Annotated in this window: 58 protein-coding genes, 1 rRNA gene and 1 riboswitch (1 of these 60 running past the window's edge); of the genes, 3 read left to right on the top strand and 56 right to left on the bottom strand. The window is 48.9% G+C overall.

Features of this window, described 5'->3' with window-relative positions:
- From folK to pth, 31 genes are all read right to left on the bottom strand, one after another.
- On the bottom strand, nucleotides 1-292 hold the 5' portion of the coding sequence (gene folK, locus E0698_RS18965; protein ID WP_192512569.1) for a 2-amino-4-hydroxy-6-hydroxymethyldihydropteridine diphosphokinase. It extends 257 nt beyond the left edge of the window; the window shows 292 of its 549 coding nt (coding positions 1-292); its start codon is at nucleotides 290-292; its stop codon lies off the left edge, out of view.
- A 9-nt stretch (nucleotides 293-301) separates the two neighbouring features.
- The gene (gene folB / locus E0698_RS18960; RefSeq protein ID WP_007428051.1) at nucleotides 302-664 is read right to left on the bottom strand and encodes a dihydroneopterin aldolase; all 363 of its coding nucleotides are present in this window, start codon (nucleotides 662-664) and stop codon (nucleotides 302-304) included.
- A gap of 218 nt (nucleotides 665-882) precedes the next feature.
- Nucleotides 883-1749 (bottom strand): dihydropteroate synthase, encoded by an 867-nt coding sequence (gene folP, locus E0698_RS18955; protein ID WP_192512568.1) that lies wholly within the window; start codon nucleotides 1747-1749, stop codon nucleotides 883-885.
- Nucleotides 1746-2642 (bottom strand): aminotransferase class IV, encoded by an 897-nt coding sequence (locus tag E0698_RS18950; RefSeq protein WP_134911721.1) that lies wholly within the window; start codon nucleotides 2640-2642, stop codon nucleotides 1746-1748. Before E0698_RS18950 ends, folP begins: the two co-directional genes overlap by 4 nt.
- A 3-nt stretch (nucleotides 2643-2645) precedes the next feature.
- The gene (gene pabA, locus E0698_RS18945) at nucleotides 2646-3221 is read right to left on the bottom strand and encodes an aminodeoxychorismate/anthranilate synthase component II (RefSeq protein WP_044646054.1); all 576 of its coding nucleotides are present in this window, start codon (nucleotides 3219-3221) and stop codon (nucleotides 2646-2648) included.
- Between the two features lie 5 nt (nucleotides 3222-3226).
- Nucleotides 3227-4849, bottom strand: coding sequence for an anthranilate synthase component I family protein (locus tag E0698_RS18940; protein ID WP_192512567.1), 1623 nt, complete (start codon nucleotides 4847-4849; stop codon nucleotides 3227-3229).
- A gap of 128 nt (nucleotides 4850-4977) precedes the next feature.
- Nucleotides 4978-5916 carry a cysteine synthase A gene (gene cysK, locus E0698_RS18935; RefSeq protein WP_134911724.1) on the bottom strand — a complete coding sequence of 313 codons (939 nt, stop codon included), beginning with the start codon at nucleotides 5914-5916 and terminating at the stop codon, nucleotides 4978-4980.
- Between the two features lie 217 nt (nucleotides 5917-6133).
- Nucleotides 6134-7078, bottom strand: a complete 945-nt coding sequence (locus tag E0698_RS18930) for a peptidyl-prolyl cis-trans isomerase (RefSeq protein WP_192512566.1) — start codon at nucleotides 7076-7078, stop codon at nucleotides 6134-6136.
- A 20-nt stretch (nucleotides 7079-7098) separates the two neighbouring features.
- A complete protein-coding gene (gene hslO, locus E0698_RS18925) occupies nucleotides 7099-7983 on the bottom strand; it encodes an Hsp33 family molecular chaperone HslO (RefSeq protein ID WP_192512565.1) in 885 nt (294 codons plus the stop codon).
- Between the two features lie 224 nt (nucleotides 7984-8207).
- Complete coding sequence (locus E0698_RS18920; protein WP_134911727.1) at nucleotides 8208-8975, bottom strand: type III pantothenate kinase; 768 nt, start codon at nucleotides 8973-8975, stop codon at nucleotides 8208-8210.
- Between the two features lie 6 nt (nucleotides 8976-8981).
- Nucleotides 8982-9872 carry a carboxylating nicotinate-nucleotide diphosphorylase gene (gene nadC, locus E0698_RS18915; protein WP_192512564.1) on the bottom strand — a complete coding sequence of 297 codons (891 nt, stop codon included), beginning with the start codon at nucleotides 9870-9872 and terminating at the stop codon, nucleotides 8982-8984.
- On the bottom strand, nucleotides 9862-11475 hold the full coding sequence (nadB, locus tag E0698_RS18910) for an L-aspartate oxidase (protein ID WP_192512580.1): 1614 nt from the start codon (nucleotides 11473-11475) through the stop codon (nucleotides 9862-9864). Before nadB ends, nadC begins: the two co-directional genes overlap by 11 nt.
- A gap of 279 nt (nucleotides 11476-11754) precedes the next feature.
- Nucleotides 11755-13794, bottom strand: a complete 2040-nt coding sequence (gene ftsH, locus E0698_RS18905) for an ATP-dependent zinc metalloprotease FtsH (RefSeq protein ID WP_192512563.1) — start codon at nucleotides 13792-13794, stop codon at nucleotides 11755-11757.
- Nucleotides 13795-13891: 97 nt separating this feature from the next.
- Complete coding sequence (gene hpt / locus E0698_RS18900) at nucleotides 13892-14431, bottom strand: hypoxanthine phosphoribosyltransferase (RefSeq protein WP_014279057.1); 540 nt, start codon at nucleotides 14429-14431, stop codon at nucleotides 13892-13894.
- Between the two features lie 47 nt (nucleotides 14432-14478).
- Complete coding sequence (tilS, locus tag E0698_RS18895) at nucleotides 14479-15927, bottom strand: tRNA lysidine(34) synthetase TilS (protein WP_192512562.1); 1449 nt, start codon at nucleotides 15925-15927, stop codon at nucleotides 14479-14481.
- A gap of 66 nt (nucleotides 15928-15993) precedes the next feature.
- Complete coding sequence (locus tag E0698_RS18890; protein ID WP_134914524.1) at nucleotides 15994-16935, bottom strand: protein kinase domain-containing protein; 942 nt, start codon at nucleotides 16933-16935, stop codon at nucleotides 15994-15996.
- Nucleotides 16919-17668 carry a vWA domain-containing protein gene (locus tag E0698_RS18885; RefSeq protein ID WP_134911730.1) on the bottom strand — a complete coding sequence of 250 codons (750 nt, stop codon included), beginning with the start codon at nucleotides 17666-17668 and terminating at the stop codon, nucleotides 16919-16921. Before E0698_RS18885 ends, E0698_RS18890 begins: the two co-directional genes overlap by 17 nt.
- Nucleotides 17669-17794: 126 nt before the next feature.
- The gene (spoIIE, locus tag E0698_RS18880; RefSeq protein WP_192512561.1) at nucleotides 17795-20302 is read right to left on the bottom strand and encodes a stage II sporulation protein E; all 2508 of its coding nucleotides are present in this window, start codon (nucleotides 20300-20302) and stop codon (nucleotides 17795-17797) included.
- 514 nt (nucleotides 20303-20816) lie between these two features.
- The gene (locus E0698_RS18875; RefSeq protein WP_025683065.1) at nucleotides 20817-21344 is read right to left on the bottom strand and encodes a S1 domain-containing RNA-binding protein; all 528 of its coding nucleotides are present in this window, start codon (nucleotides 21342-21344) and stop codon (nucleotides 20817-20819) included.
- 123 nt (nucleotides 21345-21467) lie between these two features.
- Nucleotides 21468-21797: an FtsB family cell division protein gene (locus tag E0698_RS18870; RefSeq protein ID WP_044646042.1), complete on the bottom strand. Its 330-nt coding sequence runs from the start codon at nucleotides 21795-21797 to the stop codon at nucleotides 21468-21470.
- A gap of 4 nt (nucleotides 21798-21801) precedes the next feature.
- A complete protein-coding gene (gene yabQ, locus E0698_RS18865) occupies nucleotides 21802-22380 on the bottom strand; it encodes a spore cortex biosynthesis protein YabQ (protein ID WP_149096291.1) in 579 nt (192 codons plus the stop codon).
- Nucleotides 22377-22661: a sporulation protein YabP gene (gene yabP / locus E0698_RS18860; RefSeq protein WP_014279048.1), complete on the bottom strand. Its 285-nt coding sequence runs from the start codon at nucleotides 22659-22661 to the stop codon at nucleotides 22377-22379. Before yabP ends, yabQ begins: the two co-directional genes overlap by 4 nt.
- Nucleotides 22662-22810: 149 nt before the next feature.
- Nucleotides 22811-23089, bottom strand: coding sequence for an RNA-binding S4 domain-containing protein (locus E0698_RS18855; RefSeq protein ID WP_014599342.1), 279 nt, complete (start codon nucleotides 23087-23089; stop codon nucleotides 22811-22813).
- Nucleotides 23089-23361 carry an HU family DNA-binding protein gene (locus E0698_RS18850; RefSeq protein WP_007428028.1) on the bottom strand — a complete coding sequence of 91 codons (273 nt, stop codon included), beginning with the start codon at nucleotides 23359-23361 and terminating at the stop codon, nucleotides 23089-23091. The genes E0698_RS18855 and E0698_RS18850 overlap by 1 nt, the downstream gene beginning before the upstream one ends.
- A gap of 302 nt (nucleotides 23362-23663) precedes the next feature.
- Nucleotides 23664-25160 (bottom strand): nucleoside triphosphate pyrophosphohydrolase, encoded by a 1497-nt coding sequence (gene mazG / locus E0698_RS18845; RefSeq protein WP_192512560.1) that lies wholly within the window; start codon nucleotides 25158-25160, stop codon nucleotides 23664-23666.
- A gap of 162 nt (nucleotides 25161-25322) precedes the next feature.
- Nucleotides 25323-27128 (bottom strand): putative polysaccharide biosynthesis protein, encoded by a 1806-nt coding sequence (locus E0698_RS18840; RefSeq protein WP_192512559.1) that lies wholly within the window; start codon nucleotides 27126-27128, stop codon nucleotides 25323-25325.
- Nucleotides 27129-27269: 141 nt separating this feature from the next.
- Nucleotides 27270-27812, bottom strand: a complete 543-nt coding sequence (gene spoVT, locus E0698_RS18835; protein ID WP_134911735.1) for a stage V sporulation protein T — start codon at nucleotides 27810-27812, stop codon at nucleotides 27270-27272.
- Between the two features lie 167 nt (nucleotides 27813-27979).
- The gene (locus E0698_RS18830) at nucleotides 27980-29098 is read right to left on the bottom strand and encodes a peptidylprolyl isomerase (protein WP_192512558.1); all 1119 of its coding nucleotides are present in this window, start codon (nucleotides 29096-29098) and stop codon (nucleotides 27980-27982) included.
- Nucleotides 29082-32609, bottom strand: a complete 3528-nt coding sequence (mfd, locus tag E0698_RS18825) for a transcription-repair coupling factor (protein WP_192512557.1) — start codon at nucleotides 32607-32609, stop codon at nucleotides 29082-29084. The genes E0698_RS18830 and mfd overlap by 17 nt, the downstream gene beginning before the upstream one ends.
- A 205-nt stretch (nucleotides 32610-32814) precedes the next feature.
- A complete protein-coding gene (locus tag E0698_RS18820) occupies nucleotides 32815-33045 on the bottom strand; it encodes an anti-sigma-F factor Fin family protein (RefSeq protein WP_025682476.1) in 231 nt (76 codons plus the stop codon).
- A gap of 87 nt (nucleotides 33046-33132) precedes the next feature.
- Complete coding sequence (gene pth / locus E0698_RS18815) at nucleotides 33133-33693, bottom strand: aminoacyl-tRNA hydrolase (protein ID WP_134911738.1); 561 nt, start codon at nucleotides 33691-33693, stop codon at nucleotides 33133-33135.
- A gap of 75 nt (nucleotides 33694-33768) precedes the next feature.
- Between pth and E0698_RS18810 the strand changes: the two genes are divergently transcribed.
- Nucleotides 33769-33969 carry a hypothetical protein gene (locus E0698_RS18810; RefSeq protein WP_134911739.1) on the top strand — a complete coding sequence of 67 codons (201 nt, stop codon included), beginning with the start codon at nucleotides 33769-33771 and terminating at the stop codon, nucleotides 33967-33969.
- Between the two features lie 69 nt (nucleotides 33970-34038).
- Here E0698_RS18810 and E0698_RS18805 read toward each other — a convergent pair whose 3' ends face one another.
- The 13 genes from E0698_RS18805 to E0698_RS18745 form a co-directional block, all read right to left on the bottom strand.
- Entirely contained in the window at nucleotides 34039-34992 is a 954-nt protein-coding gene (locus E0698_RS18805) for a ribose-phosphate diphosphokinase (protein ID WP_014279037.1), read from the bottom strand.
- Nucleotides 34993-35051: 59 nt separating this feature from the next.
- Complete coding sequence (gene glmU / locus E0698_RS18800) at nucleotides 35052-36449, bottom strand: bifunctional UDP-N-acetylglucosamine diphosphorylase/glucosamine-1-phosphate N-acetyltransferase GlmU (RefSeq protein ID WP_192512556.1); 1398 nt, start codon at nucleotides 36447-36449, stop codon at nucleotides 35052-35054.
- A 346-nt stretch (nucleotides 36450-36795) separates the two neighbouring features.
- Nucleotides 36796-37083 (bottom strand): septation regulator SpoVG, encoded by a 288-nt coding sequence (gene spoVG / locus E0698_RS18795; protein WP_134911741.1) that lies wholly within the window; start codon nucleotides 37081-37083, stop codon nucleotides 36796-36798.
- 163 nt (nucleotides 37084-37246) lie between these two features.
- Nucleotides 37247-38086, bottom strand: a complete 840-nt coding sequence (gene purR, locus E0698_RS18790; protein ID WP_134911742.1) for a pur operon repressor — start codon at nucleotides 38084-38086, stop codon at nucleotides 37247-37249.
- 185 nt (nucleotides 38087-38271) lie between these two features.
- On the bottom strand, nucleotides 38272-39126 hold the full coding sequence (gene ispE / locus E0698_RS18785) for a 4-(cytidine 5'-diphospho)-2-C-methyl-D-erythritol kinase (RefSeq protein ID WP_134911743.1): 855 nt from the start codon (nucleotides 39124-39126) through the stop codon (nucleotides 38272-38274).
- Nucleotides 39127-39270: 144 nt separating this feature from the next.
- On the bottom strand, nucleotides 39271-39450 hold the full coding sequence (locus tag E0698_RS18780; protein ID WP_007428013.1) for a small, acid-soluble spore protein, alpha/beta type: 180 nt from the start codon (nucleotides 39448-39450) through the stop codon (nucleotides 39271-39273).
- 164 nt (nucleotides 39451-39614) lie between these two features.
- Nucleotides 39615-39893, bottom strand: coding sequence for a biofilm formation stimulator Veg (gene veg, locus E0698_RS18775; protein WP_014279033.1), 279 nt, complete (start codon nucleotides 39891-39893; stop codon nucleotides 39615-39617).
- A gap of 200 nt (nucleotides 39894-40093) precedes the next feature.
- Nucleotides 40094-40990, bottom strand: a complete 897-nt coding sequence (yabG, locus tag E0698_RS18770; RefSeq protein WP_134914525.1) for a sporulation peptidase YabG — start codon at nucleotides 40988-40990, stop codon at nucleotides 40094-40096.
- A gap of 149 nt (nucleotides 40991-41139) precedes the next feature.
- The gene (gene rsmA, locus E0698_RS18765; protein WP_025682467.1) at nucleotides 41140-42024 is read right to left on the bottom strand and encodes a 16S rRNA (adenine(1518)-N(6)/adenine(1519)-N(6))-dimethyltransferase RsmA; all 885 of its coding nucleotides are present in this window, start codon (nucleotides 42022-42024) and stop codon (nucleotides 41140-41142) included.
- Nucleotides 42025-42031: 7 nt separating this feature from the next.
- Nucleotides 42032-42577 carry a ribonuclease M5 gene (rnmV, locus tag E0698_RS18760; protein ID WP_192512555.1) on the bottom strand — a complete coding sequence of 182 codons (546 nt, stop codon included), beginning with the start codon at nucleotides 42575-42577 and terminating at the stop codon, nucleotides 42032-42034.
- Nucleotides 42578-42724: 147 nt separating this feature from the next.
- Nucleotides 42725-43873 (bottom strand): 3D domain-containing protein, encoded by a 1149-nt coding sequence (locus E0698_RS18755; protein ID WP_192512554.1) that lies wholly within the window; start codon nucleotides 43871-43873, stop codon nucleotides 42725-42727.
- 269 nt (nucleotides 43874-44142) lie between these two features.
- Nucleotides 44143-44425, bottom strand: a riboswitch (cyclic di-AMP (ydaO/yuaA leader).
- Nucleotides 44426-44626: 201 nt separating this feature from the next.
- Nucleotides 44627-45397: a TatD family hydrolase gene (locus E0698_RS18750; protein WP_192512553.1), complete on the bottom strand. Its 771-nt coding sequence runs from the start codon at nucleotides 45395-45397 to the stop codon at nucleotides 44627-44629.
- Nucleotides 45398-45439: 42 nt separating this feature from the next.
- A complete protein-coding gene (locus tag E0698_RS18745) occupies nucleotides 45440-46723 on the bottom strand; it encodes an HD domain-containing protein (RefSeq protein WP_192512552.1) in 1284 nt (427 codons plus the stop codon).
- 331 nt (nucleotides 46724-47054) lie between these two features.
- Here E0698_RS18745 and E0698_RS18740 point away from each other — a divergent pair, with 331 nt between their 5' ends.
- Nucleotides 47055-47309, top strand: a complete 255-nt coding sequence (locus E0698_RS18740; RefSeq protein WP_007428005.1) for an AbrB/MazE/SpoVT family DNA-binding domain-containing protein — start codon at nucleotides 47055-47057, stop codon at nucleotides 47307-47309.
- Nucleotides 47310-47434: 125 nt separating this feature from the next.
- On the opposite strand, the gene rsmI is transcribed toward E0698_RS18740, so the two are convergent.
- The 10 genes from rsmI to E0698_RS18690 all read right to left on the bottom strand — a co-directional run bounded on the left by rsmI (nucleotide 47435) and on the right by E0698_RS18690 (nucleotide 55409).
- The gene (gene rsmI / locus E0698_RS18735) at nucleotides 47435-48316 is read right to left on the bottom strand and encodes a 16S rRNA (cytidine(1402)-2'-O)-methyltransferase (protein WP_192512551.1); all 882 of its coding nucleotides are present in this window, start codon (nucleotides 48314-48316) and stop codon (nucleotides 47435-47437) included.
- Complete coding sequence (locus E0698_RS18730; protein ID WP_192512550.1) at nucleotides 48313-49068, bottom strand: tRNA1(Val) (adenine(37)-N6)-methyltransferase; 756 nt, start codon at nucleotides 49066-49068, stop codon at nucleotides 48313-48315. Before E0698_RS18730 ends, rsmI begins: the two co-directional genes overlap by 4 nt.
- Before the next feature lie 89 nt (nucleotides 49069-49157).
- Nucleotides 49158-49532 carry a DNA replication initiation control protein YabA gene (gene yabA, locus E0698_RS18725; RefSeq protein ID WP_014279024.1) on the bottom strand — a complete coding sequence of 125 codons (375 nt, stop codon included), beginning with the start codon at nucleotides 49530-49532 and terminating at the stop codon, nucleotides 49158-49160.
- 27 nt (nucleotides 49533-49559) lie between these two features.
- Nucleotides 49560-50360, bottom strand: coding sequence for a PSP1 domain-containing protein (locus tag E0698_RS18720; RefSeq protein ID WP_134911749.1), 801 nt, complete (start codon nucleotides 50358-50360; stop codon nucleotides 49560-49562).
- A 137-nt stretch (nucleotides 50361-50497) separates the two neighbouring features.
- Nucleotides 50498-51493: a DNA polymerase III subunit delta' gene (gene holB, locus E0698_RS18715; protein ID WP_192512549.1), complete on the bottom strand. Its 996-nt coding sequence runs from the start codon at nucleotides 51491-51493 to the stop codon at nucleotides 50498-50500.
- 203 nt (nucleotides 51494-51696) lie between these two features.
- The gene (locus tag E0698_RS18710; protein WP_044646021.1) at nucleotides 51697-52140 is read right to left on the bottom strand and encodes a YaaR family protein; all 444 of its coding nucleotides are present in this window, start codon (nucleotides 52138-52140) and stop codon (nucleotides 51697-51699) included.
- 200 nt (nucleotides 52141-52340) lie between these two features.
- Complete coding sequence (locus tag E0698_RS18705) at nucleotides 52341-52670, bottom strand: cyclic-di-AMP receptor (RefSeq protein ID WP_007427998.1); 330 nt, start codon at nucleotides 52668-52670, stop codon at nucleotides 52341-52343.
- Nucleotides 52671-52751: 81 nt separating this feature from the next.
- Complete coding sequence (gene tmk / locus E0698_RS18700; protein ID WP_192512548.1) at nucleotides 52752-53393, bottom strand: dTMP kinase; 642 nt, start codon at nucleotides 53391-53393, stop codon at nucleotides 52752-52754.
- A 101-nt stretch (nucleotides 53394-53494) separates the two neighbouring features.
- On the bottom strand, nucleotides 53495-55078 hold the full coding sequence (locus E0698_RS18695; RefSeq protein WP_192512547.1) for an aminotransferase class I/II-fold pyridoxal phosphate-dependent enzyme: 1584 nt from the start codon (nucleotides 55076-55078) through the stop codon (nucleotides 53495-53497).
- A 145-nt stretch (nucleotides 55079-55223) separates the two neighbouring features.
- The gene (locus tag E0698_RS18690; RefSeq protein WP_149096303.1) at nucleotides 55224-55409 is read right to left on the bottom strand and encodes a sigma factor G inhibitor Gin; all 186 of its coding nucleotides are present in this window, start codon (nucleotides 55407-55409) and stop codon (nucleotides 55224-55226) included.
- Between the two features lie 404 nt (nucleotides 55410-55813).
- Between E0698_RS18690 and E0698_RS18685 the strand changes: the two genes are divergently transcribed.
- Nucleotides 55814-56338, top strand: a complete 525-nt coding sequence (locus E0698_RS18685) for a hypothetical protein (RefSeq protein WP_025682456.1) — start codon at nucleotides 55814-55816, stop codon at nucleotides 56336-56338.
- Between the two features lie 387 nt (nucleotides 56339-56725).
- On the opposite strand, the gene E0698_RS18680 is transcribed toward E0698_RS18685, so the two are convergent.
- Together E0698_RS18680 and rrf are read right to left on the bottom strand one after the other, a co-directional pair.
- On the bottom strand, nucleotides 56726-57145 hold the full coding sequence (locus tag E0698_RS18680; RefSeq protein WP_025682455.1) for a hypothetical protein: 420 nt from the start codon (nucleotides 57143-57145) through the stop codon (nucleotides 56726-56728).
- A gap of 229 nt (nucleotides 57146-57374) precedes the next feature.
- Nucleotides 57375-57491, bottom strand: a 5S ribosomal RNA gene (gene rrf, locus E0698_RS18675).
- Nucleotides 57492-57671: the final 180 nt, after the last annotated feature.

The following is a 57671-nucleotide window of genomic DNA, read 5'->3' as shown; positions in this document are numbered from 1 at the left end:
CGTTAGGAATATGTCTTACTCGACCCAGACGGCTCTCTACTTCTAACATGAAGGTCAGAAGCTCTTCTGGAGCAAGTGTTGTGGATACGGCTGCTGTCATGTTTAGAAAAGAAGGCTGATCCAGATACCCGACAGGCTCTGTTTCGTACAGGCTGGAGCAACGCAGCACCCGTATACCCGGATGTTCGTCCAGCGCCGTGATGGCTTCATACAGGGTATGCTCACGATCCCCCAAATTAGCCCCTAAAGCAATATAAGCCTCTGATGCCTCAGAGGTCGAATGTGCGTTCATGTACCGTTCCTACTTTCTTGCGCGATAAAGCTCAACCGTCACGCCCTCAAAATGAATATCGAACGGCGGATGCGGCTTTGTGACTTTGACAGTCAGTGCATTGACACTAGTATAAGTGTCCAGTAAGGAAGATGCAATACGTTCGCCCAAAGCTTCAATCAATTGGTAAGATTCCTTTTCTACAATATCTTTAACGGTGTAATGCACCTCAGCGTAATTAACCGTTTTGTCCAATGCATCCTGCTCGCCCGCCTCACGCAGATCAAGCTCCAGTTCCAAATCAATGTAGAAACGCTGTCCCAGCTTGCGCTCTTCAGGAAAAACGCCATGATATCCATAATACTCCATGCGATGCAAAACCATTTTATCCACCGGTAATAAGCCCCTCTTTTTTAATTGAATTTTTTTATAATAAATTTTTTTCTGAAAATGCAGTGACTTTATGCGGGCAGTAGCGTAGCGAATTATTTGAATCCGAAGAAGCGTAGCGCTCGCCTTTGCAATGGGATTTTTACCTCTACATGTTTTACCAATTCAAAGAATCCCGTTGCAACAGCGATCGCAGGATCAAATGATTCGTGAAGCGGGCTTTACCCGCCATAACTCAGTGCATTTTTGGACCCGTACACCATCGCATCACACATCCGTACCGTGCGTTTGATTTGCGCAACATCATGTACACGCACTATCTGACAGCCTTGGGCAATGCCAAAGGCGACAGTAGCTGCTGTACCCTCAACTACATCATCTACAGGCAAATCCAGCGCTGTACGGATAAATCTTTTGCGTGACGTCGCTAATAACAGCGGATAACCCAACTGACTTAGCGTATCCAGAGAAGTCATAGCATGAATATTTTCGTCGTAATCTTTGGCAAACCCGATGCCGGGATCTAAAATGATCTGTTCCGCACGTACACCTGCCTCCAGCGCCAATCCGATACTTCCTTTTAAATCATCAATCATATTAGGTATAAAATCGCTATAGTTACGGTCATGACGATTATGCATTAAAATGACTGGACAATCGAATTGTGAAGCTACATGTGCCATGTCAGGATCTGCCTTAAATCCCCACACATCATTGATGATATGCGCACCCGCTTCAAGGGCCTGCCGGGCTACTTCAGCTTTGTAAGTATCCACAGACAATGGAATGTGAGGAGCAATACGGTGAATAGCCTGTACTACCGGAATGACACGGGCCAGCTCTTCTTCCACACCTACCGGATCATGCCCCGGCCGGGTAGACTCCCCGCCAATATCAATAATATCGGCTCCATCCTCCACCAGCTTCAAGGCATGTAAAACAGCAATCTCCAGACTATTGTGCAATCCGCCATCGGAAAATGAATCCGGGGTCACGTTCAGTATACCCATCACCTGAGTGGCATTTCCGAGCGTAAGCTCGGCATCGCCCATCTGATAGCTTCGTCGGTAAATGGTCGGTATATTCAATTTATCCCTGCTTTCTCTCTGTAATCGTGTAACAGCAGAGCGGTTATGGAACCGGTCTGTGTCCAGGCATCGGATAACCGGTACGTCGTTCCATCCGGCTCCAGCAACAGGTTCACAGGCCGGATTTCCTGTATGGAATTCGTCATAAATATTTCATCAGCCAGTCGCAGCTCGTCCCAACGGTATAGACCCTGCTCACAGTGGACACCTCTCGCTTGCGCCAGTTCTAGAATGAGTCCACGTGTAATCCCTGACAGGATACCTGTGGACAGGTCTGGGGTGTACAGCGTACCGTTTCGGACAAAAAACAGGTTGCTGACCATTCCTTCTGCCAGGAAACCGTCTGCCGTAAGCATCATGCCTTCAGCCTTATGCTGGACGGCAGTGACGTACTGCTGAAGCTCTCGCTTGGCGAGAATGTTATTCATATAATGGAGCGACTTTAAACGAATCTCGCCCTCGGGCGTGTTTCTCGGAGTTCGCAACAACTGAAGCGCCGATACGGCAGTCGTTCCCACGGCTTCTATATGCGTAGCGGGTAACGGCTTGGCGAACAAAATATGGTTAGGGCGCGTATAGTCACCAGACGGCAAGCCGAGTATCTCTTCGCCCGCAGACACTGTGTAGCGGATATATGCTTCGTTCAGACCATTCGCGACCATCAGACTGTGGATATGCTCGGTAAGCTGGTTCTTGTCCGGTTGAAAAGGAATGCCCAGCATCTGGCAGCCCTCTGCCAGTCTGTGCAAATGGCGATCAAGCAGGAACGGAACTCCCTTGTAGGTACGGAAGGTCTCAAACAGGCCCATTCCGTACAAAAAGCCGTGATCACTTACGTGAATCACGGCATCTGCGGCTTCCGTGAGGGCGCCATTGACTCCGATGTATTTCATCAATCAGACGCCTACCTTGCGTTTCAGGAAATTGCGTAACAGTTGATGTCCGTGGTCCGTAATGATGGACTCCGGATGGAACTGAACTCCTTCCACGGCAAACTCTTTATGCCGCAAGCCCATAATTTCACCTTCCGCAGTTTCAGCGGTAATTTCCAGACATTCAGGCAGGCTCTCGCGCTCCACCAGCAAAGAATGATACCGGGTCGCTGTGAACGGGGAAGGCAAGCCTTCAAATACCGATGTATTATGGTGGAGAATCGGTGATGTTTTGCCGTGCATGAGTCGTTCAGCCCGGATAACATGACCCCCAAACGCCTGTCCGATGGCCTGGTGACCGAGACAAACGCCGAAGATCGGAATCCGTCCTTTAAAGTGGCTAATCACGTCCAGCGATATTCCCGCCTCATTCGGCGTGCATGGACCTGGCGAAATCAGAATATGCTCTGGCGCCAACTCTTCTATGCCTTTCAGATCAATCTCATCGTTCCGTCTTACGGTTACTTCCTCGCCAAGCTCACCCAAGTACTGAACAAGATTGTACGTAAACGAATCATAGTTATCAATCACCAAAATCATACGACTCACCCTCCTGTGATACCGCTCTTGCTCAAAGCGGCTTCTTCTTCACCACATTGTACTGCCTTCATGACGGCTCTTGCCTTATTTCGGCACTCGCGATATTCCCTGTACGGGTCTGAGTCAATGACAATGCCTGCACCTGCCTGTAAATAGGCCGTGCTGCCTCTGACAGCTAGTGTTCTTATTATAATATTTAATTCCATATTGCCGTTATAGTCAATCCATCCCATGGACCCTGTATAAGGACCACGCCGGACAGGCTCTAATTCTTCAATAATTTCCATAGTACGCACCTTGGGCGCTCCGGTAATGGTTCCCCCCGGAAAGGTAGCAGCAATCACATCTAAAGCGGTACGACCCGCGGCCAGCTTGCCCTCTACTTGAGAAACGAGATGCATCACGTGCGAATAGTACTCGACAGTCAGCAACTCCGGCACATGCACCGTTCCGTATTCAGCAATCCGGCCGATATCATTACGTTCCAGATCGACGAGCATAATATGCTCGGCACGCTCTTTTTCGCTCGATAGCAGCTCGGCAGCCATGGCGCTATCCTCTTCCGGTGTCAGTCCTCGCCTTCTCGTACCTGCAATGGGACGTGCGCTGACGCGTCCATCTTCCAGCTTAACCAACAATTCCGGCGAACCGCTGACGATTCGTAAATCCGGCATACGCAGCAGGCCCATGTAAGGGGAAGGGTTCAGCAGGCGAAGCCACTCATAGATATCCTCAGGTTGGGCTACCAGCGTACGTTGCTGACGAATCGACAGGTTTACCTGAAACACGTCACCTTGTGCAATGTATTCCTGCACGCGCATTACGGCGTGTTCAAAGTCCTCTTGGTTGAAAGCTGCTTTCCAGCCTTCTGCTTCATGATGAGTAGCGAACGGCTCTTCTTCAGCAAGCCTTGCGCAACGGCGAATATAAGCAGGGTCAGATGCTCCGGCTTGTATGATGTTTTCCCACTGGGTCAGCATACGTTCTGCACGCTGGACAGCTTCTGCGTAATATTCGGAAAGTATGGCTTTCTGCTGATCCCAAGCGACATCATCGACATTGACGGTGTTACTACTGACGGTATCCAAGTGAACAGGTGTGGGCGTATGAACAGCGCAATAAATACGGCCTTCCTCATGATCATAGATCCATAGCTCGTTCACTTGCATCCATACATAGTCCGGTATGCCTGTATCGTCTGCTGCCTGCATCGGTAGGCGCTCCAGTGAGCGAGCTACATCGTAGCCAAGATAACCAGCAAAGCCCCCAGTGAAAAAAGGAATACCCGGTACGCGCGGCGCACGGTAGGGAGCGATCCAGTCGTTCATGACTGTCAGGGGCTGACCTTGTATGAGATCACGCTTGCCGCTTTTTAGATCGGTCCAGACTGCCTGTTCCCCTTTACCTTCCAATAAAGCAACCGGATTTAAGCCCAGATAGGTGTATCTCCCGCCTTTAGCGCTCTCCAGTAAAAAGGCATAGGGTGACGAATTCTCCCATGCCTTCTGCCATGATAACGGTAAACCGTCCGCAGGTAACTGATACTCAGCAATATATGGGATTATACTCCATCCTTCCTTCTGCCAGGCCTGCCACTGTGCCTCCGTTACTCTAGCTGTCGATTTCATGCGTGTGCTTCCCCTTCCCTTACTTTGCGCAAAGTTCTGTATGCTAATTTTTAAAAAGAATCCCCCACCCCCCTGACAACAGGGAAATGAGGGACTCCTTACATATAGTATACACAATTACAACGTAATTACAGTTCGAAATTATACAGTGGCGTACTCAGGTAACGTTCACCATTACTTGGAACGATGACAACAATGCGCTTGCCTTTGCCCAATTCTTTAGCCAGTTTCAAAGCTGCATGAACAGCCGCACCGGAGGAAATACCTGACAAGATACCCTCTTCCTTGGCTACTGTACGCGCAACTTCGAAAGCTTCATCGTTTTCTACATGAATAATTTCATCATAGATGTCACGGTTCAAAATTTCAGGAATGAAGTTGGCACCAATTCCCTGAATTTTGTGGGGTCCTGGCTTACCACCAGCCAAGATTGGAGAAGCAGCCGGTTCTACAGCAACGATTTTGATTTCAGGGAATTCTTTCTTAAGCACTTCCCCTGCACCAGAAATAGTACCGCCTGTACCAATCCCTGCTACAAAACCGTCCAAGCTGCCGCCGATGGAGCGAATGGCTTCCACGATCTCAGGACCTGTCGTTTCACGGTGAATTTTGATATTGGCTTTGTTCTTGAACTGCTCGGCAGCAAAATACTCCGGATTCTCACTCAGCAGCTCTTCCATTTTCTTAACAGATCCGTTCATGCCTTCCGATCCGGGTGTCAGCACAAGTTCTGCTCCGTAAGCACGCAACAAGTTGCGACGCTCCAAACTCATTGTTTCTGGCATAACGATTACTGCCTTGTAGCCCTTCGCGGCTGCAACCATGGCCAAGCCGATTCCTGTATTACCGCTGGTAGCTTCAATAATCGTACCGCCTGGTTTGAGCAGTCCTTCACGTTCGGCCTCTTCCACCATACTAATCGCGATGCGGTCTTTTACACTGGACCCCGGGTTCTGGTATTCCAGTTTCAAATAAATTTCTGCGCTATCTTCCGGTACGATCCGGTTAAGACGGACGAGAGGGGTCTCCCCGATAAGTTCGGTAACGTTATTGACGACTTTAGCCATGATAAGTTCCTCCCTGACATTGAATGTTATATTAATTTTTTGCAGAATCACATTGTTAATCAATCCTGATTTTAATTTCCGATAAAAAAGGTGGGTTTTCCACGATAATCATAACAATCTTCAAATCCATTGTCAATACGAGCCATAAAATACACGACTCCTCCAGCTCTGATTTTCAGCATCGCGCTTCCTTCAATCCAAGAATCGCTCACTCTGTTTATAGAGAAATGGATGGCATATCTTTTCCAGGCAAAATCCGTACCCCGTATTTATCACGCAGGCTTTTCTCTACCTCTTCCAGAGGAGCAGCTTGAGCGAGTGCAAGTGAGCGACGAATTCGCTGTCGAATCTGTTGTTCGTTCGTGGGAGCTTCCAGGCGGATATCCTGTACAAAAATGACGGCATAACCCTCGTTAACTGCAATGGGACCAGCAACATCACCGGAACTTAGCTCTCTCGCTGCCTCCATAATCTCTTGCGGCTGAAAAGGATCATACTCGTCCACCCATCCCAGCTGTCCACTTTTGTCTCTGCCGAAAAGATGACTGGAATGTTCTTGAAGCAATGTATCAAAGCTTTCTCCCTGCTTGACCCGTTCCAGCAGCATCTCAGCTTCCTCCGCTTGGGTCGCGTATATAGCTGCCAGCTTGATCTGCTTGCCGACTGCAAATTCCTCCGGGTGCTGCTTCCAGTACTGGTCAATATCAGCTTCCTGAACCTGAATACCCTGTGTGGCTATTTTCTCCAACCCAATCCGGTATTCCGCCTCACTCCGCAAATCATCCGGATTTAAGCCAAACTGTTGCTGCATTTCCTCAAAATAGGCGCGATCCGAAGCATACCCTTTGCTATCTTGCTCCAAAACCTGCTGCAAATCCTCTTGGGTAACCTTGATACCGAGACGCCCAGCCTCCGCCTCCACAACTTTGCGGTTTAGCATTTGTAACAGTGTAGTGGCTCCATAGCGTTTTTTCAGCTCCGCAATCCACTGCTCCTCCGATATGCCTTCCTGACCCATTTCCGCCACAGCATGATCGCCGTCGCCCTTGGTTACATCACCCGGCTTTAACAGCCCGCGAAGCATGATAAGACCACCCAAGGCGGCGACACTGACGGTCAGGATAATGACAGCAGTCCATAATCCTTTCTCCCGTGTAGTCATCGCTCGCACCGCCCATCCGGTTAGGCTTTGGCTTGATCTAACAGATTTTGCAATTCGTCTTTATTAAACTGATAAGCCTCATTACAGAAATGGCACACGACCTCGGCCTGTCCCTCTTCCTCAATCAGCTGCTCCAATTCGCTTTCTCCCAAGCTGATCAATGTTTTTTCCACACGCTCTCGCGAACATTCACATTGGAAATGAATATCCATTTCGTCGAGAACCCGAACGTCCGGCAGCATCCAGCGCAGCATTTCATCAAGCTCTAAACCCTGATCCAACAGAGCTGTAACTGGCGGAATGGAGCCGACTGCATTTTCGATGGCCGTAATCTCATCATCATCCAAGCCCGGAAGCAATTGAATAATAAATCCGCCTGCCACGATAACCGAATTATCGGTATCCACCAGCACGCCTAAACCCACTGCTGAAGGTGTCTGCTCCGATTTAGCAAAATAGTAGGTGAAGTCCTCACCCAGCTCGCCGGAAATAATCGGGGTACTGCCCCGATAGGATTCTTTTAACCCCAAATCCTTGATGATATGAATAAAGCCCTCTGTTCCGACAGCACCTGCTACATCCAGTTTGCCCATACTATTACTCGGCAAATGTACATGCGGCTCGGACACATAGCCCCGCACCTCACCTACAGCGTTAGCATCAACGACGATTTGTCCAATTGGACCGTCACCTTTAACTTGAATGGTCAGTCGCTCTTTACCTTTTAACATAGAACCCATAATGGCACCCGCTGTAAGCGTTCGTCCCAAAGCAGCGGTGGCGGTAGGATACGTATCATGTCTTCTCCGCAGTTCCTCCACCAGTTCTGTTGTCCGAACCGCAAAGGCTCTGACCCTTCCATCCATAGCTGTACCACGAATAAGTCGATCCTGTTTCTTTTCCATATTGAGTTCCTCCCCTATTCTCAGAGCAGCTATATGCTGTTATTTTCGTTAGTAAGTGTTCCCGCATAACTACAAAGCATGATTTTCTGCTATATAAATAACCTGTATCTACAGATCACGCGAATCGTTCAAAAACGTAACATATTTCAGTATAGACGAAAAACGCCGCCAATCCAAACCGGTTTCATCTCCGGCTGGCCTCGGCGGCGGCTTATATTCATTTTTTATTCAGCGTTACGTTGGTAAATGATACGCAATCCTTCCAGCGTCAACATCGGCAACACTTTCTGAATGCTCCGTGTCTCCGAGGCAATTAACTCGGCAAGACCTCCGGTAGCAATAACCGTAGGCTCTGCCTGCATTTCCTCCTTGATGCGCTCCACAATACCGTCCACTTGCCCTGCATAACCGAAAATGATCCCCGCTTGCATAGCATGAACCGTATTGCGGCCGATGACCTTCTTGGGTTTTTCCAGTTCAATGCGAGGCAGCTTTGAAGCTCGTTGATACAGCGCCTCCGTCGATATCCCGATACCCGGCACAATGACCCCACCCAGGTAGTTTCCCTTGGCATCAATACAATCAAACGTCGTCGCCGTTCCAAAATCGACCACAACCAGAGGACCGCCATACCGCTCGACAGCAGCAACCGCGTTCACGATCCGGTCAGCCCCTACTTCCCGGGGATTTTCATAACGCAGATTAAGACCGGTCTTGATTCCCGGTCCGACGATGAGGGGTGTTCTGCCTATGTATTTGTCGCACATTTCCTCCAACACATGAACCAGCGGTGGAACGACTGAGGAGATAATGACCCCTTTAATATCATCCTTCAATACACCGCCCATACTAAAAAGATTATGTATGAGCACGCCATATTCATCTGCGGTAGCCTGTCTGGAGGTGCTGATCCGGTAATGATGCAGCAGCTCTCGCCCCTGATACATCCCCAGCACAATATTGGTATTGCCCACATCCACTACAAGAATCAATCGGTGTCACCTATCTTTCTTTGCGTTAAGGTCAAGGCTGATATCCAGATTATGAAAAGAGTACGTCAGCCTGCCTACAGAAATCACATCTACGCCGCTCTCAGCCATCGCACGCACCGTATCCAGCGATACATTGCCTGAGGCTTCCGTTTTGACATGTGGAGCTTGTTCCCGAATGAAACGAACTGCTTCCTTCATGTCCTGAACGGACATGTTATCCAGCATAATAATATCCACTCCGGCATTCAGCGCTTCCTGAACTTGTTCCATATTTTCCGTCTCTACTTCAATCGTCATCGTGTGCGGAATATGGGTACGTGCCCGGGTCACCGCCTGTATAATCCCACCCGCACCCTTGATATGATTATCCTTAATCATAATGGCATCGTACAAGCCAAACCGATGGTTGGAACCGCCACCCACACGAACAGCGTACTTTTCAAGCAGCCGATGCCCTGGTGTTGTTTTCCGTGTGTCCACCAAGCGCGTCGAGAGTCCATGAAGCTGATCAACAAAGGATTTGGTTCGCGTCGCAATGCCCGACATCCGCTGAATCAAGTTTAGAGCCAAACGTTCTCCCGTCAGAATCGCATGGGTACTCCCTGTCACTTCTGCCAGAACAGTTCCCTGCTCAATCCACTGCCCATCAGTCACCAGTGGAGTGAAGGACAGCGAGGGGTCTACGACCCGAAATACGAGTTCTGCCACGGGCAAGCCCGCAACAACGCCAGACTCCTTGGCATGGATTACCGCCTTGGATTGGTGATTCGGCTCGATGGTCCAGCGCGTGGTCACATCGCCCGATCCTGTATCTTCTCGCAGCCAGCTGCGAATTTGTGCTGTCAGTTCTTCCTGATACCCGCTAAACTCTCCATAATGCTCGCTGTTAGATGTCATGAACGCATTCCTCCGTTATCCCTTGCTCACGTCGCTGCTGGACATGCTTGCGCCATACGCCATCGTCTGCTGTAGGGAAATCGTCACGGTAATGTGCTCCCCTGCTTTCCTCACGCAGCAACGCCCCATCCGTGACCAGCAAACCACAGGTGAGCAAATTGGCAAACTCAATCTCTTCCCGACTGGTCAGGACAGCGCTGAAAACGGACATCTGCCCCCGTAGCTGATCCAGTGCTGCTTGCAGCCCCTCCCCATTCCGACGGACTCCGACATAATGAACCATTGTTTCTTGCAGCTTAAGCTGCTGCTCCATGATAGACGAAGCAAGAGAGTCCACGCGGTTGTCATTGTAGGAAATCAGCGTATGACCGGCCAGCGGCGGTAAAGAATGTAACCGCTCGACAATCCTGCTGCCGAATACGACCGCCTCAGATAACGAATTACTCGCCAAACGATTAGCCCCGTGTACACCAGTGGAAGACACCTCACCACATGCGAACAGGCGTGCAAGGGTGGTTTCTCCATACAAATTGGTCTGGATACCGCCCATCATATAATGCGCAGCGGGCGCTATGGGAATCCAATCCGCCGTTATATCCAGATCAAAGGACAGGCATGTCCGATAAATGGTTGGAAACCGTTGCTTGATCCGTTCAGAAGGCTCATGTGTAATATCCAGATATACAAACGAAGCCTGCGTACGTTCCATCTCATGAACGATGGCACGAGCTACAATATCCCTTGGTGCCAGTTCCTGTCGGGAATCATACTGCTCCATGAATCGCTCTCCATGAATATTGCGCAGCACTGCCCCCTCGCCCCGCACGGCTTCGGAAATCAGGAATCTTGGAGCGCCCGGATGACACAAAGCTGTCGGATGAAACTGTATAAATTCCATATCCCGCACAGCTGCGCCGGCGCGATATGCCATAGCAACCCCGTCCCCGGTCGCGATATCGGGATTGGTCGTGTATCGATATAATTGTCCGCCGCCCCCGGAGCATAAAATCGTTGCATTCGCAGTGACATATAATCGTTCGCCATTCGGCTTTTGAACCAGAGCACCGATGCACTCGCCATGCTCGGTCAGCAGGTCGATCACCATATGCTCGTTCCATACCTCGATAGCGGGATGATCAGCGACCTTCTCTGACAATGCACGAACAATTTCATAGCCAGTGGCATCCCCATTTGCATGCAAGATGCGCCGATGGCTATGTGCGCCTTCCTGTGTCAGCGCAAGTTCGCCATTCTCCCGGTCAAAGGCCGTCCCTAAACGTATTAATTCCTGTACACCGCCTGGCCCCTCATGAACAAGGGCCCTGACCGCTTCCGGTTCACACAGACCTGCACCTGCAATCAGAGTATCTTGAATATGATAAGCGGGTGCATCCTCAGCCGAAGTGACAGCGGCGATGCCGCCTTGCGCATACTTGGTGTTGCTTTCCAACAATGCCTTCTTGGTAATTAGCAACACCCGCCGATTCTCCGCAGCCTTAATGGCCGTATATAAGCCCGCAATGCCGGAGCCGATAATCATCGCGTCGGCTTCGTATTTGGGTAATTCCGCTACATCAAAATCAACCAGATATCTTGGAATCATGCCTTCACCTGTTTCACAGAAGAATAGCGCACACCATAGGTTGTACAGTATGCGCTCACGGTATATGTTCAAAAGGATTGAAAGTTGGTTACAGCGGCTGACAGCTTGTATAAGCTAAGAACACGAACAGCCGTTTATTTAACAATAAATGTACACAACGTTCCTTCGTCTGTCAAATCGCCTCAGCTATTTCTCCAGTATTTAAAAAGCTCCGGAAAACCAATCGTTACTGGTTCTCCGGAGCTTTCATCTACGCTTATTCAACTGTCAACCTGATAATCAGGTTGTTGTCGGTGGAGTACCACCAGAGTTGCCCGAATTATTACCGTCCTCTGGCTTTTGCAGATTAGGAATATCATTCGGTTGATCCGTTGTATTCTTTGGCTCGTCATCCTTGCCTTGAATACGTACACGAACGTCTCCGATGTTGTCGATCACAGGCTCACCATTTTCCGGTGTACCTTCCCCCTCATTCGTGCTGCCGTCCAAAGAACCTGTCTCGATCAAACGTTTAATTTGCTCAAGCTCCAAGGTTTCTTCTACCAGCAAGGTTTGGGCGATCAAATGAACCTCTTTGGAATACTTGGTCAGGAGTTCTCTGGCACGCTCATAAGACTCGGTGATGAAACGATTCATCTCCTGGTCAATCTGATAAGCGATCTGATCACTGTAGTTCTGCTCATGACCGATATCCCGTCCAAGGAATACCTGACCTTGCGAAGTACCGAACTGCATTGGACCGAGCTTCTCACTCATACCGTATTCCACGATCATGCTGCGTGCGATGCTTGTTGCTTGTTGGAAGTCACTGTAGGCACCTGTTCCGATTTCACCAATGAACAGTTCCTCAGATACGCGTCCACCCAGCAAACCAGTGATTTTGTCCAGCAATTCCTGCTTGGTCGTCAGCATGCGATCTTCCTTCGGAAGCATGATGACATATCCGCCTGCGCGTCCACGTGGAATAATCGTTACCTTGTGAACCATGTCGGCATTTTCCAGGAAGAAGCCGATAATCGTATGGCCTGCTTCGTGATAAGCTACAATCCGTTTCTCGCGGTCACTGATTACGCGGCTGCGTTTTTCTGTACCTACGATAACACGGTCGATCGCTTCATCCACTTCTCGCATCGAAATATCTTTACGGTCACGACGGGCTGCCAACAACGCAGCTTCGTTCAACAGGTTTTCCAGATCAGCGCCTGTAAAGCCTGTTGTACGCTTCGCGATAACATCCATTTTAACATCTTTAGTTAATGGCTTGTTGCGTGCATGTACAAACAACACAGCTTCGCGGCCTTTAACGTCTGGGCGATCAACTGTAATTTGACGGTCAAAACGTCCCGGACGAAGCAATGCCGGATCCAGAATATCCGGACGGTTCGTTGCGGCTACGATGATAATACCTTCGTTCGCTCCGAATCCATCCATCTCAACGAGCAATTGGTTAAGCGTCTGCTCACGTTCATCATGTCCGCCACCCAATCCAGCGCCACGTTGACGTCCGACAGCATCAATTTCATCAATGAAAATGATACATGGTGCATTCTTTTTCGCGTTTTCGAACAGATCCCGTACACGGGAAGCGCCGACACCGACGAACATTTCTACAAAATCAGAACCCGAAATGCTGAAAAACGGTACTCCGGCTTCGCCAGCAACAGCTCTTGCCAAGAGTGTTTTACCAGTACCCGGAGGGCCCACTAACAGGACACCTTTTGGAATACGGGCGCCCACAGCTGCGAACTTACGCGGGTCCTTCAAGAATTCTACGACTTCAATAAGCTCTTGCTTCTCTTCGTCGGCTCCTGCCACGTCTTCGAAGGTAACTTTCTTCTTCTCTTCGTTATAAAGACGGGCTTTGCTCTTGCCGAAGTTCATAACTTTGCCGCCACCGCCCTGCGCCTGATTGAACAGGAAGAAGAACAACAGGAACATGATCACCAAAGGAACAATAGAAGTCAAGAACGTTAGCCAAATGCTTTCGCCTTCCATTTTCTTCTGTACGTATTCAAACCCGTTCGTTTCACTAGCGGTAACCAATTCGGTTAAAGCAGAGTCCGTTGGCGGAACATACACAGAAAAATTGGTGGATTTGGCATTAGCCGGCTGCTTCTTATATGCACCGGTTACAAGATAGGCGTAACCGTCAAATTGGACCGTTACTTTAGAGATATTATTAGCTTTAACCTCTTGCCGTAATTGGTCATATCTAGGGAGATCGGAGGCTTCGTTACTGTTGCTGACAAACTGAACGATACCCACCACAACTAAAAAAAGAATCAAATAAAAACCAGAATTCCGGATGAACCGATTCATCCCCTACCTCCTCTCGAAACACTTAAGTTATTTTACCATAGCCTATAAGCCCTTCTCAACAAAGGACCCTATTTAGTCCTAGGACTGGAGGCTGAGATTAGCTGGTGTAGATTTCCGGCTTCAAAATCCCTATGTATGGGAGGTTCCGGTAGTGCTCGGCATAATCCAGACCATAACCGACAACAAACGCATCCGGAAGAGTAAAGCCGGTATAATCAGCTTCAAGATTAACCGTCCGGCGGGCAGGTTTGTCAAACAAGGTTACGACACATACCGAATTGGCATTACGGTTCTTAAGCAATTCAATCAAATGAGTCAACGTCAGGCCACTGTCGATAATATCTTCGACGATCAGAACGTCGCGTCCTTCAACCGAAGCGTCCAAATCCTTAATAATTTTAACGACGCCCGATGATTTGGTGGACACACCGTAACTGGATACAGCCATGAAATCAAGCTCCAATGGTACTGTAATAGCTTTAACCAAATCCGCCATAAAGATAAACGCACCCTTCAGCACGCAGATCACCAGCGGATTCTTTCCTTCGTATTGCACGCTGAGCTGTGCGCCCAATTCCTTGATTTTACTCTGAATTTCTTCTTCGCTGATTAATACTTCCTGAATATCATTCTGCAACGGTGTAAACCTCCTAAGTTTATACTATGAAAGCCGTTCCTGCGCAATTACCGATGCCCTGGACTCTCCTGTCTTTGCCATGACATATATATAACCGAAGACGTGTGCTTTTGCACCGCGGCATGTACAGAACGCCGCACGCCCGGAATCCAGAGAATAGCTCCGGAGTGGTCGCAGACGACGGGAATAATGGGACGCAGCGAAGGAGGTATTTTTTCATCAATGAAAATATCTTTAACCTTTTTTCTTCCGTTTAATCCCATTACATACATGGTATCTCCAGGTAATCGCGAGCGTATTGTCAAAGGCAGGGCTAATTCATCCGCGTCGAAGCACGCTTCCTCCTCATTCGGCGGATTGGGTCCATCCGAATAGGAAGTTCTTCGCCACCGAAGTACACCACCCGCCTCAGGCAATTCAAGCTCACCGGAAATAGGCAATACGTCCAGTCCATAGCACCATTCGCCCATAACGCCTTGCGTACGGTCAAACAAAACCGCTTGGTCATATTCGCGGACTCCAACCGCGCCGCCGCCCAAGTCCAAACTCCACGTGGACGGCCGTTCCTGGAGAAGCCTCAGTCGAACGGTCTCAATTTTACGAAAATCTAAATTTTCACTGTCCGAAGGCAGATAATTTAATATTAGTTTAATCAACCTCCGTTGTAAAGCAACGGATAGCTTGCGGTAGGAAGCAATGGAAAACATATGCCTGCCATTATCCAAGTGTACTAATTCCTCGTACACCGCCAGCGTGGATGCCTCCATAAAATCATTTTCCTCAGCCATCGTTTCGGCCAGCCGGTTCAGGGACGGTGTCAGTTGCTCATTATATTGCCCCAAAAAAGGAAGCACATCCATACGAATGGCGTTACGACGGTATTTCGATAACAAATTGGTGCTGTCCGTTACATAGGAAAGGTCATGAAACTTGCAGAACTCGATCAGGTCAGCCTTGTACATACGTAGCAACGGGCGAATGAGTTGCACATTTTTTTCCTTGCGTGTCAGCCGCATACCCGCCAGACCCGCCGGGCCGCTACCGCGCAGCAAGTGCAGAAGAACGGTTTCGGCCTGATCATCCCCGTGATGAGCCATCGCAATATGCTGTGCCGCCCACTTTGCAGCCGTATCATGCAAAAAGGCATAGCGCAGCTCGCGAGCCGCTTCCTGCGGCCCCTTGCCGCTCTCCTTCATATAAACAGGCACATCAACCCGAATCATTTCAAACGGAACATCAAGTTTCCGAGCCATGTGGCGTACCTCGTCAGCCTCCGCATCCGATTCCTCCGGCCTGAAGCCATGATGGACGTGTGCACAGACGAGCTGCAAAGGCATATGTACGACGGATATCTCATGTAAAATATGCAAAAGGGCCACCGAATCCGGCCCTCCGGATACAGCAACCACGATGCGGTCTCCGGGGCTCCACAGCGAATGATCTCGCGCGAGGGCGAGCACTTCCTGTACAACACCGGTCGGTTTTGTTGTTCCCATTCACGACCCTCTTTTCTGCCGACCGTAAAAATGATGATCATCTGTTATCTTATGTAAGTCCTGCCGCTACCTTAGCGCAATCCAGAGCGCTCCGGCAAGCAGCAAAAGCGAGAGCGTGAAAGCATATCCCAGCCAGCGCGGATTTCCTCTTTTCACGGACGATTGCCTGACATGCGCAGAAGCCAGACGCGACCAGGAACGAGCCGCCACACGGGTATCGGGATATTCTCCACGCACTGCACCCACCAGCCATTCGGCATAGGGTCGTAATACACGGCTACGGCGAATGATGATGGTCAATTCCGCCGTATTACGTAGCTGTGGCAGCCTGCCCGCAGCTACTTTTAACGATTCGCCCTCCAATATATGAATAGTTAGAAGGGCAAAGGCAAACAGATCATACTGGGAATCGGCATTTCGACTACCCGCATTCCAGAATCCCCTGTCATACCATTCTGTAAATTGCTTAACGCTCCGTCCCGCAAGGGACACCCCGCCATAATCAATCAACTCGGCTTCTCCATAGGCATTGACCAAAATATTTTGAGGCTTCAAATCGCCAAATACCCATCCTGCCTGATGCAGATCAGCCAAACGATTAAGTATGCCAGTTCCAGCCACACCATACCATTCCGCTCCCTTGAGCGCCACAAAACGATGAAGCGGATCTCCCTTGACGTATCGCATGACATAAAAGGGTATTTCCCCACCGCTACGCAAGGATACATCGTCCACCTCGAACAAAAAGGATGGATGTCCGTTTTGCTGGAGAGCGGATTGGGTTCCCTGCGACTGCAATGTGGTCAGCACGTTAATCTCTGATTGCAGATCAAGCGTGTTCTTTCCCATTTTCAGAGCAAATTGTCGATCTGCCTGTGCCTCTTTTACCAAATATACAGTTCCGTTCGCCCCCCGGCCCAGCAGACGCTGAATGACATAGCTGCTCCGCTTCCACTTGCCCTTGATGACCGTTCCGGGTGCAAGAACGGGATCAGACGACGTAGTCACCGAGCATCCCTTCTCCTTTGCCATAGGATTCTTCCATATCTTTCTGTTCCCCTAGTGTAACATATCGGTAATAATCAATCACTTGTAAAATGGCTGGACCCGTTGGAGTCGCCCCCTTCATCCGCAAACGGCCGAATATCGACTTGACCTGGCTAAGTTCAGAGGTCCAACCCATATCCATGACCGCATCTTCACCCATCCGTCCCCCCGGAAAATGAAAGACAGAAATACGGCTAGGCCCGCTTCTGGACTGTAAACTGAGCAGCAAATCCCGAATGCTGTCTTCTACAGCAGGCAGCTTGGGCTTCATGCTCGCACTGGCATCAATGAGCAAAGCAATTTCCAAAGCGCTGGTTTCTGTCAGTTCATCCATCACCTCAACCACCTGTGCCCGTTTGGCCGGCGGCAGTTCACCGATATGTCGGGCGCCCCCCTCACCCAAAATATGCGTTAACTCTCTATTAACCGCCTGCTGAATCGTTTGAACCACTGTTTTGCGCGTCATCATCTGCATGGTCTGCGCCAATTGCTTCGTGCCTACAATTTGGCTAAAACCTCCTCCCGCTTTAGCGATTTCCTGAATCTCCGTACTTCCAAGCTCACCAATCGTCCCGTAATCTATGACTCCGGCTACGTTCACCGTAATGCCTTCCTGTAAAGCCTGAGCCGCCGCCATGACCGGACTGACACCCACATTAGAGCATCCGTCTGTAATGATCAAAATTTGCTTCATAGCTTTTTGACCTCCCGCTTCCTCGTAATCTATTCCGATAGATTCTATCTTTGCCGAATCTGGAACGATTCAAACGAAGAATACGGATTTTTAAAATGGAGGCGGAATTTCCCGGGCAATGTCTATTCAGCTAACCGTACGCGGGCGCTCCATCCAGCTCATACCCGGTACATGAAGCGTGGCCCATTCTGGGCGGAAATGATCTATTTTGCTAACAACTACCGTCATGTCATCATAGATTTGATTTTGCTGGTAGCGAATAACTCGTTCCAATAGACAGTCGGCCAACTGCTGCGGGTCATCGCTTTCAATTTCCTGAATCATGCGCTTCATCCATATTTCCTTGTTTACCGCATAACCCGGGGAGTCGTATATGCCATCTGTGATCATGATCAAAATATCACCCGGCTGTAATTGAAGCGACACCAGATCAATTTCAATATCCTGTATAATGCCAATCGGCAAATTACTGGCAGATACAGGAATGACCTCCTCCCCTCTTTTAATAAAGCTCGGCGTTGACCCAATTTTCATGAATGTCGTCCGGGCCGTATACTGATCAATCAGCGCCATATCGACCGTAGCATACATTTCCTCGGGTGATCTCAGCATCAGGACCGAGTTGACCGACTTGATCGCCAGTTTCTCATCCATACCGGATTGCAGTAATTCCTCCAAAATATTAAGCGCCGCACTGCTCTCTTGCTGCGCCCGCTCTCCGTTGCCCATGCCATCGCTCAAAGAGACCGCAAAGGTTCCGTTCCCCAGCTCCATCATGCTGTAGCTGTCTCCCGAGAAGAAGTCCCCTCCTTTGGCAGCGCTTGCTACTCCTGTGGCAATTTCATACGTTTTGGCGGAGCCAAACATGACCGTGGCCAATCCCTGGCGGCGATCTGCCGCCGTTTCGCGCATCACAGCAATATGCTCGTCCAATATGTCCGACAGCAGTGGAGCAATGATCTTCCGGCATTCGTCAAATCCCCTTGTATAGGCATGGACAATCTCAATTTCTACTTGGCCTGCATCCAGATTAATAATTTCAATGGATTGTATGGACAAGCCCAGCCGATCAAGCGCCTCTCGTATTTGTTCCTCCTGCCGATGCATCGTTTGCCCTTCACGCTGAATTTCCCGCGCCAAATCCTCCATAATCTGTGACACGCCAGATAGCTGGTCAGCAACAAGCTGACGACTGTCGTATACTTGGCGTTTCCACTGCATATTATGCTGATAGAGGCTATACTGTTGCTTCATCACTTGCAGCACCGCGCCCGTCTTGGCGCACGCCTTGCTCCACTGTGGCGGCATCTGCTCCGGCTCCAAATCCGGATTCTCCTCAATCGCACTCATCATTTCCGTCATATACTGATGAGTTTGCATAAACTTTCCGTCCCAGCACTGCTCGCACTTAAAGCAGGAGGCACATGTTCCCTCCGCCACAGCGTTCATAAAATGCTCGATTTCACCATCCGACTTCGCGCTCTCACTCGCAGATATCTGGTGAAAGCTGCGGGATAGCTGACTGAATACGCGGGAAAATTTCGTTACCCGCTCGGCAGTGAGATCACGGACCCTTTTGGCATACTCATGCTGGGATTTGGCGTGGTCCTGCGTACCAGGAACATAGGTAGAAACCGCTTTAAAGAAACTTTTTGGGGTCATTAAGAATAATAGAATCGCCGCGCAGCTCTCCCAGGTTGATGTCAGCACGTCCCCGGTCCCGTCCAAATAGATCGTCAGAATTGAGGAACCTAGCAACATCCCTAGCGCCACTGCGCCTTTTCGCCCTTCTCGCAGCATCCCTGCCAGCAAACCGGCAAATGCGAGCAAGCTCATCTGCACAATCGCAGACATATTGGCCAAGCTTAAAATTAAACCGGTAATCACACCGACCGAAGCACCTAGCGAAGCGCCCCCCACCAAGGCGAACACCAAGACCAAATAGCGAGATAGCACATGATCGACAGACAGTGAGTGAATCGTCCATCCTACCGCTCCCGTCATCACAGAGGCCAGTAAAATAATCAGACACAAAATTTCCTCATTTTTGAGCTGGCTTGTCTTTTTGCGATACGTAAACAATGGAATGGCCTGCGTAAAAACGAGTGTCAGCATAAAGCTGAGAACCGCATCCGTTCCCACGATGATAAGGTCATACCATGTGAAGGACGGGGCCATCACGGCGTAAAATAAATTGACCATAAATACAGACAGGAAAACCATAAGCGGGGCATAAGATAATTCCAGCCGATCAAAGGCTCGTAACCCGCGATACAGGAGATAGAATACAAGCAGCTCGCCGCCAATCATGAACAACGATGGATAAGGGGCAAGCAGACTGCCCAACACGACCGATACAGCCACAGGCAGCATCAGATCACGCCGCAGGAACATGATGACTGCAAAATAAGCGAGGGCAAAAGGGGATAGCTCGTCCAAAATGGTGGCGCGTCCCAGTAAAAATCCCATAGCAGACAATAGCAGCATCCATCTTTGCGCCGTTACCCATTGCACTGCTTTATGTGAATCCAGCCGCTTCTTGAGTCTGGAAGACCAACCTTCCGTACGTTCTTTAGATTTGGACTTTCTGGATTTCAACCCTGGAAAATGTACCACGTTCCATTTCTCCATCATGCGTCAGGCACCCCATTCATCAATTTGATGTTCCCATCTTAAACCGGAACGATTGAGAAAGTTTGTCAGAACCTCACGTCTTATTCCAAGAAATTTCCGACAAAAAAACGTTCTGCGCGAAAGCACAGAGCATCCGTCCCAATGCCAAGCCACGCCCGCTTGGAAGCGTATGGTAATTACGAACTCCCTCTCCTTACAAGACCTCTTCCTGTCGCCCACACTTTCGCTTAGACTAGCGATTAGCCCAGAAGATAGACGGAAAACCGTTGGAGTTTGTCGGACGATTATGTCCACACGACAAAAAAAACGTCCACTTTTCAGCTTGATTGCCCTGCTTTTTCTTCAACAAATCTTGAATATCATAAAACGCATGCAAGATTACAGTCAGATGGATCTCCCACGCTCCCATCGCCCTGCACGTATTTCAACTATTGTCGGCAGAACGCAAAAAAACCGTAGCAGTCTTTCGACTGTACGGTTTTCCGTGTATGGTTGATACGGTTGTCAAAGTGAATTAAACACGCTTCGCGCCGCGTCCTCCGCGTTTACCTTCGGTGTTCTTTTTCAGCGACGAAATGCGTTCCTCACTATCTTTCAGGAAGCGTGACATTTTATCCTCAAATGAAGGTTTACCCGGTGCAGGCTTGAACGAACGGCCTCCACGATCGCGGTTGAAACCACCGCCACCACCGCCTCCGCGTCCTTGACTTGGACCTGAACCTCCACCGCCGAAACGGTCGCCTCCGCCTGGTCCTCCTGTGCGCTCCGGTCTTGGAGCTCTTGGCGGACGGGCTTCACTTGCCGGCTTGTCAATCGTTTGCTTAATGGAAAGTCCGATTTTGCCGTCTTTGTCAACATTAATGACTTTCACCGTCACGACATCATTAATCTTCAGGTGATCGTTAACATCCTTAACGTAGTTATCGGCGATTTCCGAGATGTGAACGAGACCCGTGACACCTCCAGACAAATCCACAAATGCTCCAAAATGCGTGATGCCTGTCACTTTGCCCTCTAACTTGGTGCCCACTTCAATTGCCATAGAATAAAATGATCCTCCCTTAAAATATACAACCGATTTTTTTGCAAAAAAATCCCGCTGTGGTGATTTGATTATACAAAATGGCGGAACCAAGGTCAACTAAGCATTGGCCCGATGATGCGCCTATTTTTGCTCCCCGATGATCGGCGTCTCTTCCGGTTTGTAAAGACCGTACTTGCTTCTGGCAATTTCTCCGATATACTCGGGGTCCTTGAGACGATTCACTTCAGTTTGGAGCTGTTGTTCCGTTTGTGTAGCAGCTTGCTTCTGTTTTTCCTTCTGGGTGAGCTGTTCACTTCGATCGGCCATAATCATACCTTGAGAAAAAAAGGTGAAAATAGCCCAACTACCAAAGGCGGCAAGCGATAGCAACCAAATCATGATTCGCCTGCGCCCGCCCGCGTTGGACTTGGACGTAGGAGATGAATGGCGATCTACAGACGAATTACGCATGATACTACCTCCTTCCAAACCATCTTTTTGCTGTGTTTTTCAGTCTGATGCCGAGCTTCACAAGCAATTCTGGAGTCCTCCAGCGCGCTTTAAGCGGACCGATCAGCCAAACGAGCGGCTTCCAAACCGGCATCAGGATGTATATCAGCATCCTTCCCAGGAACACAATGAGTGCCCATGTCCATCCGACCAGCTTGCGTACCAGCCGATACAGCGCCAACACCGGATGAACAATCAGGATGCGCAGTATGCTGTTCACGATCAACGTCAGTCTGCGGACTATCTTTAATAACATTACCACAAAACGTTGGGTTGTAACACTAAAGGCCCAAAAATAGAGCCAAACCCCCAAAAGTAGTCCTAAAAAGACATAAAACCGCAGCTCACCGCGATTACTCGCGTACAGCACACGGAAAATAAACAGGGCCGAGGCCACCCAATACAGCACGTCCAACATATGAATGCTCCAACGGGCAAAATGAAAGCGGATGGACAGCACCCGGTAGCTGTCGAACACCACTCCCATGGCTATGCCCGACAACAGCATCCACGTCAATGTCAGCCATTGTGTGTGAGGGTTCATTTGAAGAGCTTGCCGAATAGGCTTTTTCCGTTTTTGGCCGGGGCCCCGGGCTCCAGGTAGACGAGGGAAGTAATCAGACCTTCAATGGACAGCAGCCCCTCTTCCAGACTGAGGTTTTTGATATGTAAATGCTGTCCGCGAATGGTGAGATGACCCAGCTCGGTCTGAAGCAGGAACTCTTCACTATCGAAGCTCTCCACATTGCTGACGCCTGAAATGTCGAGCTGCTTTCGGCTTTGCATGCGCAGGTCATGGTGCTTGGGCTTCCCTTGTTCAATCATGGCATGTACCCCTCCTTCTGTTCTTAGCTTATGAAGGGGACAACGGGATTTAGAACTGCACGAATAAGAAACTGCATAAGAAAAAGCATCCCTTCATGTAAATATGAAGGGATGCTTTAATGTACTGCATATTAGAAAGTTAGATCCAGTTACCAGTTCAAACCATTGTCTCTGGCAATGGGCTCTTCCTTCACTAATGTGTACATACTTGCAGCCTCGTCCTTGCGTGTAGTGTCGGCGAGCCGTTCCACTCGCACAGTCACCAGCTTCTGGCCAAACTGGACGGTAATTTCATCGCCTACTTTGACCGCACTGCTCGGCTTGGCTTCGCGTCCGTTCACCACGACTCTCCCCTGTTCGGAGACGTCCTTGGCTACCGTACGCCGCTTAATCAGCCGCGAGACTTTCAAGAATTTATCAAGACGCATTAGTTAACGGCTTCTTTAAGCTTATTACCGGCTTTAAAAGCAGGAACGGTCGATTCTGGAATTTCAATCGTGTTACCGGTTTGTGGATTGCGGCCTGTACGGCTGGAACGCTTGCGCGTTTCGAAAGTACCAAAGCCGATCAGTTGCACTTTGTCACCGCTGGCGAGTGCATCTGTAATTTCACCAAGAACGCCATTCAATACAGCTTCAACGTCACGTTTGCTCAAACCGCTTTTGCTGGAAATATTGTTGATCAGATCTGTCTTGTTCATAAGTTAAAAGCCTCCCAAATATCAAAAAATAATCATCGCGCTGCATGTCCATGAAATGGGGCAGACGTGAGGTCAAACTCCGGCCGAAGCCGCTCTGAACACAACTGGAATACGGTTGCCCGTAGAAAACAGTTATTTTCAGAATTACTACAAGTTATTCTGGCTTGGCCTTAAAAATCCTGCAATGGCAGTCGTTTTTTAATTCGACCCCAGTTAAGCCAACATCCTACTACAAAAGCCTCCCCATTGGCAAGTCTTCTCAAACCGACACGCTTCACAAAGGGATTTTCAGCCTTTACGGCCTAGTGTCTGCCAAGAGTCTTTTTCGCTTCCTGCCAGTACGTCTCCATCTCATCTACGCTGCTGTCCTCGGGACGTCGTCCCTGCTCGCGTAATCGTTCCTCAATGTACTGGAATCGGTCGACAAATTTGCGGTTGGTGGCCGACAGCGCCTCTTCCGGATCAACTCCCATAAAACGGGCTGCGTTCACGGCCACAAATAGCACGTCGCCCAACTCCAGCAACTGCGCATCCACGGAATGTCCCTCACGAACTGCTTCCTTCAGCTCAGCCACTTCTTCGTCCAATTTATCGAATACACCTTCAATGTTCTCCCAGTTAAAGCCTACTTTTGCCGCCTTTTTCTGGAGCTTGTACGACTTCATGAGAGCAGGCAAATCACGCGGGACACCATCCAGTACGGAAGGTTGTGCTGACGCTGTGCCTTTCATCCGTTTTTCCTCGGCTTTCATCTGTTCCCAGTTTTGCAGCGCCTCTTCCGCATCATTCGCCTGATTGTCTCCAAACACGTGCGGATGGCGGAATATCAGCTTGTCATTCAGCCCTTGAATCACATCATACACATTGAAGGTTCCGACTTCCTCTTCCATCTGGGCATGCAGCAAAATTTGCAGCAGCAGATCACCCAGCTCTTCCTTCATGTGCTCAGGGTCGTCCTCATCTATCGTTTCGATGACTTCATAGGTTTCCTCGATCAAATTTTTGCGGATCGACTGATGTGTCTGTTCCCGGTCCCATGGACAACCTTCCGGACTGCGTAAAATATCAACAATCTCATGCAGACGGTCAAAAGAACGCCGTTTCAGCGCCTCATTTTCACTGCGCGGTATGTACACCAGAGACAAGTTTCCGTAGCCCTCCACCCGATCCAACTCGTACAGTGGCACTTTATGCACCGCTTCCTCGCCCTCCACACCAAGCGCATGACCTACATAGACCTCATAGTCGTCAGGATAGCGCTCCATTAAACACAGCTTCACATCCGAAGCCGTAAACGTGTCATATACCTGTCCGATCAGCGTGTGCAACTGAGGTTGAAGCCAGCTCGCATCCAGCGTACCTGCGTCCAACAACTGGAAACCTTCAATCGGGTCAAAACCCAGACGCACAAAAGCTTCATCCAGAAAACTTTCGCCGCCAAGGATGTTCAGTTTAATGTCCTGCGCAGGGCAACGCTCTTTGAGCAATTGTACCGCCGCTTCCGCTACCATCGGATGACCCGGAACGGCATAGACGATTTCGCTTCCGTCCGCTGCTTTAGCAGCTGCTATCAACTGACTGGTAATTTCCTCGTATACCTCTGGAAAAGATTCCTTTGTCTCATACACGGTGTCAAACGACTCGAAGGCCACTCCAAACTCATCCAGTACCTTAACTGCCGGGTGCTCCTTCGTCCGCAGATACAGCGCCGAAGCGCCCCGCATTTTGTTCAATATCCCTATCGTAAGCTGATCCGGGTCTCCCGAGCCTAATCCTACGACTGTTAGTATTGCGCTCATGTCCAATCCTCCGTTCCGCAGAAACGTGGCACACACTCCGTAAATATACGGCGCGTTGCCTGCTTCCGCTTCCTTTGCTTTGGCACTACTATACCACAAAGTATATACAGGCTCATAAAATGGCTACCCCACCGCTCAACCGCAAGCGGCATAGCCACAAGGCTACGCCAGCACGCGCAGTCTGCGCAGCAGGGCTGCCAGTGGGCGTCCGAGCTTGGGCACCGCCGCAAGCTCCGCCTCTGTGATCAGCCTCAAGCGTGCGAGGCCGATCACAAACACCACGGCGCCTGCGGCTACGCCCAGCAGGCTTTCCGCCGCCGCCATGGCACGGCCTCCGGCGGCCCACCCCAAGGCACCCAGCGCCGCGCTGGTGCCCCACATCGCCGCCGCAGCTGCGCAGGCCAAGGCGACAAGCAGTACCGCCGGCTTGAGCACGCTGGCGGACCAGCTCCAGTGCAGCCCCGCCAGACGAGCGAGCAGCGCGATGTTGATCGCCGCCGCCAGCAGATAGGCGGCGGCTCCCGCGATGGCTGCGCCAGCCGTGCCCAGCGGCGGCACGAGCAGCCAGTTCAGCAGCGCCTTGGCTACGGCCGCGGCGAGCATCGCCACGGCTGGGGCACGAACTGCGCCCAGCCCTTGCAGCAGCGCCGCCGAGATGATGCTGAGCGTGCCGCCTACGGCAGTCAGCGCCATCCAGCGCATGACTCCGCTACCGGTGTCATCCGCGTACAGCATCACATTGACGGGTACCGCCAGCACAATTAAGCCTGTCGCGGCGGCTAGTCCCAACAGCCAGAACCAGCGCAGCGATTGCTCACACTGGCGGCGTGCCAGCTCCGTGCCGCCCGTTACCCGGGCTTCCGCCAACGACGGAATGAACAATGCCGACAGCGTGGTGGCAAACATCATCACCAGTTGTACAAGCGGCAGACCTCGGTTATAGACACCGAAGGCCACCATAACCCCTGTATCGTCCAATCCCTCCTGCTTTAACAAGCGAGGTACCGTAAACGTGTCCACCAAACTAATCAGCGGAACCGCCAGCGCTCCCAGGCAAACAGGCAGGGCATAACGAAGCAATGCTTTTAGCAAAGCACTGTAGCTCTCCGTCCGGTGGGCTTCTCCAGCCCGTTCCCGTGCTGTCCCGGCCGCACTCTCTAGCACACCTGATACGACAGCACGACTGCCGCTCACCAAATCGTCCGTCGTTCTCTCTATGACGCCAGAACGTCCAGACGCAGTCTCCTGTATGCCCATCTGTTCTGTCTTCCCAGCGACCCGCAAAGCCTGTTCAGACAGCCTCCCTTGCCTTCTGAGCTTCTTCCTGTGGTTGCGCCAGAATAGCAGCATGACGACCAGACCCGCTGCCCCGCCAGCCGCAGAACCAAAAACAGCCCCGGCAGCAATCATATCGGGTCCGGCTCCTTGCGACAGCATGAGCAGCAACAGCATGATCATCACACCCACTCGTACCGTCTGCTCCGTCACTTGGGAAACAGCGGTCGGGATCATATTTTGCAAACCCTGAAAATATCCCCTTAGCCCCGCCATAACCGGCACGAACAAAAAGGCAAAGGCCGCCGCCCTCACCGAGGGAATGACATGAGCATTGTCGATCCACTGACCGATCAGCGGTGCGCACGTATACATCAGCACACCCAGAATCACACCAAACATGCCCAATACAAGGGAGGATAACCGGGCTACACGTTGCCCTGCGGCTCGGTTTCCCACCGCCTCATACTCTGCTACAAATTTGGATATCGCTGCCGGAAATCCAGCAGCAGCAATGGTAATCAACAGCGTATAGAAAGGATAAACCGTATTATAAATACCGAAAACGCCGTCACCGCCGATATTTTGCAGCGGGATTTTTTGCAATGTGCCGATCAGCTTGCTCGCTACCGCCGCCAGTGTCAAAATGACAGCACCCCGTAGCAGCCGCGAAGCGGCGCGATTTTCCTGCATCGTCCGTTCCCCACTCCTACCTGAAATATGCATCTTTAACGAGTCCTATTATACCGCCTCTTTCTCCGGAAAGAAAAAAACCCTGCAAGACGACAGACGGCTTTCGCCATTCAATACGCCTTACAGGGTCGGAACGGGGGATTACTGTTCCATTTGTTTGCCGAGGAAACCAGCGGCTGTTTCAGCCATTTTGATCTCCATTTCGGCCATCTTCACGTTTTCGTCCTTGTTCAGCAACACAACGGAACCAATAGGATCACCACCCGAAACAATGGGAGCCGCCACAAAGGACGAGAGTGTTTCTTCGTGGTCTCGGGTCAGCTCATAGGAGCCGCTGGCTGTTTCCAGTACCGTTTTGCGATTATCCATACTGCCTTCGATAATGCTGCCGACCGGCTTGTCCAGAAACTCTTTTTTGGAGCCTCCGGCCACCGTAATAATGGTGTCGCGGTCAGTAATCATCGTAATATGGCCTGTGCTTTCAAACAGGGACTCAGCGTATTCTTTGGCGAAATCACCAAGTTCACCGATAGGTGAATACTTTTTCAAAATGACTTCTCCGTCACGATCCACAAAAATTTCAAGCGGATCTCCTTCACGAATTCTCAAGGTGCGGCGAATTTCCTTAGGAATAACTACCCGCCCCAGATCATCAATACGGCGAACTATACCAGTAGCTTTCATTTCACATGTTGCCCCACTTTCTCAAGAAGAATTTAGTCAACTACTGACGGTATCGAAAGACGCTTCCGCTCCCCCGGAAGCGGTCACGAAGAACGTCACGGTCATGGTGTTTATGGTGATATCTGACCATAGTATTCATCTGTTCCCAATTCCTTATGCATGTTCAGTTATTTACCTTCGGTTGTAGCTCCGTCCTTGGTTGTTCCTGCTTTGGTATCACTGGTACCACTTGTTGTGCCTCCAGGCGCAGTTGTGCTGCCAGTGCCCGATGTGGTGCCACTTTTCTCTTGCGTAGCAGGTACTTTCGGCAGGTTGATTTTCAAATCAAGCTTCGCCAAATCTTTTTCGGTAAAGTTTTGAATACTTTCACCAGCCAGCTTGTTTTTCAGAGCAGCCTTTTCGTTGTCCTTCAATTTATCAAACGTAGGCTCATTGCGGGATTCCACCTTGATGACGTGATATCCGTATTCCGTTTCCACCGGATCACCGATTTTATTGATCGGCTGCTTCTCGGCTGCTTCTTTGAAAGCAGGCACCCATTGGGCTACGGATGCATTCTCATACAAACCGCCATTGGAAGCCGAACCCGGATCTTCTGAGTATTTCTTGGCAATCGTCGCAAAATCAGCTCCGCCATCCAGCTTCGCCTTCACTTCTTTGGCCAGCTTGAGAGCATCTTCTTTCTTGCGTTCTTTTTTCGTTTTTGGATCCTGGAAATTAATCAGTACATGACGCACGGTTGCTGTCGTGAATTGATCTTTGTTTTTCTCAAATTCCTGTTTCAACTGATCGTCCGTCACTTTGTTCGTCTCACTGTTGATCACCGTCATCACACGGGTAAAGTAATCCTTCACACCCTGCTCAGTCAGTTTTTGATCACTTAAAAATGTCTTGAATTTAGCATCTCCAACCGACTTTTTATACTGCTCCAGTTGTTCGGTTCCTTCTTTGGCGCCCTGTTCCTTGGACTTATCGTCTGCTTTTTCAGCCAGAAGCTTGTACACCACTTCTTGCTTGGCAATTTGCTCCCGCACCTGATCCGAAGCAAGCATCGCTCCATATTCCGGATACAGGAATTTCATCATACTGATTTCCTGGTTAAACTCATTTTCCGTAATGGTTCCGCCAGTGTAGGTCACGACAACCTTACTACTGTCCTTCGGTTGGTCCTTGACCTTACTCTCCTCGGCTTGCTTCGTACATGCCGCCAGCACCGATATAGCCAGCACCGCGGCAATGGCCACCGATAGCATTCTCCAAGGTTTTCTTTTATTTGGTTGTGACATTTTGCAGTTCCTCCTTCAATGTGAATGCATCTTTTAGTGCACTCAAAAATTGCTCCAGCAGCTCTAGTATCTGTGGATCATCCAGACCTCTGCCTTTGATGCGTGCACTCATAGGAGTGCCCTGTTCAAATTGTACACGTCTTTCAAAGCGATTGCCAATCTCCGCAAGTTTGGCGGTCTGTACCGCCTGCTGGCGCCCTTCGTGGAATTTCAACACGATGTTGTCATCCCGCTGGACAATGGACTCAATGCCATACATGCGTCCGTACACCTTGAGACGGGCCACAGCCAGCAAATGACGCACAGCCTCCGGCAAGTCGCCAAAGCGGTCGACCAGCTCATCCTCCAGCTCCATAGCCTCGTCAAACGTGCTGACTGCCGCAACCTTTTTATAAATCTCAATCTTCTGAATACTGTCGTAAATATAATCTCCTGGCAGGTAAGCATCCACGCCCAAATCAATGGACGTACTCCAATTTCGATTCGACAGATCTTCTTCTCCAAGTACGCTAACCTTGCGTTTATTAATTTCCTCAGCCAGCATCTGCGAGTAAAGGTCAAAACCGACGGATGCAATGAATCCGTGCTGCTCTGCACCGAGCAAATTCCCCGCTCCGCGAATCGACAAATCGCGCATCGCGATCTTGAACCCGGAGCCCAACTCCGTAAACTCCTTGATCGACTGAAGGCGCTTCTCTGCCACTTCCGTTAACACCTTATCCCGCTGGTACGTAAAATAAGCATAGGCAATCCGGTTGGAACGGCCTACACGCCCACGCAGCTGATAAAGCTGGGACAACCCCATTTTATCGGCATCATGCACGATGAGTGTATTCACATTCGGAATATCTACCCCCGTCTCAATAATGCTGGTGCTGACCAGTACATCGTATTCACCGTCCAGGAAGTCCAAAATGGTCTTCTCCAGCTCGGATTCGGACATCTGACCATGACCCACGCCCACCTTGGCATCCGGCACAAGCGCATTGATCTCGGCAGCCATTTCCTGAATACCCTGTACGCGATTATACAGGTAGTACACCTGTCCTCCGCGTGCCATCTCGCGTTCAATCGCCTCACGCACCAACGTCTGGCTGTGCTCGACAACATAAGTCTGCACGGGAAAACGGTTTTCCGGCGGTGTCTCAATGACCGACAAATCGCGAACCCCGAGCATAGACATATGTAGCGTACGCGGGATAGGCGTAGCCGTTAACGTCAGCACGTCCACATTCGTTTTCAGCTTTTTCAGCTTTTCCTTATGCGTCACGCCAAACCGCTGCTCCTCATCGACAATGAGCATCCCCAGATCCTTAAACACCAGATCCTGCGACAACAAGCGATGGGTGCCAATGACAATATCGACCGTCCCCTGACGAACCCCTTTAATCGTCTCATTCTGCTCCTTGCGCGAACGGAAACGGCTCAACACCTGAATGTTGAACGGATACCCGGAAAAGCGCTCACGGAACGTCTCATAATGCTGCTGTGCCAAAATCGTCGTCGGTACTAACACGGCCACCTGCTTGCCCTCAATAGCCGACTTAAACGCAGCGCGGATGGCAACCTCTGTCTTGCCGTAGCCCACATCACCGCACAGCAAACGATCCATCGGACGGCTCTGCTCCATGTCCTTCTTGATCTCTTCAATTGCCCGAATCTGGTCACGTGTCTCTTCATACGGGAACATATCCTCAAATTCCTGCTGTTCCGGTGAATCCTTTTCAAAAGCAAAACCCGGCGCTGACTGCCGTTCTGCGTACAGCTTGATCAAATCATCAGCAATGTCCTGAACCGAGCTGCGAACCTTGCTCTTCACCCGTATCCATTCATTTCCGCCCAGCTTGTAAATCTTAGGTTCCTTGTCCTCTGAGCCGACATACTTCTGAATTAGGTCAATCTGCTCAATCGGTACAGACAGCTTATCGCCGCCCGCATAGAGAATGTGCATGTAATCCTTATGGATACCGCCAACCTCCAGCGTACCGATCCCCATGTACTTCCCGATCCCGTGATTCTGGTGTACGACATAGTCGCCCACCTTTAGCTCGCTATAGCTCTTAATCCGTTCTGCGTTGTCCACATGGCGGCCCTGCTTGCGTGCTTTGCGCTGCTTTTGCGAGAACATTTCGCCCTCGGTAATCACTGCCAAATGAATAGATGGCATCTCAAAACCACTTTGCAAATTGCCGATAGCCATCGTTGGCTCATCAATACCGTAATCCTGAAGCACCCGGCGCATCCGATCCAGCCGCTCGTCTCCACTCGCCAGCATCATAACCTGTGTGCCCGCCTTGCGCCAGCGATCCATTTCCGCCTTGAGCACATTCATTTGACCGTGGAAATCCTGCATACCACGGCAGATGAAATTCAAAATATTTTGCGGCTGTGTATGCGGAACCTGACGGAGAAAGATCGACAGGAACAACGTCTGGAATCTCCGGTTATACAGCAGATTGTCCGCGTTATCCGACAGCTCTAGCTGCGGTAACGTTTTACCGTTTTGAAGCAAATGCAAATTCCACTCGGACTCATCCCGTTCAAGCTGCTTGGCTGTTTCCAGCATCCGCGCCGGCTCGTCAATGATCAGAATGGTGTCTTCCGGCATGTAATCTGCCAAGGTTTTGCGTTCGGGATACAACAGCGAGATATATTTATAGATTTCGTCAAAATACACATGCTCCCGTAGCAGCTCAATTTCGCGGTGAATCTCTTCTTTCAGATGCAGCTTGGCCTGACGGTCTGTCATTTTGCCAAGCTGCTCCTCCAACAGAATCGCTGCGGCATCTGCCGCCTGATCCATACGAGCGCTATCCGCGATGACTTCCTTGCACGGCGTTACGGTAACTTCCTGCACCTTTTCCACCGAGCGCTGGTCTTGCGGGTCGAACATACGGATGGAGTCAATTTCATCATCGAACAGCTCCACGCGGTAGCCCCAACGGGTTGTCATCGGATAAAAATCGATAATCCCGCCACGGACACTCATCTCTCCACGTGACTCTACACGCTCCACCCGCTGGTACCCCATCTCGACCATATGCAGCAAAAATGGCTCCAGTTGGATCGTTTCGCCTTCTTTTAGCTCGATTCGGGCTTCACGCCACGTCTCTGGAAGCGGCAGCAAACGCCGGACACCAGAAAACGGCACGACAACAATCCCACGAAAACCCTGGGCGCATCGTATCAATACTTCAATTCGTTGGGATAGCGTCTCCGGGCTGGATATGGCGGCTTCAGCAGCCACCAGCTCATTCGAGGGGTACAACAAAACCCGTTCAGGAGGAAGCGCTTCCTGCAAATCATCTGCTATTTTTTGAGCGGCAAACATGTTGTGCGTCATGACCAGGATCGGTCGTCCGGTATCTTCGGCAAGCGCGGCCATCAGTACCTGTCGGGAAGAGCCCGACAAACCAGATATGAGCTGTTCCTTCATGCCTGATGATATACCTGCTGCAATGGATGCATAATCAGCATCCTTGGTAAAAGCCTGAATAAGTGCTTGTAACAAAAAAGGCACCCCTTTATGCTTATAAATAGTTGCATGTAAATTTATTCACAATAACGGCATGTAACTGAATAGCAACAGGTATTACACGCTTACTCTGGGGAAAGCAGCAAACCGAAAAAGAAGCCTCAGCAATGCTGCCAAGGCTCCATAAGCGGGATTGCCGCTTCACCTCTCAAGCTGGTACATGAGACCAGTTGAATACCTGTTATTGGAGCGGATTTACGAGCAGGCTTAGCTCCGGATTATTTTCCAGCGCCTGGTTGCAATGCTCGCAAATGACTTTGACGGTCACTTCACCGCCCGAATTATACGCTATTATATCTCTACGTTCGGCAGGGGTCAAGGAATGGAAGCCCAACCTTTCTTCGGTTATTGCAGCGGAATCAATCCGTCCCAAGAAAGTTCGACAATGTCTGCATACATAATTCACAATCATGTAATGTATATGCCTCCTGAAAGTTTTCTATACCTTTCAGTATGTCCAACAAACTTCCATTTAAGCCCATCCTGCCTGTTCCAGACCTTACTTATTGAATTCAGCCATAGTCCGTTCAAAAGGATGATCCAAGCTGTATTCCAAAGCATCACACGTGTCCTCTATCATTCCAGCCAGCAATTCCTTCTCCTTCTTAGGAAAGGTTCCCAGAACGTAGTCCACAATGGCGTATCCAGGCTCAGGGCGGGAAATACCCATACGAACCCGATTAAAGGATTGTGTGCCGGTATGCTGGATAATCGACTTGATCCCGTTATGCCCGCCTGCACTACCTTGATACCGGAGTCTTATTTTGCCGACCTCTGTATCCAGATCATCGTAAACCACGACCAAATCATCCATATCCGCTTTGTAATAGTCCATATAAGCACGCAGAGACTCGCCCGAGAGATTCATATAGGTCATCGGCTTGATCAGCACGGTTTTTACTCCGCCAATATGTCCTTCTCCAATCAATGCCTTACATTTGCTTTGGTTAATCTGGATGTTATGACGGGCGGCCAGAGCATCCAGCGCCATAAATCCAACATTATGTCTCGTTTTTTCGTATTGGGGACCGGGGTTGCCCAATCCTACAATCCACTTCATAAACCGTGACACCCTCTTTCGAAGTCTTGATTTTTTGGTAAAATAGTTATACTGAACAGGAAGGTGCGTGCTGGTATGCTCAATCAGGGTGATATCCTCTTATATGACAGCCATTTTCTATATCATTTAAAACATTCGGTTCCTGTCCAAGTCTATGACGGGAATGTACATATCCAGATTGGCATCATTGCGCGTTTTAACGAGCATTTTGTCGAAATGGAAGACACGCTATACAATCGTCAGTGCTTCACGTTTATATCCAGACCGGGCTTTTAGCCTGACATGCTGATAGGGGTTACCTTTTCCAGTTGGAAGAGGCAACCCCTTTTTTTAATGAGCCAGCGCTTATTCGATTTCAAACAGTTTGCTGATTGACAATTCCTCATGCACACGGATAATAGCTTCTCCCATTAATGGGGCCACAGATAATACCTTCAGCTTGCTTGTCGGATTGGGGTGAACGATTGGAATGGTATCCGTCACGACCACCTCTTTTAACGGTGAATTCTCCAGTCTTTCCATAGCAGGCCCGGAGAGCACGGCATGCGTACAGCACGCATACACGTCCGTTACGCCGCCTTCCTTGAGCGCATTCGCGCCCAACACGATGGTTCCCGCTGTATCAATAATGTCATCAATCAGAATAGCAGTTTTACCCTCAATATTTCCGATGATGTTCATTACTTCACTTACGTTCGGTTCAGGACGACGTTTGTCGATAATAGCCAGCGGAGCATTCAGGAAATCCGCTAACTTCCGCGCACGCACAACACCACCGTGGTCAGGGGAAACGACAACCGGATTTTCAATTTGCTTCGAACGGAAATACTGGGCCAGAATTGGCGCGCCGAACATGTGATCCACCGGAATATCAAAGAATCCCTGAATTTGCATCGCATGCAAATCCATACTAATTACACGGTGAGCACCCGCTTTTTCAATCAGGTTAGCGACAAGCTTCGCCGTGATCGGATCACGCGAACGTGCTTTCCGATCCTGACGGGCATAGCCGTAATATGGCATAACGACATTAATGCTTTTGGCGGAAGCCCGCTTGAGTGCATCAATCATAACCAGTAACTCCATCAAGTTGTCGTTAACTGGCAGACAAGTCGACTGCACAATGTATACATGGCAACCACGCACACTTTCAGACAGCTTAATTTGAATTTCACCGTCACTAAACGATGTGGTATGGGATTCCCCCATTGGAATTCCGATATAGTCCGCAATCTGGTGGGCCAACTTCGGATTGGAGTTACAAGTAAATATTTTGAGTTTGGAATCGCAATAAGTCATTTATAGAAACCCTCCGTGCTGATTCATTCATTACAGATTCAACGGCTTGCTGATTAAGGTTATTCCGATCTTTTCTTCTTCGCTTTGGCACGCGCGCGGATTTTATCCGCATATCCGGCTTTGTTCTCTTGACGTGGTCTGGCAATAGCCAGATCGTTATCAGGGACAGCATGTGTTACGGTGGAGCCTGCTACGACATAAGCACCTTTTCCGATCTTAATCGGGGCGATCAGATTCACATTGCTGCCAATAAAGGCATCGTCTTCAATTTCTGTAATAGATTTATTATATCCATCATAATTAACCGTTATTGCCCCACAACCGATATTAACATTTGTACCTACCTTGGCATCACCGACATAGCTCAAATGAGACACCTTGGAATGATCACCAATAGTCGCATTTTTCACCTCAACAAAATCACCAATCTTCACATGCTCGCCCAGCTTCGCACCTGGACGCAGGTAGGCAAATGGACCCACAGATGTGCTGCTGCCCACTTCGGCTTCGTTCAACACCGAATGCCTCACCGTTGCGCCCGAATGAATCAGGGTGTCCTGAATTTCAGTCTGCGGACCAATCACACAATCTTCGCCGATTTGCGTTCGGCCGCGCAGCCATGTGTTCGGGTATAGCACGGTATCGGAGCCAATGACAACCTCACTCTCGATGTAGGTAGAGGACGGGTCAATGATGGTCACACCGTTCAGCATATGCTTGCGCACAATGCGTTCCTGCATGTATCCCTCAGCCACTGATAAAGCAACCCTGTCGTTCACACCGATGGATTCCGACATATCATCTGTTAAATATGCCTCAACCTTCTCGCCTTCGCCATGCAAAATACCAATGACATCTGTCAGGTAGTATTCCTGCTGTGCATTGGTGTTGGTTACTTTGTCCAACGCTGCGAACAGCTTGGCATTATCAAAGCAATACGTTCCCGTGTTGATTTCCCGAACAGCATCTTCCTCAGGTGAGCAATCCTTCTGCTCCACGATCTTGAGCACTGCTCCCGCAGCATCACGGATGACCCGGCCGTACCCCTTAGGGTCGTCCAGCTCAGCGGTCAGAATCGTTGCGGCAGCTCCCCGACTCTCATGTAGCTGCACCAAGCCCTCCAGCGTTTCCGCTGTGATCAAGGGGGTGTCTCCACAGATGACGATGGTCGTACCTTTCTCCTGACCGAGCAAGTCTTTGGCCTGCTTGACAGCATGCCCCGTTCCCAACTGCTCTGCCTGAAGCGCATATTCTGCCGACGGTCCCAAATAAGACTGTACCGCTTCCGCACCGTGACCCACGATCACCACACTGCGGGACACTCCGATTTCACGAACCGTGTCGAGTACATGACCGACCATCGGTTTCCCGCATACCGGATGCAGAACTTTATATAATTTGGATTTCATACGTTTTCCCTGCCCTGCGGCAAGAATGACTGCCAACCTTTCCAACAAGTCCAACCTCCTATCCTGAAAATAACAATTTCCCTTTGGCTAAAACGTTAATTTCCAGATCAGATTTTTCTTACCTTTTCACAATCCTCCTGAAAAATAACGGCGAACCTTTAGTTAATGGCTATTTTTTCAGGCCAGCTTGTGCTGGACATTCATCCCCCGGGACGCATTGCTGCTCGATCCCTGTCTTATGAAAAAGTCGCTTCGGCAGCCCGGATGGCTCCAAGTTGCCTTAAAACTGACTGTTAACTCATTAAAGAATATATCTCATTCCAGACAAAAAGAAAAGAGAGCCACAGTTTGTGGCCCTCTTTTTCTTTTGTACCCCAATCTTGCTTTAGGCGAATTAAGCGCCTTCTTCAATAGCTACTCCTTCATCCACCGCCGCGCGTTCGTACTCAGTAAGTACAGCAGCCTGGATCTTCTCCCGGGTTCCTGAAGATATCGGATGAGCGATATCGCGAAACTCTCCGTCCGGGGTGCGTTTGCTAGGCATAGCCACGAACATCCCGTTATTACCGTCGATAACCCGAATGTCATGAACAACAAACTCGTTATCAATCGTAATGGATGCAATCGCCTTCATTCTTCCTTCTGAGTTCACTCGGCGGAGTCTGACATCCGTAATCTGCATGTGTGTTTCACCACCTTTTTCCAAATAGGACTTGGTGTATACATTCCACACAGCATTTCGAATTCCTTCTTTTTTTGGACAAATGGTATCCTAAATTCAGGTAATTTTTTTGAAAAGATTTCTTTTCGACATATTTAGGTATTTTTTGATGAATTGTGACATTTTACTGACCTGTAGACTCATCAAAATAATTCCCCAGCTTGACTGTAATTTGCTTGCTTCGGGAATCGACCGTGGTCAGATTCGCCAGTGAAATATAATCGTGCAGCAAGCGCTCTTCGTTCTCCACCTCGCCCGATTCTACCAGCACACCTACTCCAGCTACCTCAGCATCAAATTCAGCCAGCAAGTCGACCATCCCCTGAATCGTACCGCCTGCCTTCATAAAATCATCCACGATGAGTACACGTGATTTCTCGCGCATAGCACGTCTGGACAATGACATCGTATGCAGGCTCTTTTGTGATCCTGAGACGTAATTAATACTCACTGCCGAGCCCTCCGTCACCTGATGGTCACGCCGTACGAGGACAACTGGCAAGTTTAGCTGTGCTCCGGTAGCATATGCAAGCGGAATGCCTTTGGTTTCCACCGTCATAACCACATCGATCTGTCTGTTGGCAAATGCAGTAGCGAATATTTTACCCGCCTCATTCATCATCGCCGGTTGGCCCAGCAGATCCGACAGATACAAATACCCTCCGGGTAAGATGCGATCCGGTTGCTCCAACTGAGCACACAGATCATTCGCAAATGTGAGCGCATGTTCCTTGGATAGTCTTGGGATCAGCTTAACGCCCCCTGCCGCTCCCGCCAACGTCAGAAGCTCACCAATACCTTCATCCTCAAATACTTCCTTGATAATGGCCAGGTCTTCGCTTATGGACGATTTAGCCGCCCCATAACGATCCGCAAAATGCGTAAGAGGCACCAGCGTATGCGGCCGTGACAGCAAAAATTGTGTCATTTCCACCAATCGTGAGCTTCTTTTAAGTTTTTTCACAACAATTCCTCGCGATCTATTCTTCTCCTGCCGCCCGCTTCGTACAGTAAAAGCACCGGCGGACTGGCCGGCTGCTGGCGGAATGTAAGTGATATAGTAAAATCCGAATATTTAATAGTAAATATATCATCTTCGTACGTATTTGTACAACAAATACCACTAAAATTAGAAATAAATAACCAAAATCAGGTCAAAAGTCGTACTGCGTATACATCCTTGCAAAATCCTCTGAGTCCGTTATAGATGCGCGGTACTTTGGCTTCCTTCGACACCAGCCCGAACACCGTAGGACCACTGCCTGACATCAGCACCCCATCCGCTCCCAGTCGGATCATGGAGTTTTTAAGATGCTCCACCTCCGGATGCAGCTTGAGTGTGACATCCTCCAGTACATTCCCGAGCGCATTACACACATCGGTAAAAGAAGCGTTAAGGATCGCTTGCTCCATCTGCCGGGCAGACGGATGATGCGTGATCTGATCCGCTTTGACGCGTCCGTACACTTCAGCCGTCGATACATTGATCGGCAGCTTCGCGAGAATCACCCAGCATTGGGGCGGGTTCGGAAGTGGCTTAAGCAATTCCCCGCGCCCGCTCGCTAAAGCTGTACCGCCTGTAATACAGAAGGGCACGTCAGAGCCAAGCTCTGCGCCCAGTACTCTTAATTCAGCATCCGAGATGCCAAGCTTCCACAGCTTGTTCAGCCCACGCAGCGCTGCCGCGGCATCACTGCTTCCGCCTGCCAATCCTGCGGCTACCGGGATATGCTTGTCCAGATGGATATGCACGCCCGTAGAGACATCATAACGTTCCTTAATCAGACGCGCGGCCTGAAAAGCCAGATTTTTCTCATCTAGCGGTATGTACCCGGCCTGGCTTGAAATAATAATCGTATCACGCGGTAGCTCAGACATCGTCAAACGATCGGACAGATCGACCATGGTCATAATCATTTCGACCTCGTGATACCCATCATCCCGCTTACGTAATACATCAAGCATTAAATTGATTTTCGCCGGTGCTTTTTCGTATATTTTCAAGGCGTTCACCCACCTTCAACTTTTCCCTCAAGACAGCTTAACATATTATATCAGACTCAGCCTGTCAAGTCATGAGGTTCAAAAAAGCGGAGATCACCCGGTATGAACCGGATATCCCCGCTTTTTCGTCAGCACCGCCGATGGCTACGATTTGCGGGAAGCTGCCTGCTCTGCAAGCTGAATGGCCCGCTTGACCATATTGCCCGCATCCTTGGCTTTAATGCCTCCCCAGCCCTCTTCCTTGACCGTATCGTAAAATCCAAGATCCTTGGCCAGCTCATACTTAAGCTCTTCCGACATGACACTTCGTCTTCTTCGACTCATGCATACGCCTCCTTCGGCAGTGGAATAAGGAAGATCATTCCCGCCTTAGTATGCGCAGAGACGCGATGCTTCATCCTGCCCTATAAATACAAAACGGCTTCGTCATTTGAACTGACGAAGCCGCCTTTAAACCTGCAAAGCCGGTATAGATTACATAAAATCAATTAAGGTGTGTCAAAATATTCGACACTTGTATGGGAGTCGGGATCATATACAGTAACTTCCACCGACTCAGTAAGAATGTCAGCATAGCTGTAGGAGACACGTTTGAACGTTTGTTGCTCCTGATCCAGCTTGACGATAAAAACAGAAGGGTACGTTTCTTCCAAGACACCAGTTCGTTCGACGGTCTTACGGCGTCCGCCGTTAGCCCGCAGCAAAATTTTTTGCCCTACATGTGCGTCGAGACTGCGTTTGATTTCCAACAGCGTATTTTTAGCCATTGCCTAACGACCACCTCTTTCCTTGTCCATTATAACGAATTTTAGAGACAATGTCAAATCAAGCTAAATATTATAGCAACACGAAAAATAATTTGTCAATTTAATTTTTTGCGAACAGGAATATGCGTATAAAAATGCCAAAAAGCCCCTGTAACCAGAGGCTTTTTATCCACGCAAATCCTATTCAACAGGTTTAAACCCTAGATTGCAGAAGGCGTTACTTTAAGAGTCGACAAATTTTCGAGCTTGGGCAGACCGATACGATAGCTTCCCCGGGTTTCGATACCGCCCACGCCACGGCTGCCACTGATCGTCTGATGAAACAAGTCACCCATGTTGACCGTATCACGAATCGACGTAAAGGCTGCCTTGGCAGCCACATATACCGGGTCCAGCGCGTGAATCAGAATGCGCCCTGGCGAACTGGCAAAATTCGCTCCTGCACGCAGCAGCGCTTCAAAATGGGACTGACATGCTCCCGCCACAATCGTCAGTGAATCCAGATGACGCTCATATTGTCTCGCTACCTGGATCGCCGCCACAAAATTTTGCGAATTTTTATAGCTTTTCAGGCTATATAAATCATACGGCTGCGGATGCTTCAATACCCCGTCGTGTCCGGTAATGACTACGATATCCGGGCGAATACGGGGAAGCAGCCGATACAACGTGTCGGCCATTGCTGATTCATGTACATGATGCCCCTCCGCAGGAACGCGGAGTTCCTCATATAGGCTGAGACATTTTCTCAAATAGCCGGCATCCCCATCCAGATGAAGTACCTTGCCGGGCATTTCAAAATACGTCGACTCCACCGGATCACTCCACTCCCCGATCAAAGCCGCCTGACTGCGGGCAGCTTGCTTCTGCCGTGCCTGCTGCAACAGATGGAGAGACTCATCCGCCTTAATATGTGCTTGCCGTGTCTTCCCGCTAATCTGGTCAGCAGGCACCTTGACCAGATCGTTCACGGGGGAATCGGCAAGCAGCCGAAATTCCGTCCCTTTAATGATCACTTTATCCCGCTGGATGTCCTCAACGCGAAACGTGACATCTCCGCCGTACGATTTTCGAACGACCAAGTCTCCTAAAATCATCACACTGTATCACCCCTCCCATATCGTATGGGTGAATGCACAGTTTGGTTCCTTATCCATGCTCAGGAGCTTATACAAGCCAGCCACAACCGTGCAAAGCGCAACCAGACGCCCTCTGACTGCTGCTAAGCGATCACTTGTGCGTCAGGTCAGGAAATCCCGGCTTCCAGCAACACAGCGCTCAGACGCGCAAATTCCTCGATGCTCAGCGTCTCGCCCCGACGGGAAGGCTCTATGCCTGCCTGAAGCAACAGCGGCTCCAGCGTGTCCCTGTTCTCTTTGGTAAAGAAGCGGCTTTTCAGGTTATTCGAAATGGTCTTGCGACGTTGAGCAAAGGAAGCATGAACGACTTCGAAGAAATGCTGCTCGTCCACCACCTCTACCGGAGGCACTTCCCGCACACGCAGACGGATGACCGCCGATTCTACATTCGGCTGAGGAATAAACACCGTATTCGGTACGATGCAGACCAGTTCAGGCTCGCTATAATATTGCACTGCAATACTCAAACTGCCGTAGTCTTTCGTCCCAGGAGACGCAGCCATACGCTCAGCCACTTCCTTTTGGATCATGACGACGATATTCTCCAGAGGGAGCTTGTCCTCCAGCAGCCTCATCAGAATCGGTGTAGTGACGTAGTACGGCAGATTAGCGACGACGCTCACTTTACTGACCCCGGCAAAATCGGAAGCGAATACCTCGCGCAAATCCAGCTTCAGCACATCTCCGTGGCGTACCTTCACATGCTCATAAGGGGCCAGTACCTCTTCGAGAATAGGTAAGAGCCGCTGGTCAATCTCGACAGCAGTAACTACCTTGGCTGATTGCGCCAGCTTCTCAGTCAAAGCGCCAATCCCCGGACCGATCTCAAGTGCACCCTTCGTATCGTCCAATCCCGCAGCATTCACGATCTTGTTCAGAATATTTTGATCAATCAGAAAATTTTGTCCCAAACTCTTTTTGAACGAAAACCCGTGCCGCTGAATAATCTCCTTCGTGCGCCGCGGTGTTGCTATATCTTGAATCCCTGTCATACGGATATCACAATCCTTCACTTTCAATTTGTGTCAGCGCACCGGCAAATTCCTCACGGCTGATCTGGAACACAGCGAGCCGTTTATGTAGCTGCTTACCGTTACAATAACCAATCCCCAGCACATTACCCAAAGCCATACGCCGTGCAGCAGCATTGGGGTCGGTGATAAGTCCGGCGTCAATCAGATCGGCCCAATCGATTAGAGGATCAGCCCCTTCTACCGTCGTATGCACCCGTGCGAGAGCGTGTCTGATCGCTTCAGGCGAGGCATTCTCTACGCCAATATCCCCTTTGCGCGTCGCTTCCGCTTCTGGTATAAAGGCCTGCTTGCAACCGGGCACCTTGGAGGCGATAATTTTGCGGATGCGCTCCCCTGCATGATCGGGATCGGTCAAAATAATGACACCCCGCCGCTCCTGTGCCAACGCAATTTTGCGCAACGTCATTTTATTGATGGCGGAGCCGCCCGTTTCTATCGTATCCGCCTCGACAGCACGGCGAATAGCCACCGTATCATCCCGACCCTCTACTACGATCACTTCCTTGATCATTTGCGTCTCCCTCCACTACTACACAGTCAGCTATATTCATCTTTCCCTACTTTTGAAAACAAAATAAGAAGAGGATATCCTCTTCTTAGCATGGCATAACTATGATGTTAATAGTATCGCATTGACCCAAACATATACAACACGTTTTTAGTTCATTTCAGGCTTCACTGGTCCAATCACATATACGGTTTTTCCGTGCTTCCGACCAAACTGATTGGCTTGACTCAAACTCTCATAATACACATCGATTTTGTGGCCTTTAATCGCGCCACCGGTATCCTCCGCACGGCGGAAGCCCACCCCTTCAATATATACCCACCAGCCGATTGGAATCACACTCGGATCGACAGCGATGGTGCGTCCTTCCGTGACACGCGTGCCGGATGCGGTACGTGTACCGATCCCTGGCTCCTGTGACGAATACGCCGTCATGGAGACGTTTTGTAATACTTTGTTATATTTGAAATTCACACCTGCTTTACGGACAGCATTGTCCGAACTAACCCGTGTTGCCTTAACGGCATCTTCAGGACCGACGGAAGCAGCCAGAACGACCGGCTTTTTCTTCGTTCCTACCGCAATCACCTTATCCACACGATTCTGTGCGACTTCCTTGTTTACCAGCTGCTTGGATACCAATTTTCCGTCATGGTATACCTTTTGAACATGCTGGACCACAACACCCGTTTTACCGCTTTGGATGACCCGATTATCACCTTTATAGAGACTTGGATCGGCCGTTTTGATGACCTGATAAGGTACCTGTTGCTTCTGTTCGACCTGCTGTTTCTTCACACGGATGATTTTTATGTCCATGTTAGACGAAACAGAAGCATCCAGAGCAGGGTAAACTTTATCATTTGACGATAATTTATAGCCCGAGGTGCGAATGGCACCCTCTACTGTATTTTCTGTTGTGTACAATTTTTTCGTCTCGTTGGCTAAGGATACTTTGACCTGATTGGCATGTTTGATAACTACGCGATCCCCATCCTGAACTGCTCCGTTCAGCGGCATCGAAACCGTATCATGCGGCTGAAGTGAAATCGAATGCTCTTTGAGCAAATCTTGGAGCTGGGATTCCCGGGTTTCTACCGCAGATGCCTTACCGTCGATGACAAAAAAGACCTGTTTTTTAGATTGAGTGTACACCAGAATTGAAATCATAATCGTTAGTGCGATTAGAAAAATAGCAACCAAAGCAGCCTGGCGCACATTTTCTTGCTTCCAACGCAATACGTAAGACATGCTGGATGAGCGTGACTCATGGGTCTCCTGTTTTTGGAAAATTCCCATTTCCTCCGTCCTCCTTACATAGCCCGCCGTCTGGAGTAAGACATAGTTGAGATTGACGTGACTATAACAGATTTTCTACAAGACAAGCCCGTACTGCGACTGTCCTGCACCATGTACCCGTCTTCGCGGCATGCTGTCCTCCCCTGTTTAATCACAGTATGATGACAGATTTTCTTTTATTCACAACAAAAAAAGCCAAAGAAAGAGACTAGAGAGCTCTTTCGTGGCTTCCGACATGTGCGAATATGCGGAAAAATCATGCACGAGATGGCTTCTCTCTTGTTACGCTTACGGGGTTAGCTGTCGGGTTCGGACGTAGAGAGACGCCCTAGCTTGGGTCAACCGCTCATGGCGGTCGCCTTCACATTCACCCCGAAGACCCAGAAAGAAATCGAAATACGGCCCCTCCACCTGTTCAATCCCATCCGGGAAAGGAATCTAGGTCGAGCCGGCTGGCGGAAGAGACGTTCCCTTCTTGCCCATACACCGGACGTACTGTAAGCCATATCGGTTCCCCCGTTCCCTGTAAAAGGGACTCAGCGAGACTGGTTCATGAAATGAGCTGTTGGTGTTTACATTCAAACAACAATTCACTGAAAAGATGATATCCTGTTTCTATGCATGTTGTAAAGCAGGTTTCAAGTACATTTTCTACAATATTAGGTTAAAATATTGTAATATTCTCGAGTTTCCTGCAACAAATTCATGATTAGCTTCGTCTATCTCATTATTTTGATTGATTTCTTCACTTTTTTACTTAATGTCAAATCGTTCCAAGGCATTTTGGGTCGTTATTGACACTAATTCCTCCACCGCTAATCCCTTGATTTGGGCAGCCGCCTCTGCGACCAGTCCCACATGTGCGGACTCATTTCGCTTCCCGCGGAACGGATGCGGTGTCAGGTAGGGCGCATCCGTTTCAATGAGCAGACGGTCCAGCGGCACCTGTGCCAGTACCTCCTTTGGCTGCTTGGCATTTTTGAACGTTATCGGCCCGCCAAAGGAGAGGTGAAAGCCCATATCCAGCACCATTTTAGCCGTCTCCCAGCTCCCGGAAAAGGAGTGCATCACTCCGCCTACCTCACTCGCTTTTTCTTCACGCAAAATCTTAACAATATCTTCATGCGCATCCCGGTTATGGATGACAATAGGCATGTTCAGCTCACGAGCCAGTCCAATCTGGTTGCGTAGCACCCGATGCTGTACATCCTTCGGCGACGTGTCCCAATAATAATCCAGGCCAATCTCTCCGATCGCCACGACTTTTTTATGACTGCATAACGATGCAATCCATTCCAGATCCCCCTCCTGCATCGTGATCGCATCCTGTGGATGCCATCCAATTGCCGCATAAATAAAATCATACGTTTCGGCCAATTTCATGGTAGACGGAATGGTCTCACGGTTAAATCCGATATTAATCATGCGGGTCACTCCCGATTCGACAGCGCGTGCTATAACTTCTTCGCGGTCTTCGTCAAATTGCGGCGCATCCAAATGAGTGTGAGTGTCGAATAAATTCAAGTTTTTTTGTCTCCTTTATTACTTTATTTGGCATATAATTGTCTATTGTTTGACAAAATAATTCCTTATTTCGGCAGGAAGCTTGTCCTTTACCCCATCCAATTTGTTTTGGGGATAATACATGTGATATTTTCCCCGGTGAATGCCGCTAATGGAGCGCACAATTTCCGACACTTCGGAAATTTCTCTCACTTCTCCTTTACGTCCCAGCAGTAAAATCTGGTTGTCCGTCGAACCACCCTGCCGAAACACATCATAAGGAAGATCCGTCGGAAAATCAATTTCCAGATCATATTCCGGATGCAGACCAGCCAGCTCCAGCGCTGTCCGAATGTTGTCAATGGTATCTGTATCCATATTTTCGATCTCTACATATTTATACAGCTTGCGATCCATAAAACGGGTACTCAAATCACTTAAAATCTCGTCCTTTTCCCGTTTCCACTGACTGAACACTGTCTGAATCAAAGACTCATCGAGCATCAAATATTGTTCCACCGTAAGCTCTCCCCGAAAGAGGTCTGGCAATGGCTCCAGCAGAAAACTAAACTCATATCCGTTTCTAAATAGCTCCTTCGCCCGCTTGAAAATTTTACGTAATAAAATTTCCGAGCTGCGCGTCACAGGGTGAAAATAAATTTGCCAATACATCTGATAGCGCGACATCAGATAATCCTCTACAGCATGCATGCCTGACTCCTTCACAACAATTCTTCCATTATGAGGACGCAGCAGCCGTAAAATACGATCCAGATCTATGGTGCCATAATTGACGCCTGTTGAGTGCGCATCCCGCAGCAAATAATCCATACGGTCCGCATCCAGTGGGCTTGTGACCAGGTTTACGACAATCGGCTTGTCGTACGTTTTGGCAATTACTGCAGCCACCTTCGCAGGAAGCTCCTCATCGACTTGCCGCAGCACAGCGTTAATCTCTGTATTCCCCAATACAATCCGGCATGTCCAATCCTCGTGATTCATATGAAAGGCTTCTTCTATAGAATGGGAAAACGGGCCATGCCCCACATCATGCAACAAAGCTGCACACAATGCGACTAAACTTTCTTCCTTCGGCCAATCGGAAAATTCATCGCGTTCAAATTGGGAAATAATACGCCGTGTAATTTCGTACACACCTAGCGAATGCGAAAAACGACTATGCTCCGCTCCATGAAACGTAAGATAAGATGTACCCAACTGCCGAATACGACGCAAGCGTTGGAACTCTGGAGTATTGATCAAACGCCATATCACTGTATCCTGAACATGGATATAGTTATGTACCGGGTCCTTAAAAACTTTTTCTTCACTGAGTGGCTGGTGCAAGATATCAACTCCTTTAATATTCTGAATAATGGATTAAGATACAATAAAATCCTAAACGATTCCCTTCATTCGACATTGTTTGTCGTAATATGTCGAATTATAGATTTTCGGCATTTCCAAATCGACAAATGGCTTAAATCATCAATAAAATAAGGTAATGCACACGCATCATGCTCTTTATTCTAAATACTTTTGCATAATTAATCTGTTAGCTCATTTTTAAGGTTGACTGTTTTGGGAATCGTTGGTATAGTAAATATCAGAAAAGAGAAAAATTTGTCGAATCATGACACTTATATTATTTTGAACGGCGAGAGGAGCCTGATTTATTATGATGAAATCCACTGGTATTGTAAGAAAAGTTGACGAGCTCGGACGTGTTGTTATTCCAATCGAATTGCGCCGCACATTGGGTATTGGCGAAAAAGACGCTTTGGAAATTTATGTTGATGGCGAACGCATTATGCTCAAAAAATACGAGCCTGCTTGTATCTTCTGCGGCAACGCCGAGAACGTAATTTACTTCAAAGGAAAAATTGTTTGCCAAGATTGCATCTCAGAAATTCCAACACCTGTGACAAACTAAGATTTTTAGTATATAATAGACTTATAAGAGATTGTTAATTCTAACCTTTTTCATATATACTCCTTGTTGCCTTCCACGGTTTGAACCCAACCGTTGGAAGGCCCTTTTTTTGTTTCGGGAAGTTTTCATAAAAGCGCGTTATATACATCCCTTTTGGAAATGGAGCGGTCGGTAGCTGTACACTTCATAGCGTCCTTGCGTGTCAGCCCTTCTGTCTCATAATGCGCAACGTGGGCCTCCAAAGATAAGGACTGCCACCATGCCTGTCGCTCCTCTTCCTCTTCTGCTTCGTTTTTCCCTTCAACTACCAGGCAATATTCACCAAGCGGTGGATGCTCCTCCAGTCTGGCAAGGCATTGCTCCGCCGTTCCTCGTATCCATTCCTCATGCAGCTTGGTCAACTCACGTGCAAGCACCACTCTGCGTTCCCCCAGTGTTTCCTTCAATACCGTCAATGTCCGTGCAATACGATGAGGCGATTCATAAAACAGGATCGTGCCGTGAGATACCTGAAATGACTGTAGCAGCTTCTCCAGATCCTTTTTCTCCCGTGGAGGGAATCCGGCAAATGTAAATCTTTCCGTATTCAGTCCGGAGGCAATCAAAGCTGATAAGGCTGCGTTCGCCCCAGGAATAGGAATAACGCTAATTCCCACTTCCAACGCCAGCTTGACCAGATCCGAACCCGGGTCCGAAATGGCCGGCAGACCTGCATCGCTAACCAATGCTAAATTTTTTCCCTCCATTATATAACGTATCAGCTCAGGCCCACTGGCAGCTTTATTATGTTCATGATAGCTGAATAGCATTTCCGGCGTGATGTCAAAATGTGTGAGCAGTTTGCGCGTCTGCCGCGTGTCCTCCGCCGCTATAATACTGCACGATTTTAAGGTGTTAATCGCCCTAAAGGTCATATCGTCCAGATTACCAATCGGTGTTGCAACGAGATACAGCTTACCCCGTTCTTCTCCGCTGGTTATAAAACTTTTTTGCACCGCTGCCTTCACAGTAAATCCCCCTTGCTTACTTCTCCATAGATATCCCTTATTTCCTGAGTATAATTCCCATTCTCCTGATATACAATGAGCGGGGGCAAGAGACGAACCTCCGGCTTACCATCACATAGCGCCTCGATGAGCACCATATTCGCCTCCATATGAGCTCGTGGGTGGACAAACCGAATCCGTTTCGGCTCCAATCTGTTGGCACGCATCAGTGTTATAATCTCACCTAGCCGTTGCGGGCGATGAACCATCGACACTTTTCCACCATTACGGACAAGCCGTGTACACGCCTGAATGACCTCTTCCAGTGTACAATGCACCTCATGGCGCGCAATCGCCTGATGAGGGTTTAACTTGATATCACTGCCGTTTAGCGGCATATAGGGGGGATTTACCGTAATTGCATCATATACACCATGCCCCGTGATTTGAACCAGCTCGCGCAGATCCCCTTCCCGAATCTGAATCGCTGCCTCCAGTCCATTTAGGGTGACGCTGCGTCTAGCCATATCAGCCAAGCGCGGTTGGATCTCAATTCCTTCGATAGCCGCTTTAGTTCGTGTCGTTAGCAGCAGGGGGACGACCCCGTTGCCTGTACACAGATCCAAAATCTTTCCACGCTGCGGAATACCAGCAAACCGTGCCAGCAAAACCGCATCCATGGAAAAGCTGAACACCTCATCACTTTGGATAATACGCAAATTGTGTGACAATAGATCGTCAATTCGTTCAGACTTCTGTTCATTTTCGTACATAGCGGTCTCCCATCCTTTTACCCCAAATCGTTCTGAAACCATACTTCCTTACAAAAAAGCCGTAGGCACCTTGCTCCTACGGCTTGTTTTTATTTATTCAAAAATGACAGACAGAAAAGGCAATCGCCTTCCGTTCGCAAATGTCCGTAATACACGTTGCATATATGAAATCCTTCATGATACAGCCTTGCCAGATTGTCGTGGCCTTCGCCCACAACCTCACCCGTTTCCTCTTCATCCTTAATGACGATCGGAGGAGAAAGTTTCGGCCTTTTTGCCGTCTTTTCTTCTCTGGAGGTTTCACGTTTGAGCATCTTGCGCACCTGTTCGTTTTCAATCGTTAGTCGTTGATTTTCCTCCAGCAGCTCTTTTACTGCCAGTTTCAATTCACCCAGATCGCTATGCAACTGTCCCATTTGGGTTTCCATTTCGTGAATACGCGCAAAAACATTTAATTTATCCAAGTTTCCACCCCGAAGCAACCTAATGGTTTACTTGACGACTACATCGTCCATTGGAAGTTCCTTGACCTTGCTAATCTCAAACAGTTGAACATGCACTGTACGATGGCCAGCATTTACGCCTACAACTTTGCCTTCTCCGAGAGAGGTGACGACCATCTTGCCAACCTGCGGCAATTCTTCCCTCATACTCTCGTAGTTATCATGTTCGAACTTGAGACAGCACATCAATCTTCCACACAACCCGGAAATCTTCGTCGGATTCAGCGACAAGCTCTGATCCTTCGCCATCTTAATGGATACCGGTTCAAAATCTCCCAGCCATGAAGAGCAACACAGGATACGTCCGCAAGGACCGATCCCGCCCAGCATTTTAGCCTCATCCCGTACTCCGATCTGCCGCAGCTCAATCCGTGTACGAAAAATACTGGCTAAATCCTTTACAAGCTCCCGAAAATCCACGCGGCCCTCTGCCGTAAAATAAAAAATGATCTTATTGCGGTCAAATGTAAATTCCACGTCTACCAGCTTCATTTTAAGGCCATGGTCTTTGATTTTATTTAAACACGTACCGAATGCATCCTTGGCCGCCAGTTTATTCTCTTCTACAACAAGAGCATCATCATCTCCGGCAATACGGATGACTTTCTTTAAGGGCAGGACAACGTCCGAATCATTTACTTCTTTTTTGCCCACCACAACCTTGCCATATTCAATACCGCGTGCGGTTTCTACAATAACGCAGTTTTCTTTCTCCACCGGAAGGTCCAGTGGATCAAAATAATAAGTCTTGCCCGCCTTCTTGAAACGGACACCCACTACACTATACAAAAATTAACCCCCTTGTATGCCACTAAACCTCATTTGAAGCCGACATGTACGAATGGCCGCAATTGAAGTCTCACTGTCGCACAAACCGGGAACCTGGCGTCGCGGATTGTGCAGAGTGGAACAAGCGCGCCTTTCTGTTAGCCGGTGATGGAACCGCTTGTATCGGACAACCCAATCAGAAGCTGCTCTACGCACAATTGACCATTGACGTGAAAACGGAGCTTCTTCCTGCAATTCGCGGCCAAATCCATATAAGAGACCCATTGTTCTGTGCTGCGGGTGATTGCCAATTTGGAGACGGACTCCAAATGATCTATGAAAACAATGCTTTCGTGCCTTCCGTAACGGAAATGAAGCATATCCTTGAACCACAAATGAAACAGATGAAACAGAATATCCAGGTGTTCAGAAAGTCCAGTTTTAAAAATCTTCTGTTGAGCGAGAATAATGGACGAGCTTCCCCGACTCATGGACTCCTTCACTAATTGTAACACTACGTTTCTAATTTCTGCAAACCAATTCTGCTGGAGAATTTCTCTACATGATTCCAGTCCCGAGGCAATATGAACCGCCGACCGGACAAGTCCTGCCGTATAGCCTTCCCCGATCAAGGCCTGCATCATCACTTCAGGCTGTAAAGCATGAAAAGGAACCTGCTGCGTACGTGATTGGATCGTGGGCAGCAATGCCTGTCCATTTTCCGAAATGAGTATGCCCACCACAGGCACTTGAGGTTCCTCCAAAAATTTAAGCAGGCTGTTTGCAGCTTGCACTGTCATGGTATCCGCCTGCTGGATAATATATACCTTCGGATTGGCACTTTCCGATTTATAAGAGAATATGCGCTGAAGTCCGCGAATCTGGTCAATTTTGATCGTAGCTCCATCCGGCTCTACGATAAACAGATCCGGGTGATTGCCGTGCTCTACCTTACGGCAGGACAGACACTCGCCACATGCATCATCCGTCATTCGTTCACAAAATAATGCCTTGGCAAAGGTCTGCGCCATCTTGATCTGTCCGCTTCCCGGCGGTCCGCTAAATACATAGGCATGGTTGACCGCCTCATTCCGAAGTGCGCTTTGCAGCATTTTTTTAGCTATATCCTGCCCCATTATATTTTGGAAAGACATATTTCCTCACCTTCTCTCCTGAAAGCAACTGTTATCTATCAGCAAATAGTTGTCCTTCAGGGCAGCTTTGCTGCTATTATCCCATATTTCCAACCGTTGCCTACCTGAATATAGTCAAAAATAATCTGCCAGCATCATCAGCAAGCAGATTATTCCTTCGTGGCGACAGCCCGTTTGTATTCGTTTATGGCAGAAGTCTACATTTAAAACGAGAGATTAATCAGCAGCCCTCTAATTTCACCGACTCCTTGCAAAAGCTCAATCTTGCCTTGCTCAGTTTCGAGCAGATCATCTGCCATCTTGAGCAACAGCTCATCCACTTCATCAATCAGCTTATACCGCTTGCTGCGTCCCCGGCGATCCCAGCCCTTTGTGTCCTTCATCGACACGCCGCGCCGAACCGTATCCTCCAGAAACCGTTTAACCAGCATTTTATAAGCCTTCAGCTCACGAATCGTCATCGAGCGTGCCAGACGGTCTCCCTGCATCTGAATTTCCTTGAAGCGACGGTTTAGTTCCTCCTGCGATGCCTGCTGCCCATTTTGCTGCATAACATCGGAAAAGCTCTTGGACTGGATGGGCTTCGCATTCATTTCATTAGTAGACAACGTACTCTGTAAAGGGCGATAGCCCGGATTTATTTTCATATAAACCTGCTTTCCCCCCGAATACTTCCGCTTTTTCCCTTCATAAACAGTTCAACATGGAACTGAGGGAAACCAGCGGACTTCCAGGGACCGCGCCTTGGCGCTACCGTTATAGTGGATCTGTTCCTTACTCCCATGATACGGGCAAGAAACAGGTAATTCCCCTATCATATCGGCAGAATAGGTCCTATTGTGTAGATTCAGAAGTGCTCAAAACGGTCTACAGGCATCACGAACACCGTCGCTCCACCCACCTGTACTTCAACAGGCAAAGGCAGATAGGAGTCCGTCGTCCCGCTCATAGGGGTAACGGGTGTGACTAGCTGTTCACGTACCTTGCAACTGCTGCGAATGACATTCATCAACGAGTCCACCTGATTGTCATCGACACCGATCATAAACGTCGTATTCCCTGCTCGCAAAAATCCGCCTGTACTCGCCAGCTTGGTAGCACGGAAATTAGCTTTCACCAGTCCGCTGGATAATCTGTTACTATCCTTATCCTGCACAATCGCAATAATCAGCTTCATCCTGTATTCCTCCTTTAAGCCATATTAGGAACAAGCTAGTCCCTAGCTCAATTTTACCGTATATCCTTCGACAATTACATGCTAAAGTTTTGAATTAATCGCTTTTTTCAGCAAATCCTTTAAAACTTGCTCTACCTGCTCCGTTGCGGGAGATGCATCCACAATCGTAATTCGCTCCGGAAATTTGTGGGCCAGCTCCAGATACGCCTCACGTACCTTGTGGTGAAAGGATATGCTTTCCATATCAAGGCGATCCATTCCCTCTCCCCGGGATGCATTAATTCTGGCCAATCCCAACTCAGGCTCGATATCCAGATAAAATGTAGCATCCGGCTCCCAATCATCTACCGCAAAACGATTAATCGAAGCCACTTCCTCAATTCCAATGCCTCTCGCAAATCCCTGATAGACCAAGCTGCTATCCACAAAACGATCACATAATACGATAGCTCCCTTTTCAATAGCCGGCTTTACCTTCTCCACCAGATGCTGACGCCGGGCTGCCGCATATAGAAGCGCCTCTGTCCGGGCATCCATACTTGTATGGGCAGGGTCCAAAATGATAGAGCGGATCTTTTCCGAAATTTCGATACCACCCGGTTCTCTCGTCGTAATAACTGGATAGCCTTCTTCCTCCATAAACTTAGCCAGCCGTTGGATCATCGTTGTTTTACCGGAGCCGTCTCCCCCCTCCAGCGTAATAAAAATTCCTTTGCGATTCATGCCATTCCCTGCTTTCCAGCCTGAAAAATAAGAGTCACCTACAGGCTCGTATGCTTCTTTTATTCAGTCTTTTTATTGGTTAAGTCTCCAACATCTAATCTTTATTTTAAACGGAATACCCGAATTGTAAGCAACCTATCATCTGCTGCCCCTTGCCATTTGGCTCCCAGCTCACGGAGACGTCTCATTCGTTTAACTATTGATTCCGTGATTGTTTCTCCTGCATATAACAGTGGAATACCTGGAGGATATGGGATAATCATTTCCGCAGCCACCCTGCCCGCAGAGTCCTCAACAGCTACTACCTCCATCTGATCCAGTTTAACCGGTTGAAGCCCAAACTGCACCGGACTAGAATAAACCATCGCACCATCATTGTTCCACGTGGAAAAATCTAAATCCAGTCCACATTGCTCCTTCTGCATAGAACCCGGCCCACCAGCCGTCTCCTTAAACCGTATATCATCATTTATATGCACAAGAGCCTGCAACAGGTGATTAGCATCTTTAATCATGGAGCCTAACGTAAACAATAAAACAACATGTTTTTCGTCACTCATCTCCGGAATACAGCCATACGCTTCCAACTCACGCTTTAAGCCAAAGCCATCCAGTACACCAAATGTATCATACAACACCATTTTAAAAGGGTCATGGATCGAATATCCGTCTGCTTCTCCCTCATCCCTCTCCAAGCGCTCAGAAATGCCCTCTTGGGCTTCATTCTCCTGATGTGCTAGCTGAATAGGCTCTACGAGTCGAAAGCGTGGAAGCTGCTTCAGACCTTTTCTAAAAGCATCTGCTGCCGCCAAACCTTCCGTAAAGGCATTCGTCCCGTGAACCGCAATATGCCGCCTTGCCAAATCCAGAGAAGCCATTAACGGGTATGAAGGGCTGGAGCTTTGCACCATTGCTAATCGCTGACGAAGCAGCTCCCGGTTAATCCATCCTCCCTGCACGTGTAGCATGGCCCCCATAGTCATGGCTGGTAGCATCTTATGTGTCGATTGAACGACCACATCAGCCCCACAGGACAAAGCAGAAGCCGGCAAACGGGGATGCAGGCCGTAATGGGCACCATGCGCCTCATCTACCAGCAGGGGCACATGGGCCGCATGACAAGCCTTAGCTGTCGCTGTCAGGTCATGTCCCATCCCGTAGTAGTTAGGCATGGTAATCAGTACACCTTTGGCGGAAGGATAGGCTTTTAATGCGGTCTGTATCGTATCCGCCGATGGAGCAACCGCAAGCCCGCTGGTCGTATCTATTTTCGGCTCCAGAAATACCGCAGAAGCCCCAGACAGCATAAGACCATTCAGGACTGACTTGTGTACGTTTCTCTGTACCAGCAGTAAATCCCCCGGTTTCGTACACACGGTCAAAATCATTGCCAAATTACCGACTGTACTTCCTCCAATCAGCCAAAAGCTTTCCTCTGCACCAAAGCACATCGCCGCCAGCTCCTGGCCCTCACGGATCACATCCTCAGGGTGATGCAAATCGTCCAGTCCGGTAATTTCGGTCGCATCAATAGACATTACTTCTTTCAAGAGAGATGCAATATCTTCATTTTCATATACTTGTCCATTTTTGTGGCCAGGCACATGATAAGAAGCATTGTCCTGAGCCCGGTAACGTAATAGAGCTTCCATTAATGGTGCGTGTGAAGCCTTTTTCCCCATCATTCTGCAATCCTTCCGAAACAAAGCTTTATATCTACCCTATTTTATCGTAAAATCAAGCGGAATCCTACTTTTACTCACAGAAAAAAAAGCCCGTACCGACAGGCCCTGGAATACTAACCCTTTAAAGACTAGCTGACAAAGGATATTATGCATTTTTCTGTACCCAAATTTGCTTTAGTTGATCAATAAAAAAATGATATTTGGCGTCTGTCGCATCCGTGCGCACCATTTCAGCCTCACACACATCACAGATAAACTCGGAAACGATAAAGATGCCTTCATGCTTGTGTTGTCCGCATATAATGCAGCGGTGGCCGCCTTGATCATGCATATCCATCCCACCCTTGTATCTTTTACTATTAGTATGGGGCACTTTCTACTATTTTAAACCCTTTCATAGCCCAGATCGACGATATACTCTATATATATTCCATGTGAGCCCTTATGGTGTTTGTACCGACATGTTTAAAAAACAGCCTTCTATGCCGATATAATAAGAAAAGCTCCTACATATGGATACCCTTTCATTGGAGCCGTTGCATACTTCATTCGTAATAGCTTTTCCCTGTAATTATAGAAGAGGTTGGCTCACACGAGAAGCCGATCATTCTATAGCCTTACCCAAGCGATTTAGTGCTTGTCAGAGCCGCATGAGCGCAGCACCGTCCCTTTTTCCGGCTGTGGGCGGTCGAGAAGCCACTTGTGATGCAGTAGATTAATGAAAGGACTGTTTGCATGACAGAGGAAACCGGAACCAAAGCTACCTACTATCACTACAAGCTCATTAAAAAAATCAGTATTCCGCGTCAGCTGATATGGAGTCACATCTCGTTGCCTGTTATTATGCTTCTTTTCCTGCTTCTTGCCTTTTCATGGACCAGCCTGTTTTTGTTTGCTTTAGCTTTTTTCCTGACCTTATGGGTACACTTCGTGATCTCCCGATCTGTACTGTTCATAAGCAAAACAGCCTTCCGCAAGCGCTGGGCTTTTCACCGCAAGCTGCCTTGGCTGGGCTATATGACAGACCAGTACATAGGCTACGGCCTCTTTCGCCGTGTGCATATACATACGCTATGGATCGGCATCTGCTTGTCCGCTGTATTCATTCTCTGGTCTCCGCCAGCCTTTACTGTATCCTTGCTCTTTTGGCATCTGTGGCTTATTGCGCCGCGCCTATACATCCTGAGCCGTCTTACAGGCGAAAGGAAAGACGGCATGTTGAAGTTCACCGACGAAGATGCCTCGTATTATCAGCAGTAGACTAGCCATTCATCTATTCATATAGATAGAAGCTTATACCCGATCTGGCATATATCCATGAGCTAGAACCCCATATCAAAAAAGGAGCAACCCCATAAGGTTGTTCCTTTTTATTCCCCTCACCATTCCACACTACCATCTTTAACACTCTCGTTGGATTGTCTAACCCTTATTCTTTATCCTACCCTTAGCTCCGAGCCAATCTGATATGCCAATATAAAAAAGGAAGCCCCATCTACTTAACAGCAGTTTTGAGTGCTTCCTGATATCCAGCTTTATTATTCATTATGCACAGCATCTATCTGCTACATTTGAGGTCGTTTGTGACTTACTTAAACAACCCCCTATGTCCGCAACCCCAGTATCCAGTGGGGAACCGTAACATCATCAATTAAGGTCCACACTTTTGCTTTTCGCAGCAGCTTTACCATCCTTCGGGACCAATACAGTAAAAGAACCATCATGCACAGATAAGTGCACCATATGTTTATTTTTCAGGAATACTTTCTGATTAAAGGTCGATAGATTCGGTTCTTCTGTCCAGCCCCAGGCTGCAATTTCCTCCAGATAGGGGGCTGGCAAGCTATCACTTTCCTTCAAAGCCGGTAAAGCATAGCGTACATAGTCCATATCCGAGTTGCTGCTGGCCCGATCGGTTTTACTCGCTTCTTTAGGGACCGGAAACGTTTTTTCATTCGCTGCCCCCTCAAACGATGTCCAAGAAGGCTCCTCTGTCCCGCACCCGGTAAGAATCGCGACAGCGACACTGAATAGCACCAAAAGAGCAAGCCATTTATTTCGCCGCATGATCTTCCCTCCTTACCAGCTTGATTCACTATACAAACCCTATTCGAGAATTTGCATAATTCTGCAAGAACGCAGCGCGTGTATATGGGATTCAGTACCTATATTATACCGGGTTTCCTCTAACATTCCGTAACAAAAATGTTACCTTCTTTTTGTAAGAACATTTCTAAAATATACGTACCAAAAAAAGAACCACAATCTCAAGGAGATCATGGTCCTTCTTCCTTTTGCTTGGCGACGTCCTACTCTCCCAGGACCCTGCGGTCCAAGTACCATCGGCGCTGGAGGGCTTAACGGTCGTGTTCGGGATGGGTACGTGTGGAACCCCTCCGCTATCGCCACCAAACATGAATTTACATCGTAAATTCGCCTATACGTATGTATCTTCTACATACCTTCAAGGTGTTACACCCTGAAAACTGGATCCGAAACTCCATTGCATTTTATTCTTAGGATAAGCCCTCGACCGATTAGTATTGGTCAGCTCCATGCATTACTGCACTTCCACCCCCAACCTATCTACCTC

Origin of the sequence: Paenibacillus sp. 23TSA30-6 (assembly GCF_014858585.1) — a bacterium.
In the GTDB taxonomy this organism is placed as follows: domain Bacteria; phylum Bacillota; class Bacilli; order Paenibacillales; family Paenibacillaceae; genus Paenibacillus.
Note: the sequence above shows the minus strand (reverse complement) of the source record. Positions and strands in the feature narration are given on the sequence as shown.

Excerpts from the sequence above, each read along its gene's own strand:
- E0698_RS18850 (WP_007428028.1), bottom strand. The coding sequence starts at position 23,361 with ATGAACAAGACAGATCTGATCAACAATATTTCCAGCAAAAGCGGTTTG.
- spoIIE (WP_192512561.1), bottom strand. The coding sequence starts at position 20,302 with ATGATGGAGAAATGGAACGTGGTACATTTTCCAGGGTTGAAATCCAGA.
- E0698_RS18820 (WP_025682476.1), bottom strand. The coding sequence starts at position 33,045 with ATGATTGTGAATTATGTATGCAGACATTGTCGAACTTTCTTGGGACGG.
- E0698_RS18710 (WP_044646021.1), bottom strand. The coding sequence starts at position 52,140 with ATGAAAATAAATCCGGGCTATCGCCCTTTACAGAGTACGTTGTCTACT.
- E0698_RS18855 (WP_014599342.1), bottom strand. The coding sequence starts at position 23,089 with ATGCGTCTTGATAAATTCTTGAAAGTCTCGCGGCTGATTAAGCGGCGT.
- veg (WP_014279033.1), bottom strand. The coding sequence starts at position 39,893 with ATGGCTAAAAATACGCTGTTGGAAATCAAACGCAGTCTCGACGCACAT.
- E0698_RS18690 (WP_149096303.1), bottom strand. The coding sequence starts at position 55,409 with ATGCATGATCAAGGCGGCCACCGCTGCATTATATGCGGACAACACAAG.
- spoVG (WP_134911741.1), bottom strand. The coding sequence starts at position 37,083 with ATGCAGATTACGGATGTCAGACTCCGCCGAGTGAACTCAGAAGGAAGA.
- E0698_RS18740 (WP_007428005.1), top strand. The coding sequence starts at position 47,055 with ATGATGAAATCCACTGGTATTGTAAGAAAAGTTGACGAGCTCGGACGT.
- E0698_RS18695 (WP_192512547.1), bottom strand. The coding sequence starts at position 55,078 with ATGATGGGGAAAAAGGCTTCACACGCACCATTAATGGAAGCTCTATTA.
- E0698_RS18930 (WP_192512566.1), bottom strand. The coding sequence starts at position 7,078 with ATGACTACACGGGAGAAAGGATTATGGACTGCTGTCATTATCCTGACC.
- tmk (WP_192512548.1), bottom strand. The coding sequence starts at position 53,393 with ATGAATCGCAAAGGAATTTTTATTACGCTGGAGGGGGGAGACGGCTCC.
- cysK (WP_134911724.1), bottom strand. The coding sequence starts at position 5,916 with ATGGCTAAAGTCGTCAATAACGTTACCGAACTTATCGGGGAGACCCCT.
- pabA (WP_044646054.1), bottom strand. The coding sequence starts at position 3,221 with ATGATTTTGGTGATTGATAACTATGATTCGTTTACGTACAATCTTGTT.
- E0698_RS18685 (WP_025682456.1), top strand. The coding sequence starts at position 55,814 with ATGACAGAGGAAACCGGAACCAAAGCTACCTACTATCACTACAAGCTC.
- holB (WP_192512549.1), bottom strand. The coding sequence starts at position 51,493 with ATGTCTTTCCAAAATATAATGGGGCAGGATATAGCTAAAAAAATGCTG.
- rnmV (WP_192512555.1), bottom strand. The coding sequence starts at position 42,577 with ATGATCAAGGAAGTGATCGTAGTAGAGGGTCGGGATGATACGGTGGCT.
- rsmA (WP_025682467.1), bottom strand. The coding sequence starts at position 42,024 with ATGACAGGGATTCAAGATATAGCAACACCGCGGCGCACGAAGGAGATT.
- E0698_RS18875 (WP_025683065.1), bottom strand. The coding sequence starts at position 21,344 with ATGGCAATTGAAGTGGGCACCAAGTTAGAGGGCAAAGTGACAGGCATC.
- hslO (WP_192512565.1), bottom strand. The coding sequence starts at position 7,983 with ATGGAAAAGAAACAGGATCGACTTATTCGTGGTACAGCTATGGATGGA.
- E0698_RS18940 (WP_192512567.1), bottom strand. The coding sequence starts at position 4,849 with ATGAAATCGACAGCTAGAGTAACGGAGGCACAGTGGCAGGCCTGGCAG.
- yabP (WP_014279048.1), bottom strand. The coding sequence starts at position 22,661 with ATGATTGAACAAGGGAAGCCCAAGCACCATGACCTGCGCATGCAAAGC.
- E0698_RS18730 (WP_192512550.1), bottom strand. The coding sequence starts at position 49,068 with ATGTACGAAAATGAACAGAAGTCTGAACGAATTGACGATCTATTGTCA.
- E0698_RS18810 (WP_134911739.1), top strand. The coding sequence starts at position 33,769 with ATGCTCAATCAGGGTGATATCCTCTTATATGACAGCCATTTTCTATAT.
- E0698_RS18805 (WP_014279037.1), bottom strand. The coding sequence starts at position 34,992 with ATGACTTATTGCGATTCCAAACTCAAAATATTTACTTGTAACTCCAAT.
- E0698_RS18705 (WP_007427998.1), bottom strand. The coding sequence starts at position 52,670 with ATGAAGCTGATTATTGCGATTGTGCAGGATAAGGATAGTAACAGATTA.
- E0698_RS18840 (WP_192512559.1), bottom strand. The coding sequence starts at position 27,128 with ATGCAGGAAAATCGCGCCGCTTCGCGGCTGCTACGGGGTGCTGTCATT.
- nadB (WP_192512580.1), bottom strand. The coding sequence starts at position 11,475 with ATGATTCCAAGATATCTGGTTGATTTTGATGTAGCGGAATTACCCAAA.
- E0698_RS18680 (WP_025682455.1), bottom strand. The coding sequence starts at position 57,145 with ATGCGGCGAAATAAATGGCTTGCTCTTTTGGTGCTATTCAGTGTCGCT.
- tilS (WP_192512562.1), bottom strand. The coding sequence starts at position 15,927 with ATGGGAACAACAAAACCGACCGGTGTTGTACAGGAAGTGCTCGCCCTC.
- mazG (WP_192512560.1), bottom strand. The coding sequence starts at position 25,160 with ATGAGCGCAATACTAACAGTCGTAGGATTAGGCTCGGGAGACCCGGAT.
- ftsH (WP_192512563.1), bottom strand. The coding sequence starts at position 13,794 with ATGAATCGGTTCATCCGGAATTCTGGTTTTTATTTGATTCTTTTTTTA.
- E0698_RS18830 (WP_192512558.1), bottom strand. The coding sequence starts at position 29,098 with ATGTCACAACCAAATAAAAGAAAACCTTGGAGAATGCTATCGGTGGCC.
- yabQ (WP_149096291.1), bottom strand. The coding sequence starts at position 22,380 with ATGAACCCTCACACACAATGGCTGACATTGACGTGGATGCTGTTGTCG.
- E0698_RS18950 (WP_134911721.1), bottom strand. The coding sequence starts at position 2,642 with ATGAAATACATCGGAGTCAATGGCGCCCTCACGGAAGCCGCAGATGCC.
- E0698_RS18885 (WP_134911730.1), bottom strand. The coding sequence starts at position 17,668 with ATGAAGCAAATTTTGATCATTACAGACGGATGCTCTAATGTGGGTGTC.
- pth (WP_134911738.1), bottom strand. The coding sequence starts at position 33,693 with ATGAAGTGGATTGTAGGATTGGGCAACCCCGGTCCCCAATACGAAAAA.
- E0698_RS18780 (WP_007428013.1), bottom strand. The coding sequence starts at position 39,450 with ATGAGTCGAAGAAGACGAAGTGTCATGTCGGAAGAGCTTAAGTATGAG.
- nadC (WP_192512564.1), bottom strand. The coding sequence starts at position 9,872 with ATGACATCTAACAGCGAGCATTATGGAGAGTTTAGCGGGTATCAGGAA.
- yabG (WP_134914525.1), bottom strand. The coding sequence starts at position 40,990 with ATGATTTTAGGAGACTTGGTCGTTCGAAAATCGTACGGCGGAGATGTC.
- E0698_RS18755 (WP_192512554.1), bottom strand. The coding sequence starts at position 43,873 with ATGGGAATTTTCCAAAAACAGGAGACCCATGAGTCACGCTCATCCAGC.
- spoVT (WP_134911735.1), bottom strand. The coding sequence starts at position 27,812 with ATGAAAGCTACTGGTATAGTTCGCCGTATTGATGATCTGGGGCGGGTA.
- E0698_RS18870 (WP_044646042.1), bottom strand. The coding sequence starts at position 21,797 with ATGCGTAATTCGTCTGTAGATCGCCATTCATCTCCTACGTCCAAGTCC.